Annotated in this window: 42 protein-coding genes and 1 other RNA gene; 24 read left to right on the plus strand and 19 right to left on the minus strand. The window is 62.7% G+C overall.

Annotation, left to right across the window (positions count from 1 at the left end; all coding sequences use genetic code 11):
- A partial coding sequence (locus ACT6VE_RS30865) for a c-type cytochrome (protein WP_444802068.1) occupies positions 1-522 on the minus strand: 522 nt, incomplete at its 3' end.
- Between the two features lie 151 nt (positions 523-673).
- On the opposite strand from ACT6VE_RS30865, the gene ACT6VE_RS30870 reads away from it, so the two are divergent.
- Entirely contained in the window at positions 674-1,429 is a 756-nt protein-coding gene (locus ACT6VE_RS30870) for a 3-deoxy-manno-octulosonate cytidylyltransferase (protein ID WP_444802069.1), read from the plus strand.
- Positions 1,430-1,445: 16 nt separating this feature from the next.
- Complete coding sequence (locus tag ACT6VE_RS30875) at positions 1,446-2,297, plus strand: prephenate dehydratase (protein WP_069060038.1); 852 nt, start codon at positions 1,446-1,448, stop codon at positions 2,295-2,297.
- Here the strand turns inward: ACT6VE_RS30875 and nudC are convergent.
- Positions 2,294-3,268: an NAD(+) diphosphatase gene (gene nudC / locus ACT6VE_RS30880; protein ID WP_444802070.1), complete on the minus strand. Its 975-nt coding sequence runs from the start codon at positions 3,266-3,268 to the stop codon at positions 2,294-2,296. The genes ACT6VE_RS30875 and nudC overlap by 4 nt on opposite strands.
- Positions 3,265-3,675 carry an HIT domain-containing protein gene (locus ACT6VE_RS30885; protein WP_444802071.1) on the minus strand — a complete coding sequence of 137 codons (411 nt, stop codon included), beginning with the start codon at positions 3,673-3,675 and terminating at the stop codon, positions 3,265-3,267. Before ACT6VE_RS30885 ends, nudC begins: the two co-directional genes overlap by 4 nt.
- 171 nt (positions 3,676-3,846) lie before the next feature.
- On the opposite strand from ACT6VE_RS30885, the gene ffs reads away from it, so the two are divergent.
- The 4 genes from ffs (at position 3,847) to ACT6VE_RS30905 (ending at position 6,879) form a co-directional block, all read left to right on the plus strand.
- Positions 3,847-3,943, plus strand: an RNA gene (gene ffs / locus ACT6VE_RS30890) — signal recognition particle sRNA small type.
- A gap of 59 nt (positions 3,944-4,002) precedes the next feature.
- Positions 4,003-5,883, plus strand: a complete 1,881-nt coding sequence (locus ACT6VE_RS30895; protein ID WP_444802072.1) for a DNA polymerase III subunit gamma/tau — start codon at positions 4,003-4,005, stop codon at positions 5,881-5,883.
- Positions 5,884-5,908: 25 nt separating this feature from the next.
- Positions 5,909-6,232: a YbaB/EbfC family nucleoid-associated protein gene (locus tag ACT6VE_RS30900; protein ID WP_444802073.1), complete on the plus strand. Its 324-nt coding sequence runs from the start codon at positions 5,909-5,911 to the stop codon at positions 6,230-6,232.
- A gap of 35 nt (positions 6,233-6,267) precedes the next feature.
- The gene (locus tag ACT6VE_RS30905) at positions 6,268-6,879 is read left to right on the plus strand and encodes a LysE family translocator (protein ID WP_444802074.1); all 612 of its coding nucleotides are present in this window, start codon (positions 6,268-6,270) and stop codon (positions 6,877-6,879) included.
- On the opposite strand, the gene ACT6VE_RS30910 is transcribed toward ACT6VE_RS30905, so the two are convergent.
- A complete protein-coding gene (locus tag ACT6VE_RS30910; protein ID WP_444802107.1) occupies positions 6,880-7,491 on the minus strand; it encodes an MOSC domain-containing protein in 612 nt (203 codons plus the stop codon). It lies immediately after the preceding gene.
- 159 nt (positions 7,492-7,650) lie between these two features.
- On the opposite strand from ACT6VE_RS30910, the gene recR reads away from it, so the two are divergent.
- Both recR and ACT6VE_RS30920 read left to right on the plus strand, forming a co-directional pair.
- Positions 7,651-8,256: a recombination mediator RecR gene (gene recR / locus ACT6VE_RS30915; protein WP_444802075.1), complete on the plus strand. Its 606-nt coding sequence runs from the start codon at positions 7,651-7,653 to the stop codon at positions 8,254-8,256.
- Between the two features lie 9 nt (positions 8,257-8,265).
- A complete protein-coding gene (locus ACT6VE_RS30920) occupies positions 8,266-9,522 on the plus strand; it encodes a lytic murein transglycosylase (RefSeq protein WP_444802076.1) in 1,257 nt (418 codons plus the stop codon).
- A 2-nt stretch (positions 9,523-9,524) separates the two neighbouring features.
- Here the strand turns inward: ACT6VE_RS30920 and ACT6VE_RS30925 are convergent, their stop codons facing one another.
- Positions 9,525-11,168 carry an MFS transporter gene (locus ACT6VE_RS30925; RefSeq protein ID WP_444802077.1) on the minus strand — a complete coding sequence of 548 codons (1,644 nt, stop codon included), beginning with the start codon at positions 11,166-11,168 and terminating at the stop codon, positions 9,525-9,527.
- A 243-nt stretch (positions 11,169-11,411) separates the two neighbouring features.
- On the opposite strand from ACT6VE_RS30925, the gene rimP reads away from it, so the two are divergent.
- From rimP to ACT6VE_RS30980, 11 genes are all read left to right on the plus strand, one after another.
- On the plus strand, positions 11,412-12,029 hold the full coding sequence (gene rimP / locus ACT6VE_RS30930) for a ribosome maturation factor RimP (RefSeq protein WP_444802078.1): 618 nt from the start codon (positions 11,412-11,414) through the stop codon (positions 12,027-12,029).
- A gap of 132 nt (positions 12,030-12,161) precedes the next feature.
- Entirely contained in the window at positions 12,162-13,760 is a 1,599-nt protein-coding gene (nusA, locus tag ACT6VE_RS30935; protein ID WP_444802079.1) for a transcription termination factor NusA, read from the plus strand.
- Between the two features lie 67 nt (positions 13,761-13,827).
- Positions 13,828-14,481 (plus strand): RNA-binding protein, encoded by a 654-nt coding sequence (locus ACT6VE_RS30940; protein WP_444802080.1) that lies wholly within the window; start codon positions 13,828-13,830, stop codon positions 14,479-14,481.
- A gap of 104 nt (positions 14,482-14,585) precedes the next feature.
- A complete protein-coding gene (gene infB / locus ACT6VE_RS30945) occupies positions 14,586-17,264 on the plus strand; it encodes a translation initiation factor IF-2 (protein WP_444802081.1) in 2,679 nt (892 codons plus the stop codon).
- Between the two features lie 72 nt (positions 17,265-17,336).
- A complete protein-coding gene (rbfA, locus tag ACT6VE_RS30950) occupies positions 17,337-17,747 on the plus strand; it encodes a 30S ribosome-binding factor RbfA (RefSeq protein WP_444802082.1) in 411 nt (136 codons plus the stop codon).
- A 112-nt stretch (positions 17,748-17,859) separates the two neighbouring features.
- Positions 17,860-18,795 carry a tRNA pseudouridine(55) synthase TruB gene (truB, locus tag ACT6VE_RS30955; RefSeq protein WP_444802083.1) on the plus strand — a complete coding sequence of 312 codons (936 nt, stop codon included), beginning with the start codon at positions 17,860-17,862 and terminating at the stop codon, positions 18,793-18,795.
- Positions 18,796-19,021: 226 nt separating this feature from the next.
- Positions 19,022-20,674 (plus strand): sensor histidine kinase, encoded by a 1,653-nt coding sequence (locus tag ACT6VE_RS30960; protein ID WP_444802084.1) that lies wholly within the window; start codon positions 19,022-19,024, stop codon positions 20,672-20,674.
- A 40-nt stretch (positions 20,675-20,714) separates the two neighbouring features.
- Positions 20,715-21,053 carry an SH3 domain-containing protein gene (locus ACT6VE_RS30965; RefSeq protein WP_444802085.1) on the plus strand — a complete coding sequence of 113 codons (339 nt, stop codon included), beginning with the start codon at positions 20,715-20,717 and terminating at the stop codon, positions 21,051-21,053.
- 162 nt (positions 21,054-21,215) lie between these two features.
- Positions 21,216-21,485: a 30S ribosomal protein S15 gene (gene rpsO / locus ACT6VE_RS30970; RefSeq protein WP_069060022.1), complete on the plus strand. Its 270-nt coding sequence runs from the start codon at positions 21,216-21,218 to the stop codon at positions 21,483-21,485.
- Between the two features lie 349 nt (positions 21,486-21,834).
- On the plus strand, positions 21,835-23,976 hold the full coding sequence (gene pnp, locus ACT6VE_RS30975; RefSeq protein ID WP_444802086.1) for a polyribonucleotide nucleotidyltransferase: 2,142 nt from the start codon (positions 21,835-21,837) through the stop codon (positions 23,974-23,976).
- Between the two features lie 140 nt (positions 23,977-24,116).
- The gene (locus ACT6VE_RS30980; RefSeq protein WP_444802087.1) at positions 24,117-25,133 is read left to right on the plus strand and encodes a class I SAM-dependent methyltransferase; all 1,017 of its coding nucleotides are present in this window, start codon (positions 24,117-24,119) and stop codon (positions 25,131-25,133) included.
- A 161-nt stretch (positions 25,134-25,294) separates the two neighbouring features.
- Here ACT6VE_RS30980 and ACT6VE_RS30985 read toward each other — a convergent pair whose 3' ends face one another.
- On the minus strand, positions 25,295-25,753 hold the full coding sequence (locus tag ACT6VE_RS30985; RefSeq protein ID WP_444802088.1) for an Lrp/AsnC family transcriptional regulator: 459 nt from the start codon (positions 25,751-25,753) through the stop codon (positions 25,295-25,297).
- Positions 25,754-25,883: 130 nt separating this feature from the next.
- Here ACT6VE_RS30985 and ACT6VE_RS30990 point away from each other — a divergent pair, with 130 nt between their 5' ends.
- Both ACT6VE_RS30990 and ACT6VE_RS30995 read left to right on the plus strand, forming a co-directional pair.
- Positions 25,884-26,486, plus strand: coding sequence for a LysE family translocator (locus ACT6VE_RS30990; protein WP_444802089.1), 603 nt, complete (start codon positions 25,884-25,886; stop codon positions 26,484-26,486).
- Positions 26,487-26,553: 67 nt separating this feature from the next.
- Positions 26,554-26,781, plus strand: coding sequence for a hypothetical protein (locus ACT6VE_RS30995; protein ID WP_444802090.1), 228 nt, complete (start codon positions 26,554-26,556; stop codon positions 26,779-26,781).
- Positions 26,782-26,829: 48 nt separating this feature from the next.
- On the opposite strand, the gene fabI is transcribed toward ACT6VE_RS30995, so the two are convergent.
- The 3 genes from fabI to fabA form a co-directional block, all read right to left on the minus strand.
- Positions 26,830-27,636 (minus strand): enoyl-ACP reductase FabI, encoded by an 807-nt coding sequence (fabI, locus tag ACT6VE_RS31000; protein WP_444802091.1) that lies wholly within the window; start codon positions 27,634-27,636, stop codon positions 26,830-26,832.
- 5 nt (positions 27,637-27,641) lie between these two features.
- A complete protein-coding gene (gene fabB, locus ACT6VE_RS31005) occupies positions 27,642-28,865 on the minus strand; it encodes a beta-ketoacyl-ACP synthase I (RefSeq protein WP_444802092.1) in 1,224 nt (407 codons plus the stop codon).
- A gap of 79 nt (positions 28,866-28,944) precedes the next feature.
- Entirely contained in the window at positions 28,945-29,460 is a 516-nt protein-coding gene (gene fabA, locus ACT6VE_RS31010; RefSeq protein ID WP_444802093.1) for a 3-hydroxyacyl-[acyl-carrier-protein] dehydratase FabA, read from the minus strand.
- A 313-nt stretch (positions 29,461-29,773) separates the two neighbouring features.
- Here fabA and irrA point away from each other — a divergent pair, with 313 nt between their 5' ends.
- A complete protein-coding gene (gene irrA, locus ACT6VE_RS31015) occupies positions 29,774-30,193 on the plus strand; it encodes an iron response transcriptional regulator IrrA (RefSeq protein ID WP_444802094.1) in 420 nt (139 codons plus the stop codon).
- An 11-nt stretch (positions 30,194-30,204) separates the two neighbouring features.
- Here the strand turns inward: irrA and ACT6VE_RS31020 are convergent, their stop codons facing one another.
- Positions 30,205-30,837 (minus strand): trimeric intracellular cation channel family protein, encoded by a 633-nt coding sequence (locus ACT6VE_RS31020; RefSeq protein ID WP_444802095.1) that lies wholly within the window; start codon positions 30,835-30,837, stop codon positions 30,205-30,207.
- Between the two features lie 149 nt (positions 30,838-30,986).
- Between ACT6VE_RS31020 and ACT6VE_RS31025 the strand changes: the two genes are divergently transcribed.
- On the plus strand, positions 30,987-31,460 hold the full coding sequence (locus ACT6VE_RS31025; protein ID WP_444802096.1) for a hypothetical protein: 474 nt from the start codon (positions 30,987-30,989) through the stop codon (positions 31,458-31,460).
- 2 nt (positions 31,461-31,462) lie between these two features.
- On the opposite strand, the gene ACT6VE_RS31030 is transcribed toward ACT6VE_RS31025, so the two are convergent.
- Together ACT6VE_RS31030 and ACT6VE_RS31035 are read right to left on the minus strand one after the other, a co-directional pair.
- Positions 31,463-32,254, minus strand: a complete 792-nt coding sequence (locus tag ACT6VE_RS31030; protein WP_444802097.1) for a YdcF family protein — start codon at positions 32,252-32,254, stop codon at positions 31,463-31,465.
- A 37-nt stretch (positions 32,255-32,291) separates the two neighbouring features.
- Positions 32,292-33,461 carry a TMEM43 family protein gene (locus ACT6VE_RS31035; RefSeq protein ID WP_444802098.1) on the minus strand — a complete coding sequence of 390 codons (1,170 nt, stop codon included), beginning with the start codon at positions 33,459-33,461 and terminating at the stop codon, positions 32,292-32,294.
- A 171-nt stretch (positions 33,462-33,632) separates the two neighbouring features.
- Here ACT6VE_RS31035 and ACT6VE_RS31040 point away from each other — a divergent pair, with 171 nt between their 5' ends.
- The gene (locus tag ACT6VE_RS31040) at positions 33,633-33,902 is read left to right on the plus strand and encodes a DUF2934 domain-containing protein (protein WP_444802099.1); all 270 of its coding nucleotides are present in this window, start codon (positions 33,633-33,635) and stop codon (positions 33,900-33,902) included.
- A 262-nt stretch (positions 33,903-34,164) separates the two neighbouring features.
- Here ACT6VE_RS31040 and ACT6VE_RS31045 read toward each other — a convergent pair whose 3' ends face one another.
- From ACT6VE_RS31045 to ACT6VE_RS31075, 7 genes are all read right to left on the minus strand, one after another.
- Positions 34,165-35,463 (minus strand): hypothetical protein, encoded by a 1,299-nt coding sequence (locus ACT6VE_RS31045; RefSeq protein WP_444802100.1) that lies wholly within the window; start codon positions 35,461-35,463, stop codon positions 34,165-34,167.
- On the minus strand, positions 35,456-36,214 hold the full coding sequence (locus ACT6VE_RS31050; RefSeq protein ID WP_444802101.1) for an ABC transporter ATP-binding protein: 759 nt from the start codon (positions 36,212-36,214) through the stop codon (positions 35,456-35,458). Before ACT6VE_RS31050 ends, ACT6VE_RS31045 begins: the two co-directional genes overlap by 8 nt.
- Positions 36,207-37,277 (minus strand): FecCD family ABC transporter permease, encoded by a 1,071-nt coding sequence (locus ACT6VE_RS31055; RefSeq protein WP_444802102.1) that lies wholly within the window; start codon positions 37,275-37,277, stop codon positions 36,207-36,209. The genes ACT6VE_RS31050 and ACT6VE_RS31055 overlap by 8 nt, the downstream gene beginning before the upstream one ends.
- Positions 37,258-38,325 carry an ABC transporter substrate-binding protein gene (locus tag ACT6VE_RS31060; RefSeq protein WP_444802103.1) on the minus strand — a complete coding sequence of 356 codons (1,068 nt, stop codon included), beginning with the start codon at positions 38,323-38,325 and terminating at the stop codon, positions 37,258-37,260. The genes ACT6VE_RS31055 and ACT6VE_RS31060 overlap by 20 nt, the downstream gene beginning before the upstream one ends.
- A 315-nt stretch (positions 38,326-38,640) precedes the next feature.
- Positions 38,641-39,864 carry a DUF2325 domain-containing protein gene (locus ACT6VE_RS31065; RefSeq protein WP_444802104.1) on the minus strand — a complete coding sequence of 408 codons (1,224 nt, stop codon included), beginning with the start codon at positions 39,862-39,864 and terminating at the stop codon, positions 38,641-38,643.
- Between the two features lie 41 nt (positions 39,865-39,905).
- Positions 39,906-40,352, minus strand: coding sequence for an NUDIX hydrolase (locus tag ACT6VE_RS31070; RefSeq protein WP_444802105.1), 447 nt, complete (start codon positions 40,350-40,352; stop codon positions 39,906-39,908).
- 520 nt (positions 40,353-40,872) lie between these two features.
- Positions 40,873-41,136 carry a hypothetical protein gene (locus tag ACT6VE_RS31075; RefSeq protein WP_444802106.1) on the minus strand — a complete coding sequence of 88 codons (264 nt, stop codon included), beginning with the start codon at positions 41,134-41,136 and terminating at the stop codon, positions 40,873-40,875.
- Positions 41,137-41,267: the final 131 nt, after the last annotated feature.

A 41,267-nucleotide genomic window follows, 5' to 3' on the forward strand; every position in this document is an offset into this window, starting at 1 on the left:
GTCGGACAGCGTGCGCAGATAGGCGATCAGGTTGGCGCGCTCGTCGTTCTTCTTCAGGCCTGCGAAGCCCATGGCGGTGCCGGGAACGTGCTTCTTCGGTGCTTCGAGGAAGAAGTTCAGATGGTCATAATCCCAGACGACCTTGTGGCCTTCGGAGAAGGTGGTCATGCCGGCGGAATAGCTGAAGCCCTCATGCGAGGCGATCGGGCGGTTCACGATGTCCCAGAGACCGGGTCCGACCTTGTTCGGGCCACCCTTCTCTGGGGTGTGACAGCTCGCACATTTCTTGAAGACCGTTTCGCCGGCACCGGCATCGGCGGTGGCCAACAGGGTTGCGATCGGAACAGCTGCAGGAGCTTCGCCACCGGCTGCTTCGCCGCCAGTTTCCTCGGCAACGATCGCGAAACCTTCCTTCTCGGGCTCGCCCGAATGGAAAATGCCTTCAGAAGCGATCGACACGGACATCAGTACGAAGACGGTGCCCAATAGGGCACCTACGCCCATGTTCACATAAGAGTTCATCCAAACGCTCCCCTAGGGACCGGCGGACATACGCCGGCCAGTCTTGAAATCGCGCGGAACCTATGTCTTTTGCTGCTTCGTTGCAACAGTGATTGTAGCCCCCGCACTGAGACGTTTTGACACTTTTCCCGGGGGTTTTGAAGGGCCTGAGATGAATCCCGCCAATTTTGACAAGACCCTTGTGCTCATCCCAGCGCGCATGGCTTCGACCCGTCTTCCCGGCAAGCCGCTTGCCGATATTGCCGGCCTGCCGATGATCGTCCAGGTGGCACGGCGGGCTGCGGCTGCCGAGGTCGGGCGGATCGTCCTTGCCGTCGATCATAGGGATATTTTTGACGCGGTCGTGGCGGCCGGCTTTGAAGCCGTCATGACCCGCGTGGATCACCAATCCGGTTCCGACCGTATTCACGAGGCGCTGACGAAGAGCGACCCGGAGGGCCGCGCCGAGTTCATCATCAACGTGCAGGGCGACCTGCCGACCATCGATCCGGAGACGATCCGCGCCGCGCTTCGCCCGCTGGAGAATGCCGCGACCGACATCGCGACGCTGACGACCGAAATTCGCGACGAGGAAGAGAAGACCAATCCGAATGTCGTGAAGATCGTCGGTTCGCCGCTCAGCGAGAGCCGCCTGCGCGCGCTTTATTTTACGCGCGCGACGGCGCCCTACGGCAAAGGCCCGCTCTATCACCATATCGGCCTCTACGCGTATCGCCGCAAGGCGCTCGAGGCCTTCGTCGCGCTCAAACCCTCGACGCTGGAAAAGCGGGAATCGCTGGAACAGTTGCGGGCGCTCGAAGCCGGCATGCGCATCGATGCGGAGATCGTTGACACCGTTCCGCTCGGTGTCGATACTCCCGCCGACCTTGAAAAGGCCCGCGCGATGCTCGCGGCCCATCCCATCTGATACCGGACCCCAGCCCATGATCATGAAAACCAACAAGATCGCCTTCCAGGGCGAGTACGGCGCCAATTCCGACATGGCCTGCCGCGACATGTTCCCGACCATGGAGCCGCTGCCGTGCCAGACCTTCGAGGATGCCTTCCTCGCCGTCGAGAATGGTGATGCCGATCTCGGGATGATCCCGATCGAGAACACGATCGCCGGCCGCGTTGCCGACATCCATCATCTGCTGCCGGAGTCGCGCCTCCATATCGTCGGCGAATATTTCATGCCGATCCGCTTCCAGCTCATGGTGCTGCCGGGTGTCACGAAGGATGAGGTCCGCACCGTGCACAGCCATATTCATGCGCTCGGCCAGTGCCGCAAGATCGTCCGTCTCAACGGCTGGAAGCCGGTGATCGCCGGCGATACGGCAGGTGCGGCAAAACTCGTCTCGGAAACCGGCGACCGCTCCATGGCGGCTCTTGCCCCGCGGCTCGCGGCCGATCTCTACGGCCTGTCGATCATCGCCGAGAACGTCGAGGACACCGAAAGCAATGTCACGCGTTTCGTCGTGCTGTCGCGTGACGAGAAGCAGGCGGAGCAGGGTGGCGAGGACATCGTCGTCACCACCTTCGTCTTCAACGTGCGCAACATTCCGGCCGCGCTCTACAAGGCGCTCGGTGGTTTTGCGACCAATGGAATCAACATGACGAAGCTGGAAAGCTACCAGATCGACGGCAAGTTCACCGCGACGCAGTTCTACGCCGATATCGAAGGACATCCGGACGAGCCGCATGTCCGCCGAGCACTCGAAGAACTGCGCTTCTTCTCGGAGAAGGTCCGCATCCTCGGCACTTACCGTGCCCATCCGATGCGCAGCGCGTTTTAATCCTTCCAATCCAGCCAGTCGCGCATCAGCCGATGCGCGATGGCGCCCTTCGGCGGTGGCATCGTGGTGCCGGGTGCAGCACCCGACATGGCGCTGCGCTCGATCATCGCCGCCGTCTCCGCGCGGGTGAACCAGCGGCAATCTTCCAGCTCCTGGTCGTCCAGGCGGATATCGAAGGAGATCGCCTCGCCGTAACAGCCGATCATCAGCGAATGCGGCATCGGCCAGGGCTGCGAAGCGTGATAGCGCACGCGACCGACCTTGATGCCGGATTCTTCCAGGGTCTCGCGGCGCACCGTGTGCTCGATCGTCTCGCCCGGCTCCAGGAAGCCGGCGAGGCAGGAATACATGCCTTCCGGGAAATGCGGCGAGCGGCCGAGCAGGCAGAGATCGCGTTCGATATCGATGACCAGCATGATCGCGACCGGATCGGTGCGCGGGAAGATCGTGTGGCTGCACACCTCGCAGACGCGGCGATAGCCGCCGATCTCGGAGCGCGTCGGCGAGCCGCACTTGCCGCAGAAGCGGTTGTTGCCGTTCCAGGTCATCAGGCTGGAGGCCTGGGCGAACTGGCCGAGCAGGTCGTCGTCGAGCATCTGCTGGCGATAGAGCGTGCGCCCGTCGGTGGCCTTCAGCGGCTCCTGCAGCGTCTCGGGATCGGCGCGCACGGGAATGGCCAGCCGCGGCTCGCCGTTCTTCAGGTAGCCGAGCAGGATGGCCTCCTCGGGGATCGGATCGAGTCCCGCGAGTTCGTAAGGCGCAAACAGCGGATCGATGATCTTCTCGTCGTGTTTGACAACGAGCTTTCCGCCGGCGAGCGCGAAGGCGTGCACCGTCTCGGCCTTGAAGGCTTGTTCCAAGCAGTCCGGTGTGCGGTGCTCCGACTGGCGGTCGAGGCTGTTTTCCGCAAAGGCCACCATGGTGCTGGGTTCGGGATGCGGGCGATAGAGATCGAAAAGCGATGGCTTCATGGTGCGAGTGCGTCCAGCAGCTTGGCGGCAAAGGCCTTGGTTTCGTCTGCCGAGCGCGGCTCGGCGGTGCCGTAACCCCAGACGGGGCCTGGCCAGTTCGCGTCACCCTCGTTGCGGGCGATGATATGGACGTGAAGCTGGCGGACGATGTTGCCGAGCGCGCCGGTATTGATCTTCGTTGCCCCCGTCACCGTCTTCAGCGCCTCGGAGACCAGCACCGTCTCGAAGGTCAGCATGGCCTGGTCGAGCGGTGTCAGGTCGAAGACCTCGCTGACATCAGGGCGCTGCGGCACGAGCACCAGCCAGGGCCAGCGGCCATCTTTCATCAGGCGCAGCTCGCACAGGCCGATCTTCGTCAGGAGATCGCTGTCGCGCACAAGCCGTTCATCGGGTCGAAAATTGCTCACAGGGCCCTCCCGAAATGCTTGTTTCGAAGCAGTTCCAGCAAAACTGTGCCGTGATTTTGCGCCTGGAACTGCATAAGACAATAGGAGTCATGCCACGCACCCGATCCGGCTCCAACAGTTTTTTATAAGCTGCGCTTGCATTCGGATGGAATATTGCCGATATGGGGGACGGGAGGTTGGTGGTGGACGAGCCACTCGCCAACCGGGTCAGGTCCGGAAGGAAGCAGCCCCAACGAGCCCGGCACGGGTCATCGTGCCAGCCTCCCACCTTACCGTCCTGCTTCTGGCCGTCCTGTCGGGACAGACATTTGATTAACGGCAGGGTCTATGAGCGACGAAACCCCAAAACCGTCCAGCGAAAAACCCGCCGCCTACCGGGTGCTCGCGCGCAAATACCGTCCCAAGGATTTCTCCGACCTCATGGTCGGCCAGGAGCCGATGGTCCGCACGCTGACCAACGCGTTCGAGACCGGGCGTATCGCGCAGGCCTACATGCTGACCGGCGTGCGCGGTGTCGGCAAGACGACGACCGCCCGTATCCTCGCCCGCGCCCTCAACTACAAGACAGCCGAGATCGACAAGCCGACGATCGACTTGCGCATTCCCGGCGAACATTGCCAGGCCATCATGGAAGGCCGGCATGTCGACGTCATCGAGATGGACGCCGCCTCCCATACCGGCATCGACGATATCCGCGAGATCATCGAGCAGGTGCGCTACCGCCCGGTTTCGGCGCGCTATAAAGTTTACATCATCGACGAAGTGCACATGCTCTCGACGCAGGCCTTCAACGGCCTGTTGAAGACGCTCGAAGAGCCGCCGGAGCATGTGAAGTTCATCTTCGCGACGACGGAAATCCGCAAGGTTCCGATTACGGTCCTCTCGCGCTGCCAGCGCTTCGACCTACGCCGCATCGGCGCCTCCGATCTCGTCGGCCTGTTCACCACGATTCTCGGCAAGGAAGGCGTCGAGGCCGAGCCGGATGCGCTCGCCATGATCGCGCGCGCCGCCGAAGGCTCTGCCCGTGACGGCCTTTCGCTGCTCGACCAGGCGATCGCGCACGGCGCCGGCAGTGTCGAGGTGAACGCCGTGCGCTCGATGCTCGGCCTTGCCGACCGCGCCCGCATCGTCGATCTCTTCGAGCATATCGTGAAGGGTGATGCCGCGGCAGCGCTTGCCGAATTCGCCGCGCAGTACGAAGCCGGCGCCAGCCCGCCGGTCGTGCTGACGGACCTTGCCGATTTCACCCACCTCGTCACCCGCATGAAATATGTGCCCGATGCCACCGGCGACCAGTCGCTGAGCGAGATCGAGCGCGTGCGCGGCGTCGAATTCGCAAACTCTCTTGCGGTGACCGCGCTTTCGCGCATGTGGCAGATGTTGCTGAAGGGCATTCCGGAAACGGAAGCCTCCAGCCGTCCTGCCGGTGCCGCGGAAATGGTCATCATCCGCCTCGCGCACGCCGCAAACCTGCCGTCGCCGGAAGATGCAGCGCGCCGCCTTGCCGAGCTTTCGACGGGCGAGGGCGGTGGTAATGGTGGACGTGTTCCACAATCATCAGGCACGCTCGGCGGCAACAGCGGCGCGTCGGCTTCGGTCTCCGCTGTCTCCCGGCAGCCGGACGCCCCGGCGCAGCGCGCCCAGGCGGGTGGAGCGACCGTGACCATGCTGCGGCCCGTGCCGCAGGCAGACCCCGCGCCTGTCGGACGCATCGAGCCGGTAGAGGCTCCGCAGCCGGCGGTAACGCCCAAGGTGCCGGTCAATTCGCTTTCGGATCTCGCCGATCTCTGCACCAAGAACCGCGACATTCGCATTCGTGCGCTGCTCCGCGCTTTCGTGCGTCCCGTGAAGATCGAGCCCGGCCGGCTGGAAATCAGCCTGGTCGACGATGCGCCGAAGTCGCTTGTCTCCGAGCTCCAGAATCGGCTGCAGGAATGGACCGGCATACGCTGGTTGGTCATCCTGTCGCGCGAACCCGGTGGGCCGACTTTGTCGGAAGCCGAGACGCAGGCGCAGGAGGCGCGCGTCGCCGATGCGCGCCAGGATCCGGACGTCGCGGCCATCCTGCAACGCTTCCCGGGCGCCAAGATCACCGACGTGCGTATCAAGGCGCAGGAAACCGAAGACGAACCCGAGACCGTCGAGGCTGCGGCTGTCGCGGAATCCGCCGAGGGCGATATCCTCCCCGGCGACGATATCGAACACTAATAGCCAGATAAAAGAGGAGAGACCGATGCGTGACATCATGGGCATGATGGGCAAGGTCAAGGAAATGCAGGCCAAGATGGAGAAGATGCAGGAGGAGATCGCTGCGCTTGAGGTGAACGGCACCTCCGGCGGCGGTCTCGTCTCGGTCACGCTCGACGGCAAGGGCAGCCTCAAGGGCCTGAAGATTGATCCCTCGCTCTTCAAGGAAGACGACGTCGAAATCCTCGAGGACCTGATCGTCGCCGCCCACAAGGACGCGAAGGATAAGGCCGAGGCCGAGACGGCCGAACGGACCAAGGCGCTGACCGCCGGCCTGCCGATCCCCCCCGGCTTCAAACTGCCGTTCTGATTCTATAAGGTCAGGTTTCCTGAGGAGGATTCCTGATGAGCCTGATGACCCTGCTTGTCTTTGCCGGCGCGCTGATGATGGCGGCCGGTTCGCCCGGTCCGAGCATCGCGGCGCTGGTCGCCCGCGTGCTGTCGCGGGGAGCCAAGGACGTACTGCCCTTCCTCGCCGCCATGTGGATCGGCGAGGGCATCTGGCTCACCTGCGCCGTGCTCGGCCTTGCCGCGATTGCCGAAAGCTTCCACGCCGTCTTCGTCGCCATCAAATGGTTCGGCGTCGCCTATCTGCTCTATCTTGCCTGGAAGATGTGGTTCGCGCCGACTGATGCGGGCGACGCGGCGCTGCCGGAGGCGCGTTCCGGCCTGAAACTGTTCTTCGCCGGGCTGACGGTGACGCTCGGCAATCCGAAGATCATGATGTTCTATGTGGCACTCCTGCCGGCGATCATCGATCTCGGCGCGGTTACGCTCGTCGGATGGGCGGAACTGGTGGTCACCATGTTCGTGGTGCTGGTGGCGATCGATCTCGCCTGGGTCTTCCTCGCCTCGCGCGCCCGTCTCTTCCTGAAGAGCCCGCGCGCCGTGCGCATCGCCAACCGCGTCAGCGCAGGCACCATGGCCGGGGCTGCGGCGGCCATCGCCGCCCGCTGATCAGCCGGTCAGCGCGGCGCGCAGCTTGTCGTTGATGGGTGCTGCGAGATAGCGGATCCTGTCTTCTTCCGAAATGTTCTTGCCGTAGGTGCGCAGCAGTTCCGGCATGCTGACCGGCTCGCCGTCGAAGAGTGTGTAGGTCACCGCGTCACCCGCCTGGATCACACCGTCATGGAGGACACGGCAGTAGAAGCCTGGCCGGCCCGCCTGCATGAAGCGCCGGGCGAAGGCCGGATCGCCCATTCGGGCGGTCAGCGTGTTGCAGGGAATGCGCGTCGAGGTGACTTCGAGAAGCACGCTTTCGGTTTCGAAACGGTCGCCGACTGAGACCGCACGGCTGTCGATGCCCTCTATGACGAGGTTTTCGCCGAAGGTGCCGGGTTCGATCGTACGGCCGAGTTCCTTCGACCACCAGTCGAGGTCAATGGAGCCGAGGCCATAGACGGCCTGCTCCGCCCCGCCGTGATGTTTGCGGTTGCAGATTGCGTCGCCAAGCAGTCCCTCGCGATCGACGACGATCGCCGCATCGGTCGGCGTCTTGAAAATGCCGGTCTTGTAGCTTTTGCCTGGGACTGGACGGGCCACACCCGTGCACACGGCGAGGATTTTGATCAAGCGTTGGCCTCCCTGAGCATGTCGCGCGAAAAGTGCGGCACGCGGTTTTGCGGTAACGACATGCGATAAACCAAAGACCAGAGCGACAGAGCAGATCGGGAAGATCGCGATGCGCTTTGGATTCCGTTTCCCCTTGATATGGGCTAGATACCGGCAATGGCAAAACGAGTCACCGGCCCCGAAATCGAAAAACTCATCCAGCTTCTGGCAAAGGTGCCGGGGCTTGGTCCGCGCTCGGCGCGCCGTGCGGCACTCCATCTCGTCAAGAAGAAGGACCAGTTGTTGGGTCCGCTTGCCGAGGCGATGGGGGAAGCGTATCGCAAGGTGCGCATCTGCTCGTGCTGCGGCAATGTCGATACGAGCGATCCCTGCACGGTCTGCACCGACGTGCGCCGTGACCATACGATGATTATCGTGGTCGAGGATGTTTCGGATCTCTGGGCGCTGGAGCGTGCGGGCGCGATGAACGCCGCCTATCATGTGCTCGGCGGCACGCTTTCGCCGCTCGACGGGATCGGGCCGGACGACCTCAACATCCGCGGCCTCGTCGACCGCGTGGCGAAGGGCGGTGTGCGCGAGCTCATTATCGCCGTCAACGCCACGGTCGAGGGCCAGACGACGGCGCATTACATCACCGACCAGCTCTCCGGCCTCGACGTGAAGATCACACGGTTGGCCCATGGCGTGCCGGTCGGCGGCGAGCTCGATTATCTCGACGAAGGAACATTGACGGCCGCCTTGCGCGCCCGCACGGTAATCTGAGGGAGACGCATGTTGATCATCCGCAATGCCATCAAGGGTGCGCTCGGTGCCGCGCTGATCTCGCTTGGTCTCTTCGTGCCGGCCGAGGCCGCCTCCAAGGCTGAGGTCGAAAAGATGTTCCGGACGTGGATCGACAAGGATCTCTGGCCGGCAGCGCAAAAGACCGGCGTCGGCGAAAAGACCTTTCGCGCGGCGATGGAGGGCGTGACGCTCAACTGGGACTTGCCCGATCTCGTGCCGCCCGGCTCCAAGCCGACGAAGGACCAGGCGCAGAGCCAGGCGGAATTCTCCTCGCCGGGCGCCTACTTCTCCGAAAAGCGCCTGCAGGGGCTCGCCGGAAAGGGCAGCAGCCTCGCCAAGACCCATGCCGCGACGCTGCGCAAGATCGAGCAGCGTTTTGGCGTGCCGGGTGAGATTGTCGTCGCCGTGTGGGGCCGCGAATCGGGCTTCGGCAGTGCAAAAATCCCCTATTCGGCGGTGGAGGTACTTGCCACCAAGGCCTTCATGTCGACCCGCAAGGACATGTTCCGCAAGGAGCTGATCGCGGCCCTCCACATCGTTGATGGCGGTGACCGGACGGTCGAGCAGTTGAAGGGCTCCTGGGCCGGCGCGCTCGGCCAACCGCAGTTCATGCCCACCAGTTTTCTGCAATATGCCGTCGATTTCGATGGTGACGGCGTGCGCGACATCTGGGGCTCGGTGCCGGATAGTCTCGCCTCGATTGCCAACTATCTCGCCAAGAAGGGCTGGCAGGCCGGCCGTGGCTGGGGTTACGAAGTGACGATCCCGGCGGGTGTCTCCTGTGCGCAGGAAGGGCCGGACCTCGAAAAACCGATCTCCGCCTGGGCATCAACGGGTATCACGCGCATTTCCGGCAAGGGGTTTCCATCCGGTGAGGCGAAAGCCTCAGGCATGATGCTGGTTCCTGCCGGCACACACGGGCCGGAATTCATCGTCACGCCGAATTTTTACGTGCTCAAGGAGTATAACAACTCCGACCTTTACGCCCTGTTCATCGGCAATCTCGCCGATCGCATCGCCTATGGCAGCGGCCCGTTCCGCGGCGAATGGGGTAACGTCGGCAAGATGCTGCGCTCGGACGTGCTCGCCATGCAGAAGGCGCTCGTCGCCAAGGGCTACGATGTCGGCAAGGTCGATGGGCTGCCCGGCTACAAGACGCGCCGCTCGCTCGGCGACTGGCAGGCGAAGGCCGGCCTCGCATCAACCTGCTATCCGGATGCATCGCTGAAATCCAAGCTGAAGTAGGGTTAGTGGATTTCCACCTGTTGCTTGAAGCGCTCGTATTCGTGCGGGATGATCGTCTGCCGCTCGATCATGCGGTGGACGCGCGGGTCCTCCGCGCCGCTGTGCAACTGGCGTAGTTTCTCGCCGTTTGCGGCATCGGCATGGGTGCGGCGCTGGTTGTGGCGCACATATTCCACCCATGTCGGCACATGGTAGGTTTCGGTCCAGACCGTCGGATTTTCCAGGTCGCGCATCAGCGCCCATTGACCCGCACCGTCACGGATGCGGATGCGCCGCCGCTCGGTCATGGCCTCCAGGAATTCCGGAATGTCGCCTTCCGCAATCTCGTAGTCGATCAGGACGACGATCGGACCGCTGCGCGGTTTCAGGTCGAGCGGCAGGTCCGGTTCGCTGAAGCGGTTGAGCGGATCGACATTGAGGCTCTGCAATTCCGGCAGGCCGAAGCGCAGGCCGAGTGCAGCCCCCGCAATCATCACCACGGCGGAGGCGAGAAGGGCGGTCTGCGCGCCATGCGTATCGGCCGTGGTGCCCCAGATCCAGCTTCCTGCCGCGATGCCGCCGAAGGTGGTCGTCTGGTAGAGCGAGAGCGCGCGTGCCACTACCCAGCGCGGTGTCGAAAGCTGTACGGTCGTGTTGAACAGCGACAGTGCCATCACCCATGAGGCGCCTGCAATCGAGAGGACGGCGCCGGTTAGAAGGGCCGTCGTGCTGAGCGCCGAGACAGTCGCGCTGATGGCGAAGCCGGCGAAGGCGAGACGGGCGATGGTCTCGCTGGTAAAGCGCTCGCGCAGCCACGCATTCATCAGTGCGCCGCCGATGGCGCCGAGCCCGAAACAGCCGAGCAGGATGCCGTAGGTCAGCGGCCCGCCGGCAACGAGGTCGCGGGCAATCAGTGGCAGCAGTGCAAGGGTGGAGCTTGTCGCCAGGCCGAAGGCGAAGCCGCGCAAAAGCACCTTGCCGATGTTCGGCGACATCGAGACATAGCGCAGGCCCGCCGAGACGGCGCGGCCAAAGTCTTCGCGCGGCAGGGTGCGCGGCGAAACGGTGGGTTTCCAGCGAAACAGCACGAAGAGCAGGGCGAAATAGCTGAGCACGTTCGTCGCAAAGGCTGCTGCCGCACCGGCCGCAGCGACGATGGCGCCGCCGATGGCCGGGCCTACGCTGCGCGTCAGGTTGAAACCCATGCTGTTGAGCGAGACGGCGGCTGGCAGGTCTTCGCGCGGCACCATGTCGCCGACCGAGGCCTGCCAGGCGGGATTGTTGAGCGCCGTGCCGCAGCCAAGCAGGAAGGTGAAGGTCAAAAGCAGCCAGGGCGTGATGACGCCGTACCACGTACAGAGTGTCAGCGCGATCGCGACCGTCAGCATGAAACACTGGGCCGTCAACATCAGCTTGCGCCGGTCGAAATTGTCGGCGAGCGCGCCGGCGGCGACGGAAAACAACATGATGGGCAGCGAGATCGAGGCCTGCACCAGCGCCACCATGTTGGCCGAAGGCGAGATGGAGGCCATCATCCAGGCCGCGCCCACCGCCTGGATGAGCCCGCCGAAATTCGACACCAGGCTCGCTGCCCAGATCACCCGAAAGGTTTCGTTTCGGAAGGGGGCGAGGGGGGATTTCCGGTCAGGCACGGCAGGGACTCGCATTCTCGACAGGGCAATGTCAGCAATCTAGTCGATAGGACAAAAGGGGCAAGGCGGTGGCGGCGAAAGTGGCCGTAAAACATCGCCCACAGGCAGACGTGGCGGCTGACCTTGCAATTCCGGCGGAGTGCGTCTATATCAACCTCAAATTCTTGATCGTCAGATGAAGAGTGGGCCCGCGAGGACCCGCTCTTTTTTATTGCCCCGATCAAGCGCATGATAACGACCATCCCGGGAGGGCATTCCATGTCCGACACGACCCAGACAGAAAATACCGCCGTCGAGCCTCGGCTGATCGTCGAGACCGGTCTCGACCGGCGCGTTGCCGACATAATCGAGCCGGCCATCGAGCAGATTGGCTACCAGCTGGTGCGCGTGCGCCTTTCGGCGCAGAACGGTGCGACGCTGCAGATCATGTGCGAGCGCCCGGACGGCACGATGACCGTCGAGGATTGCGAGAAGGTCTCGATGGCCGTCTCGCCGGTGCTCGACGTTGAGGATCCGATCGACAAGGCGTATCATCTCGAAGTCTCGTCGCCCGGCATCGACCGGCCGATGGTCCGCAAGTCGGACTTTTCACGCTGGATCGGCCATTTGCTGAAATGCGAGACGTCGATCCTCGTCGACAGCCGCAAGCGTTTCCGCGGCAAGATCGTCGCGGCAGATGAAAACGGCTTCACGCTGGAACGGGACCAGCCCGCAGCCGGCGAAGAGCCGACGGTCGTCATCCCCTTCACGGCGCTGGCCGAGGGCAGGCTGATCCTGACCGACGAGCTGATCCGCGACGCGCTGGCCGCCGACAAGAAGGCGAAGGCCGCGCAGGCCGCCAACCAGAACGACGAAGACGGCGACGAAGAAGAATAAGTTTGCGTGCGTTCCGTCCCGGGGGCGATTGCCCTGATCGCGGACGGAGCGGAGAGGACGGAACCGGAGCGAGCAATCCGCTCCCCAGCGCCGGCGGCAATTGCCCCGGCCAGACCATGGAGACCTGAGACAATGGCAGTCAGTGCGAACCGGCTTGAGCTTCTGCAGATCGCGGATGCCGTGGCCCGTGAAAAGGTCATCGACCGCGAGATCGTGCTTGCCGCGATGGCCGACGCCATCCAGAAGGCAGCCCGTTCGCGTTACGGCACGGAATCGAACATCCGCGCCGACATCAATTCCAAGACCGGCGAAATCCGCCTCCAGCGCCTGCTGGAAGTCGTCGAGCACGCCGAAGACTATTCCACCCAGATCCCGCTGGAGCTTGCCCGCGACCGCAACCCGGACGCCAAGCTCGGCGACTTCATCGCCGACCCGCTGCCGCCGATGGATTTCGGCCGCATCGCGGCTCAGTCCGCCAAGCAGGTCATCGTGCAGAAAGTGCGCGAAGCCGAGCGTGACCGCCAGTTCGACGAATACAAGGATCGTATCGGCGAAATCGTCAACGGCACGGTCAAGCGTGTTGAATACGGCAACGTCATTGTCGATCTCGGCCGTGGCGAAGGCATTATCCGCCGCGACGAGATGATCCCGCGCGAAAACATGCGCTACGGCGACCGTGTTCGCGCCTTCGTCTACGATGTGCGCCGCGAACAGCGCGGTCCGCAGATCTTCCTGTCGCGCACCCATCCGCAGTTCATGGTGAAGCTCTTCACCATGGAAGTGCCGGAAATCTACGACGGTGTCATCCAGATCAAGTCGGTTGCCCGTGACCCGGGTTCGCGCGCCAAGATCGCTGTCATCTCCAACGACTCGTCGATCGATCCGGTCGGCGCCTGCGTCGGTATGCGTGGTTCGCGCGTTCAGGCCGTCGTCGGCGAGTTGCAGGGCGAGAAGATCGACATCATTCCGTGGAGCCAAGATCCGGCATCGTTCATCGTCAACGCCCTTCAGCCGGCCGAAGTCTCCAAGGTCGTTCTGGATGAAGATGCGGAACGCATCGAAGTGGTCGTTCCGAACGAGCAGCTTTCGCTCGCCATCGGCCGCCGCGGCCAGAACGTCCGCCTTGCCTCGCAGCTGACCGGCTGGGATATCGACATCCTGACGGAAGCCGAAGAGTCGGAGCGTCGCCAGAAGGAATTCAACGAGCGCACCGCGCTGTTCATGGATTCCCTCGACGTCGACGAGATGGTCGGCCAGGTTCTCGCTTCCGAAGGCTTCGCCGCCGTGGAAGAGCTGGCCTATGTCGATCTCGGCGAAATCGCCGGAATTGAAGGTTTCGACGAAGACACGGCCCAGGAACTCCAGACCCGTGCCCGCGAGCATCTCGACCGTCTCGAAGCGGCGATGGATGCCAAGCGCAAGGAGCTTGGCGTTTCCGACGAACTGCGCCAGATCGACGGACTGACGAGCCCGATGCTCGTGGCACTCGGCGAAGACGGCATCAAGACGATGGAAGACTTTGCAGGCTGCGCGGCTGACGATCTCGTCGGCTGGTCGGAGCGCAAGGACGGCGAGACGAAGAAGTTCGACGGCCTGTTCGCGAAGTTCGAGGTTTCCCGTGCCGAAGCCGAAGCCATGATCGTTCAGGCGCGCCTTGCGGCCGGCTGGATCACGGAAGCGGACCTTGCTACCGAAGAGCCGGTCGTCGAAGGCGGCGAGCAGGACGCCTGACCGGCGTCCCGCGGCTTCCAGAAAAAATACGGCTCGCGGTTTTGCGTCCGGAATGGCGGGAACCTATATGAGTAAGAAGGACGACGGCGTGAACGATCGCATGTGCATCGTGACGCGCGAAAAGGGCGAGGCGGATGATCTGATCCGCTTCGTTGCAGGCCCGGACGGCGTTATCGTGCCGGACCTCAAGCGTCAGCTTCCCGGACGTGGTTGCTGGGTGAAGGCGGAACGGGCGATCGTCGACAAGGCAGTCGCCAAGAAGCTTTTCGGGCGTGCGCTGAAGGCGGAAGCCAAGGCGGGGCCGGAACTCGGTGCCGAGGTGGACCGGCTGATCGCCGCCCAGCTCGGCGGCATGATGAACATGGCGCGCAAGGCGGGCCAGTTCATCACGGGTTCGTCCAAGGTCGACCAGGCGGTGCGCGGATTGGCTGCGCTCGCGGTCTTCCATGCGACGGACGCGGCAGCAGACGGGGTCAGAAAAATAGACCAGGCGCGCAAGGCGGCAAGCTTCATGCGCGACGATGAGATGGAAATACCCTCCTTCAGGCTACTCTCGGAGGGTGAATTGGAGGGGCTTTTGGGAAGTAATGCTTTTATCCATGCCGCAGCGCTTGCAGGGCAGGCGGGTGAGGGTGTAGTGAAGCGCGCAATCATGCTCGAAAAATACCGGGGCGGCGACCCGGTTGGAGCACATGGCGGCGCTGGCCAGCCAAACCAATGACGCGGTCACCGGCGTTACGTCGGCCGAAATCGCATTGGATGAACACAATTGAACGACAGGGCCTGGTGATACGCATCCGGCTCTGATCTTAGGAACGGAACGGAATGACCGACAACGAAGACGACAAGACGATCAGTGTGGCTGGCAAGAAGACCCTTAGCCTGAAGCCCTCGGGGGTTCAGCAGGGGACCGTGCGCCAGGACATGGGTCGTGGTCGCACCAAGGCCGTCGTGGTCGAGACCCGCACAAAGCGCCATTTCAGCCGCCCGGGAGACGAACGCCCGGCGCCGACACCTGTCGCGCCCGTGCAACGTGCACCCGAGCCGCAGCAGGCGCGCCCCGCGCAACAGCAGTCGCGTCCCGCGCAGCAGCAGTCGCGGCCTGCGCCGCAGCCGCAGCGTGTCGAGCAGAGCCGCCCGCGGGTCGGCGTTGTGCTGAACCAGCTTTCCCCGGATGAGGTCGAAGCCCGTCGTCGCGCGCTTGCTGAAGCGCAGATCCGCGACGCCGCCGAAGCCAAGCAGCGCATCGAGGACGAGGCCCGCCGCAAGGTGGAAGAAGAAGCCCGCCAGAAGGCCGAGGCAGAAGCGCGCCTTATCCGCGAGAAGGAAGAGGCCGAACGTCGTGCCACAGAGGCCGCCGCTCCCGCTCCCGTCGTGGAAGAGGTTGTCGCGCAGCCGGTTGCCGCAAGGCCGGCCGCTGTCGAGACCCGTCCGCAACCCGCGCGCACGCCGCCGGCTGCAACGCCGACACCCATTGCCGGTCGCGGTCGCCGCGAAACGGAAGCAGAAGAGGCCGCCCGTCCGCGTGGTGGCGCTCCTGTCAACCGTGGCAAGGTCGTGCGTCCGGAACCTGCAAAGGTTCCCGCCCGGCCGAAGACCGATGACGGTCGCCGCCAGGGCAAGCTGACGCTGACGACGGCCTCGACCGACGAGGACGCCTCGCAGCGCGGCCGTTCGCTGGCCGCCATGCGTCGCCGCCAGGAAAAGTTCAAGCGCAGCCAGATGCAGGAGACCCGTGAAAAGGTCATGCGCGAGGTTGTCCTGCCGGAAACCATCACCATTCAGGAACTGTCGCAGCGCATGTCCGAACGGGCTGTCGATGTCATCAAGTTCCTGATGAAGGAAGGCCAGATGATGAAGCCGGGCGACGTCATCGACGCCGATCTGGCCGAACTGATTGCCGTCGAATTCGGCCATACCGTCCGTCGCGTTTCCGAGTCCGATGTTGAAGAAGGCATCTTCAACGTCGCCGACGACGAAGGCGAGATGGTGTCGCGTCCGCCGGTCGTCACGATCATGGGTCACGTCGACCACGGCAAGACCTCGCTGCTCGACGCCATTCGCAAGACCAGCGTTGTTTCGGGCGAGGCCGGTGGCATCACCCAGCATATCGGCGCCTACCAGGTCGAGCACAACGGCCAGAAGATCACCTTCATCGACACCCCCGGTCACGCCGCCTTTACGGCCATGCGTGCCCGTGGTGCGCAGGCGACGGATATTGCGATCCTCGTGGTCGCAGCCGACGACAGCGTGATGCCGCAGACGATCGAATCGATCAACCACGCCAAGGCGGCCGGCGTGCCGATCATCGTGGCGATCAACAAGGTCGACAAGCACGAAGCTGATCCGCAGAAGGTGCGCAACCAGCTGCTGCAGCATGAAGTGTTCGTGGAAACCATGGGCGGTGAAGTGCTCGACGTCGAAGTTTCGGCCAAGACCGGCCTGAACCTCGACAAGCTGCTGGAAGCCGTTCTCCTTCAGGCCGAAATTCTCGACCTCAAGGCTGACGTCGCCCGCACAGCCGAAGGCACCGTCATCGAAGCCCAGCTCGATCGTGGTCGCGGTTCCGTTGCAACCGTTCTCGTTCAGAAGGGCACTCTGCGCCCGGGCCAGATCATTGTTGCCGGCGACCAGTGGGGCCGTGTCCGCGCGCTCGTCAACGACAAGGGCGATCACGTCAAGGAAGCCGGTCCGGCCATGCCGGTCGAAATCCTCGGTCTTTCGGGCACGCCATCTGCCGGTGATCGTTTCGCGGTCGTCGAAAACGAAAGCCGTGCACGCGAAATCTCGGAATACCGTCAGCGTCTCGCTCGCGACAAGGCCGTTGCCCGTCAGACGGGTCAGCGCGGCTCTCTCGAGCAGATGATGAACCAGCTGCAGAACACCGGCATGAAAGAATTCCCGCTGCTCATCAAGGGCGACGTGCAGGGTTCGATCGAAGCTATCATCGGTGCTCTCGACAAGCTGGGCACGGACGAAGTTCGCGCCCGCATCGTTCACTCGGGTGCCGGTGGTATCACGGAGTCCGATATCTCGCTCGCCGAAGCCTCGAACGCGGCCATCATCGGCTTCAACGTTCGTGCCAATGTGCAGGCACGCCAGGCGGCCGAACGGGCCGGCATCGAAATCCGCTACTACAACATCATCTACGATCTGGTGGATGACGTGAAGGCAGCGATGTCGGGCCTGCTCTCGCCGGAACGTCGCGAAACCTTCCTCGGCAATGCCGAAATCCTCGAGGTGTTCAACATCACGAAGGTTGGCAAGGTCGCAGGTTGCCGTGTCATCGAAGGCAAGGTCGAGCGTGGTGCCGGTGTGCGCCTCGTTCGCGACAACGTGGTCATCCACGAAGGCAAGCTCAAGACGCTCAAGCGCTTCAAGGACGAAGTCGCCGAAGTGCCGATGGGCCAGGAATGCGGTATGGCCTTCGAAAACTACGAAGACATTCGCGCCGGCGACACGATCGAGTGCTTCCGCGTGGAGCACATCACCCGTACGCTGTAAGCGTCCGGAGATCCCAATATCGTGCGAGCGCCGGACCTTTTCGGCGCTCGTATTTTTTTGAAGGTGACCACCATGGCAAGAGCAACATCCTCAGCGCCGTCGCAACGCATGCTGCGCATAGCCGAGCAGGTGCGCGCGGCGATCACCCAGGTCCTTCAGCGCGGCGAGGTTCGCGATTCGCTGATCGAGAAGACTGTGATTTCCATCTCGGAAGTCCGCATGTCGACCGATCTGAGACACGCAACGGCCTATGTAACGCCGCTCGGCGTCAAGGATCATGACGCGGTGATCGAGGCGCTTAACCGCAACGCAAAATTCATCCGCGGCCGTCTCGGCCCGCATCTTCGCCAGATGAAGTATATGCCGGACGTGCGCTTCCTCGACGATACGAGTTTCGACAATTACAAGAAGATTGACGAACTCCTGCGCTCGCCGGAAGTCGCGCGTGATCTTGCCGCTGATGACGGCGAAGACGACAAGTAATTCCAGCAAACGTACGTAGCGGTTTCGCGCGTCACGAATTGCGTACAACAAATAGATAGAGCAGGTGAGCGAGCGACTGCGAGCACACCCGCCCTGATAATTCAGGAACATGATGTCCAAGCCACGCAAACCCAAGGGCCGGCCGATTTCCGGCTGGCTGATCCTCGACAAGCCGTTCGATTTCGGCTCAACCGAAGCCGTTGCCAAGATCAAGTGGCTGCTCAAGGCCCAGAAGGCCGGTCATGCCGGTACGCTCGATCCGCTCGCCTCCGGCATGCTGCCGATCGCGCTCGGCGACGCGACCAAGACGGTGCCCTATGTCATGGACGGCCGGAAGATCTATGTTTTCACGGTCACGTGGGGCGAAGAGCGCACGACGGACGACCTTGAAGGCGAGGCCACCCAGAGCTCCGACACACGACCGACGGCGGATGCGATCAAGGCGATCCTCGGCGAATATACCGGCGTCATCCAGCAGATCCCGCCGCAGTTTTCTGCAATCAAGATCGATGGCGCGCGTGCCTACGATCTCGCCCGCGAAGGGGAAGTTGTCGAAATCCCGGCGCGCGAGGTGGTAATCCATCGCCTGGAGCTGATCGACTGCCCGGACGAAAACACGGCGGAATTCGAGGTCGAATGCGGCAAGGGCACCTATGTGCGCGCGCTTGCCCGCGATTTCGGTCGCCAGCTCGGCTGCTATGGACACATTTCAGGGCTGCGCCGCACGTTCGTCGCGCCTTTCGGTGAAGACGACATGGTGCCGCTGGCAGACCTGGTGGCGCTGGAACAGATCGAGGACGAGGCCGAGCGGCTGGCAGCCCTCGATGCGTTCCTGATCGACACCGGCGAAGCGCTTTCCAGCCTGCCGCAGATCGTCATCAATGACGACCAGGCGCACCGGCTGCGCATGGGCAATCCCATCATCCTGCGCGGCCGTGATGCACCGGTCGAGGCGGACGAGGCCTATGCAACGGCACATGGGAAACTGGTGGCGATCGGCGAGATCGGCGGCGGCGAATTCCGGCCGAAGCGGGTCTTCGGGGGCTAATTTTGACGGGGCGGAACCAATCGCTGCCGACTTGATTTCACCACAAGCTACAGGCTTTATGGGCCTGCGAGGTTCGCTTGAACGCGGGCCGGGCGGCGCTTTGCCGTTACGGCCGCCTTCGGGCGAAGGGTGAAAGGACTGGCCATTGAGGATTGCGCCGACTGACAGAACGGTGTCCGCCGAGGATTTGGGCGGAGGCACCGGGCCCGTCCAGAGCCGCCGGCGCATGCATCATCCGGTGGTCTTCTATCTCGTCTGTCTTATCCTCGTCATCGTCATCCCCGCCTTCCTCTTCTCGATCGTCGTGCTGAAACGCACCACCGAGGCGCAGGAGCGCATCTTCGAGTCGCTGCTGCGAACGTCTACGAGTGCCGTCAACCGCGCGGTCGAGCGCGAAATCGCCGGCATGTTCTCGACGCTGAATTTCCTGTCGACGTCGGACGGTCTTCAGAAGGGCGACTATGCTGCGCTGCATGGGCAGGCGAGCAAGGCGCTGGAAGGCACGGATATCTATTTCCTCGTCATCGATCAGACGATGCATCAGCTTCTCAACACGCGCGTGCCCTACGGCACGCCGCTCAACATGGCGTCCGAGCCGGTGTCTGCCGGTCTGGCGCTGGCGCGTGGCGAACGCATGGTCTCCGATATCTTCTTCGGCAAGACGGCGCAGCAATGGGTGTTCAACGTCTACCAGCCGATGGAGCTCGCAGACGGCAGGCGCGTTCTCCTGACGCTGACGAAGAACGCCGAGGCGCTGCGGCGAGCGGTCAATCCGGACATCCTTTCCCCCGGCTGGAATGCCGCCGTGCTCGACAGCAAGGGAACGGTCATCGTCTCGACGGACGATAAGCAGAAGGCGGGCGAAACTTTCTTCCTGCGTGTCGTGCCGTCGCTACGCCTCGGGGTCAGCCCGATGCGGCAGGGCGGCGTCGACTATCAGGTCGTGACCGAATTTTCTTCGCTCGCCGGCTGGCGCATGATCGCCTGGGCGAAGTCGTCGGACGTACAGGCGCCCGCTGTTTCCTCCTTGCTGTGGCTGACGATTGGCGGGGTGGTTTTTGCCCTTCTCGCTGCCGCCAGCGCCGTCGGCATCGCTCGCGTCCTGTCGCGGGACGTCCGCCTGCTCGCATCCGACGCCCGCCGGCTCGGCCATGGCGAACGGATCGCGACGCGTCCCTATGCCATCTCCGAACTCGAAACGGTGTCGCGGGCTCTGTCGGAGGCCGCGGATGCGCGCGTCAAATCGGAAAACGAAGTGCGCTTCCTGATGCGCGAGGTGGCGCACCGTTCGAAGAACCAGCTCACCGTCATCCAGGCAATGTTGAACCAGTCAGCGGCGGGCGCGGAAAATGCGGGCGACTTTGCCGAGGCATTCCGCAAGCGCGTCGCCGGCCTCGCCCGCTCGACGGACCTGATGATCGCCAATGCGACCCAGGGCGTGAACCTTGCGGAGCTTGCCAAGAACCAGTTGAAGCCCTTCACGCCCGACGATGCGACACGCGTGCGCATTTCCGGCCCCGCGGTGTTGCTCGACCCGCAGGCCTCGCAGACGCTCGGCATGGCGCTGCACGAACTATCCACAAATGCCACGAAATACGGTGCACTCGCCAACGAAGCCGGCATTGTTTCGCTAAGCTGGGTCACGTTCGGGGAGGACCTGAACCTCGTCTGGCGTGAAAGCCAAGTAACGATCGACAGGCAAGCCATCGCTGCAAGCCGCAAGGGTTTTGGCAGCGTGGTGCTGGAGCGCATGCTCGGCATGGCGCTTGATGCCAAGCTGGAGTTCATCGTGCACGACGACGGCATCGAATGGCGAGTGACGATCCCGCTTGACCGGCTGCGCGACGAGGACGTGCATCAAAAGGGTGTCACTGAATGACGGGCTCGATCCTTTCCAGGCATATTAACGGGTGCATTTCATGACGTCCTTTCTGCGTATGCTTGCCGTGTCGGCCTGCCTTTCCGTCGCCTTTGCCTTCCCTTCGGCTTTCGCTGCCGGAAACGGCCAGTGCCTCGTGGACGACCCGACCGGCACGGCGCTCAACGTGCGTTCCGCACCGAACGGGACGATCCTGATGACGCTGGCCAACGGCACGGCCGTCGAGGTTGTCGACGAGATGCGGATTGGCACGAAACACTGGCTTTTCGTCGCGCGGCAGGGAGAGCGGCTCGGCTGGATCTTCGGCGCCTACGTCGTCTGCAAGCAGGCCGGCGATACGCGCGAGGCCGCACCGAGCCAGCCGGCGGAGCAGCGCTAGGCCCGCAGGAGAGGCCTGCAATGAGGGCCCTTCCCTTTCATAAGGGAATGGTTTATAGGCACCGCCAGCAATGGGAGCTTACGCTTCCTTGCCTTCACGGCCATCGCTGGACGACATCCCGGCTTTTGGCGTCCTCGTTCTCCATTCCTGAAAGGACACACGATGTCGATTACTGCTGAGCGCAAGGCTGCGCTGATGAAAGAATACGCAACTGTCGAAGGCGACACCGGTTCCCCGGAAATCCAGGTTGCGATCCTGACCGAGCGCATCAACAACCTGACCGGCCACTTCAAGGACCACAAGAAGGACAACCACTCCCGTCGTGGCCTTCTGACCATGGTCTCCACCCGTCGCTCGCTTCTTGACTACCTCAAGAAGAAGAACGAATCCCGTTACAGCAAGCTGATTGCTGCCCTGGGCATTCGCCGCTAAACAATTCCGGCGGGCGTTCTTCGTGAGCGCCCGCCGCTTTCTTTCGCGGAAGAGAATTCCGCCAGATCGTTTTGCCTGTGCCGGTTGCGACCGCCTCGTGAAACGGGATTCTCCAGCAGGCCGGATGCGCCGGTCCTGCGGAACCAACCGATGACCTGTCATGGGGCAGGATTGCAGGATGCTTCAGGCGCGCGCCTGTCGTCGGCCGGGCTCAAAAAGCCTTCGCCCGCAGAGATCGCGAGCCACCCTCGGAAGCTTCCCGTTGTCTTGCCCATGATGCGTCATGAAAGCGGATAGACCACCTGCGCCCTACGGCGGCGGTGCGCGTATCCGCCAAGAAGGATCACACATGTTCGATACCCATACGGTTGAAATCGAATGGGCCGGCCGCCCGCTCAAGCTGGAAACCGGCAAGATCGCCCGTCAGGCTGACGGCGCCGTTCTCGCGACCTACGGCGAAACCGTTGTTCTCGCCACCGTCGTTTCCGCCAAGTCGCCGAAGCCGGGCCAGGATTTCTTCCCGCTCACCGTCAACTACCAGGAAAAGACCTACGCCGCCGGCAAGATCCCGGGTGGCTACTTCAAGCGCGAAGGCCGTCCGTCGGAAAAGGAAACGCTGGTTTCCCGCCTGATCGACCGTCCGATCCGCCCGCTCTTCCCGGAAGGCTACAAGAACGACACGCAGGTTGTCGTCACCGTCATCCAGCATGACCTCGAAAACGATCCCGACGTCCTGTCGATGGTCGCCGCTTCGGCAGCCCTCACGATTTCCGGCATTCCCTTCATGGGCCCGGTCGGCGGCGCACGCGTCGGCTACATCAATGGCGAATATGTCCTGAACCCGCATCTCGACGAGATGACCGAGTCCGTTCTCGACCTCGTCGTTGCCGGCACGCAGGACGCCGTCCTGATGGTCGAATCCGAAGCCAAGGAACTGAACGAAGACGTCATGCTCGGCGCCGTCATGTTCGGCCACAAGGGCTTCCAGCCGGTCATCGACGCGATCATCAAGCTCGCCGAAGTTGCCGCCAAGGAACCGCGCGATTTCAACCCGGAAGATCATTCCGCGCTTGAAGCCGAAATGCTCGGCATTGCCGAAGCCGAACTTCGTGTTGCCTACAAGAACACCCAGAAGGCTGAGCGCTACGCTGCCGTCGACGCCGTCAAGGCCAAGGTGAAGGCACACTTCTTCCCGGAAGGCGCTGAGCCGAAGTACACGAATGAAGTCATCGGCGCGGTGTTCAAGCACCTGCAGGCCAAGATCGTTCGCTGGAACATCCTCGACACCAAGAGCCGCATCGACGGTCGCGATCTGGACACCGTTCGTGCGATCGTGTCGGAAGTCGGTATCCTGCCGCGTACCCACGGCTCGGCCCTGTTCACCCGCGGTGAAACGCAGGCGATCGTCGTTGCCACGCTCGGCACCGGCGAAGACGAGCAGTATGTCGACAGCCTGACCGGCATGTACAAGGAACGCTTCCTGCTGCACTACAACTTCCCGCCCTACTCGGTCGGTGAAACGGGTCGCATGGGCTCCCCGGGCCGCCGCGAAATCGGCCACGGCAAGCTCGCCTGGCGCGCTATCCGCCCGATGCTGCCGACGGCGGAACAGTTCCCCTACACGCTGCGCGTCGTTTCCGAGATCACCGAGTCGAACGGTTCGTCCTCGATGGCCACGGTTTGCGGCACCTCGCTTGCCCTGATGGATGCCGGCGTTCCGCTGGCAAAGCCGGTTGCCGGTATCGCCATGGGCCTCATCCTCGAAGGCGAGCGCTTTGCGGTTCTCTCCGACATCCTCGGCGACGAAGACCACCTCGGCGACATGGACTTCAAGGTTGCCGGCACCGCTGACGGCATCACCTCGCTGCAGATGGACATCAAGATCGCCGGTATCACCGAAGAGATCATGAAGGTCGCGCTCAGCCAGGCGCAGGGCGGCCGCAAGCACATCCTCGGCGAGATGGCCAATGCCATCACCGAAGGCCGCTCGCAGCTCGGCGAATTCGCACCGCGCATCGAAGTCATGAACATCCCGGTCGACAAGATCCGTGAAGTCATCGGCACGGGCGGCAAGGTCATCCGCGAAATCGTCGAAAAGACCGGCGCCAAGATCAACATCGAAGACGACGGCACGATCAAGATCGCGTCCTCCTCCGGCAAGGAAATCGAAGCGGCCCGCAAGTGGATCCACTCGATCGTCGCTGAACCGGAAGTCGGCATGATCTACGAAGGCACGGTCGTCAAGACCGCCGACTTCGGCGCCTTCGTCAACTTCTTCGGCCCGCGCGACGGCCTCGTGCACATCTCGCAGCTCGCTCAGGAGCGCGTTGCCAAGACCTCTGACGTCGTCAAGGAAGGCGACAAGGTCTGGGTCAAGCTGATGGGCTTCGACGAGCGCGGTAAGGTTCGCCTCTCCATGAAGGTCGTCGACCAGGCGACCGGCAAGGAAGTCGCTGCCGACAAGAAGGGCGACGGCGAAGCCGCCGAGTAACCCTACCCTTACGCATCGAGGGGGCGCGGAGCGGCACGTTCCGCGCCCCTTTTCTTTGATCGACCCTTGTTTTTTCGCAATCCCGGACGCAAAACCGCTTCACACTTTTGCTGGAATTGCTTCCCCGCCGAAAGCCCACCATGACCCGCGACGCCCTGAAAACCCTGTTCCATCCCTTTGCCTCCGGCACGCTCGGCATGCCGGGCGAGGACGAACGTTACCTCTTCCTCGGCGCAGAGGCCGGCCAGCGCCCGCCGGAAGGTTTTGCGGCGACGCTCGATGCCGTGCAGCCGCTGCGTTCGCTGTACCGCGGGCTCGAGGCCGTGCGCGTGCCGGTCAAGCCGGTCGTTGAGGGCGAGGATTATGATGGCGCGCTCATCCTGATCAACAAGCACAAGGGCGAGAACGAGAACCGCATTGCCGAGGCGCTGCGCCGCGTGCGCACGGGCGGCATCATCGTCGTTGCCGGCGGCAAGGAAGACGGCGTCCAGTCCATGCGCAAGCGCCTGGACCAGTTGGGTCTCACCGGCGACTACATGCCGAAGTATCACGGCCTTGCTATCTGGTTCGCGCGTCCGGAAGACCCGGCTGAGGCGATTGCCAAGCTTGCGGCAAAGCCGGTGCGCATCGTTGGCCGCTTCACCGCCGCTCCCGGCATGTTCTCGCATGACCGCATCGACGACGGCTCCGAACTGCTCGCGACCCGCATTCCGGAAGATTTCCATGGTCATGCCGCCGATTTCGGCGCCGGCTGGGGCTACCTCTCTGTGATGCTCGGTTCCCGCGCGCCGCAGGTGAAGGGCATCGATCTGTTCGAGGCGCATTACGATGCGCTGGAAGCCGCCAAGGAGAACATGGCGGAGAACTGCCCGAACATTCCGGCCCGTTTCTACTGGTTCGACCTGACGACGGAGACGCCGCGCGATCATTACGACCTCATCGTCATGAACCCGCCCTTCCATGAAGGCCAGGCGACCGATCACGGCCTGGGTGGCGCGATGATCCAAGCGGCGGCGAAGGCGCTCAAGTCCGGCGGCCGCCTGCTGATGGTTGCCAATCGCGGCCTGCCCTACGAGCCGGTGCTCAAGGAAGCCTTCAAGGAAAGCGGCGAAGTCTGCCGCAATGCGCGCTTCAAGGTGCTGTGGGGCAAGCGCTAAAGCATGTCGCGCAAAAGTGCGTAGCGGTTTTGCGAAAACGACATTCGAAAAATCAAGGAGCTAAAGCGCAAGGAGCGAATCTGAAAGATCGCGACGCGCTTTAGGCTTTCCCCAGCCGCATTTCTACGACGCCGCGTGGATGCCCACGCGGCTGCAAATGCTCACAGCGGCAGCGCAAAGGTCTGCTTGATCGTCTCGCTCGGTACGTCCGTCTTGACGGTCTGGATGCCGTTCCTGCGAGTGAGGTTCGCCGCCTGAAAGCGGCGATAGTCGGCGAGATCCGAGACGACGACGCGCAGCAGTGCGTCGCTCTCGCCGAGCATGATGTAACACTCCACCACCTCCGGCAGCCGCTTCATTGCCGCGATGAACTGGTCGATCGTCTCGGCATCCTGCGCGGTCAGCGAGACGCGGGCGAACATGGAAAGCTGCAGGCCCACCTTCGCCTGATCGACGACCGCGACATAGCGGCTGATAACGCCAGCATCCTCCAGCAGCTTGACCCGGCGCAGGCAGGGCGAGGGTGACAGCCCGACGCGTCTTGCCAGCTCGATATTCTGCATCCGGCCGTCCTGCTGGAGTTCGCGAAGAATGCGGCGGTCTATGTCGTCGAGCTGCATTGGAATCCTCACGATCGTTCAAGCCAGTCATCGGTATCGAATGCCAAACTCTTTCCCAAGGCTGGCATCTTGGCAACCCCGTTGCGCCGGTGGTTGGCTAGGCTGTCCCGGTTTAGATGAGGAGAGCGACATGGATTGGGCTTGGGTTCTGGCAGCAACGGGCTTTGCCTTCGCCATGGCGGGCACGCCGGGGCCGAACAACACGATGGTCACCGCGTCCGGGGCGAATTACGGTTTTCGTCGCACACTTCCCGTCGCGACCGGCATGGGCATCGGCGTCTCCGTCATAATCTTCATTGTTGCGGCGGCGGGTGGATCGATCGTCTCCGATGCCAGGGTCCATCTCGTGCTGAAATGGCTGGGCGTCGCCTATCTTCTCTGGCTGGCCTGGCGCATCGCCAATGCGGCACCCGCTGGGTTCATTGCGCAGAGCGGCAGACAACGGCCATTCACCTTCATCGAGGGCGCGCTGCTGCAGCTCGTCAATCCGAAGCTCTGGGTGATGGTGGCAGGCGCGGTTGTGACCTATGGCAGTGGCAGTGCCGGAGATCTCTCCGTTCCCACCGCCTTCGCCGCCATCTTCGGCGGTGCGACCGTTGCCAGCACCGTGGCCTGGACCTGGGTCGGCGTAGGAGCGTCACGCTTCATCAAAAGCGAGCGCAGCCTGAAACGCTTCAATCAGGCTATGGCGCTGCTGCTGGTGCTTTCCCTCGTACCGGTCGTGCTCGAATAGGAGCCGATTGCCATTTCACCGAAAGAGGTCCACCATCGCCGAACTGTTCCCGTTCAGGAGACCCGTAATGGCTTTTGGACCAGCAAGACCGCCGATCACGGAAGATGTGGCGGAAGTCATCGCCAAGGATGTGAAGGAAGGGGAGGGGCATACGCCGACCTCCGAGGTGCCGCTCGCCTTTTTGCGGCGCAGCACTGCCGGCATAAAGCCGGAAATGAACAGCCGTGTCCGCACGCTGTTCCTCAGCATTCTCGCCGCCCTGATTCTGCTCGTCGTCGTGCTGATGGCGCTTTGAGCGCGGAAGGAAATGGCGCGAAGCGTTTCGGCTTCGCGCGCGCAATTCCTATTCGCTGTCGGCCTTAGCCAGGCGCTCCAGTGTCGGCATGGAAGTGATATTGTAGCCGGAATCCACATAGTGGATCTCGCCGGTAACGCCGCTCGACAGGTCGGAGAGCAGGTATAGCGCCGAATTGCCGACGTCCTCGATGGTCACGGTGCGGCGTAGCGGTGCGTTCTTCTGCTGCCAGGAGAGCATGGCGCGGGCGTCGGAAATGCCGGCGCCGGCCAGTGTGCGGATCGGGCCTGCCGAAATCGCGTTGACGCGGATACCTTGCGGACCGTAGTCGCCAGCGAGGTAGCGCACGGAAGCTTCCAGCGCCGCCTTGGCAACGCCCATGACGTTGTAGTTCGGCATGATGCGCACCGAGCCGCCATAGGTCAGCGTCAGCATCGCGCCGCCGTCGGTCATCAGGTCTGCCGCGCGCTTGGCGATCTCCGTAAACGAGAAGCAGGAGATGACCATCGTGCGCGAGAAATTGTCGCGCGAGGTGTCGGCGTAGAGGCCTTTCAGCTCGCTCTTGTCGGAAAAGCCGATGGCGTGCACGACGAAATCGAGCTTGCCCCACTTCTCCTTGATCGCTTCGATCGTGGCATCGACCGATGCGATATCCTCGACGTCGCAGGGAATGACGAAATCGGATCCAAGCTCGGCGGCAAGCGGCTTCACGCGCTTGCCGAGAGCTTCGCCCTGATAGGTGAAGGCAAGTTCCGCACCCTGAGCCGCGAGCTTCTGGGCGATGCCCCAGGCAATAGAATGGTTGTTCGCGACCCCCATGATGAGGCCGCGCTTGCCGTTCATGATCCCCGTCATGCCCGTCATCCGTTATGGCGCTGGAAGACCAGCGTGGCGTTGGTGCCGCCGAAGCCGAACGAGTTGGAGAGAACCGTGTCGATCTTGGCATTGTCGATGCGCTTGCGAACGATCGGCACACCGTCGAATTCCGGGTCCAGTTCGGTGATGTGGGCGCTTTCGCCGATGAAGCCGGCCTGCATCATCAGCAGGCCATAGATCGATTCCTGCACGCCGGCAGCACCCAGCGAATGGCCGGTGAGCGATTTGGTCGACTGGATGTGCGGGATCTTGTCGCCGAACACTTCGCGGATGGCGCCGATTTCCTTCGAATCGCCGACGGGCGTCGAGGTGCCGTGCGTATTGATGTAATCGACCTCGCCCTTCACGGTGGCGAGCGCCTGACGCATGCAGCGCGCAGCGCCTTCGCCCGACGGGGCGACCATGTCATAGCCGTCAGAGGTCGCGCCGTAGCCGACGATTTCGGCGTAGATCTTGGCGCCGCGGGCCTTGGCATGTTCCAGCTCTTCGAGAACCAGGACGCCAGCACCGCCGGCGATGACGAAACCGTCACGGCTGACGTCATAGGCGCGCGAAGCGGTCGACGGCGTCTCGTTGTACTTGGAAGACATGGCGCCCATGGCGTCGAAGAGGTTCGACATCGTCCAGTCGAGATCCTCGTGGCCGCCGGCGAACATGATGTCCTGCTTGCCCCACTGGATCATTTCCGCGGCATTGCCGATGCAGTGCGCCGAGGTCGAGCAGGCCGACGAGATCGAATAGTTGACGCCGTGAATCTTGAACCAGGTGGCGAGCGTCGCGGATGCCGTGGAGGACATCGCCTTCGGCACGGCAAACGGGCCGATGCGCTTCGGCGAATTGTTCTTCAGCGTGATCTCGGCCGCTTCGATCAGCGTGCGGGTGGAGGGGCCGCCCGAGCCCATGATGATGCCGGTGCGCGGATTGGCGGAATAGCTCGCCTCCTCCAGGCCGGAATCGGCGATCGCCTGCTTCATGGCGACGTGGTTCCACGAACCGCCCTGCGAGAGGAAGCGGGCCGCGCGACGATCGACGAGTTCGCTCGTGTCGATGTTCGGCGCGCCCCAGACCTGGCACTTGAAGCCGTGGTCCGCGAAATCCTGGCTGAAGCTGATGCCGGAGCGCGCATCGCGCAGCGACTGCGTCACTTCGTCAGCATTGTTCCCGATGGAGGATACGATCCCCAGACCCGTGACAACAACCCGTCTCATGATTCCTGACCTTTTCTAGAACGTCTCATTGTGAAGGCGGCATGGCGCCACCTTCAGGCTTCCGGCGGCCATCGCCGCCTTAGGCTGCCTTGTCCTTCGACAAGCCAACCCGCAGGTCGGTCGCCTGATAGATAGTCTCGCCGTCGGCCTTCAGCCAGCCGTCCGCCGTGCCGAGCACGAGGCGCCCGCGCATGACACGTTTGAAGTCGATGCCATATTCGAGGAGTTTTGTTTCCGGGCGGATCATGCCCTTGAATTTCACTTCGCCGGTGGACAGCGCCATGCCGCGGCCGGGCTCACCCAGCCAGCCGAGGAAGAAGCCGGTCAGCTGCCACATGCCGTCGAGGCCGAGGCAGCCCGGCATGATCGGGTTGCCCTGGAAATGACAGGGAAAATACCAGTCGTCGGGGCGCACGTCGTATTCGGCGCGGATATAGCCCTTGTCGAAGGCGCCGCCGGTTTCGGAAATGTCGGTGATGCGGTGGACCATCAGCATGGGCGGCAGAGGAAGCTGGGCATTGCCGGGGCCGAACAGCTCACCGCGGCCGCAGCGCAGAATTTCCTCATAGTTGTAGCTGGATTGCCTGGTCGTCATCGAATGTCTCATCCCCGGTCTGAATACGCTTTGTAAGCGTTAGATTTAGAGAAGGTGCGGCACGAATTGAAGCACCCGGTCCTCCCCTTTTTGTCGTCTCACCCGTTTCGAGCGAGACGTTATTTCAGCAGTCCGCATACATGATGCTTGCCGTTACAGCCAGTGCAAAGTGGTGCGCTGAAAGCAAAGAGCCCGGTTTTCCGCATGTTGCACGCCATTCAAGTGCCGCAATCCTATTGAATCCCGGCGCTGCTAAAGTTATATCGAAACGTCAACATTGTTGTTCAAGGCCAGACAAGCGGATCCGTCACCCATGACGCATACACACGAGATGCCCATCGAAGAGCGCTTGCGCCACTGCGGCCTGCGCCCGACGCGCCAGCGCGTGGCACTCGCCGACCTGCTGTTCGCCAAGGGCGACCGTCATCTGACGGTCGAGGAACTGCACGAGGAGGCCGTCACCGCCGGCGTCCCGGTCTCGCTTGCAACCGTCTACAACACGCTGCACCAGTTCACCGAAGCGGGCATGATCCGCGTGCTGGCGGTGGAAAGCTCGAAGACCTATTTCGACACCAATGTTTCCGACCACCACCACTTCTTCGTCGAGGGCGAGAACCGCGTGCTCGACATTCCGGTAAGCAGCATCGCAATCGGCAATCTGCCGGAGCCGCCGGAAGGCATGGAAATCGCGCATGTCGATGTGATCATCCGCCTGCGCCCGCGCAAGGGCTGAGAGCCCTTCCTTTACATCACATCATCCGGATGCCGCCCCGGCCGCGGCCGGTAGACCGGAAAGCGCCAGCCGAATCGCAGGGCCCCACCGCGCACGATGAAGGCGGCGGCGATGCCGATAGCCGACGCGATCCAGAGCGGCACGCCCGCCGCGCTCGCCGCCGTGAAGGCCGCCGCACCAATCAGCGCAGCCGTGACGTAGACTTCGGGACGCAGCAGCACCGATGGTTCTCCGGCCAGCAAGTCCCGTATGATCCCGCCACAGCTCGCCGTCAGCACCCCGGTGGTGATCGCGACGGTCGGCGATCCGGTCGCGGCAAGGCCTTTCGCAGCCCCCATGACACAATAGGCGGAGACGCCCATCGCATCGAGCCAGAGCAGCAGGCGGTAACGTGACTCGATGCGGTGAGCGAGCACGAAGACCAGAAGCGCGACGACCACGCAGACGATGAGATAGGTCGGTTTCACCACCCAGAACACGGGAGCTGCGAGGATGACATCGCGGAACGTGCCGCCGCCGATGCCGGTCGCCGCGGCCAGGAACAGGAAGCCAATGATATCGAGTTGTTTGCGCGAGGCGGAAAGCGCACCAGTGGCGGCAAAGACGGCGACGCCCGTATAATCGAGCAATTCCAGGATCGGCACGCTTCCCCTCCTTGTGAGCTTTTCGCAGCCCAAGCCTCGCGACAGCTTTGCCGCGCTAGAGTGCGCGCCCACAGGTCCGGGTAGAATCAGGCAGCGCGCCGGCTCGTCCGCATAATGACCGAATCGTCTGCCATGGAAAGGTTTGAGAGATGGCCATCCGCATCAGAATCCTTGCGCTCCTCTCCGCCGCGCTCGTTTCCACCATCCTGCCAGCCCGCGCGGCAGAAATCTTTCCCGATGCGCAGGCGGTCGTGAAGGCCGAAGTCGCCAAGCGCTGCAAGACGGCGATCTACGGCGAGGATTTCGCCGAAAACGTCGATTTCAACAATGACAGGCTTGTCGACGCGATCTTCAATCTCGGCGCGGTCAATTGCGATGGCGTGCCCGGCGGCCTCTGTGGCAATGTCGGCTGCCCGCACGAATTCTACATCCAGGTCGCCGAGGGCGGCTATTTCCTTGCGGCCAACGCCGACCTCTACGGCTACGAGATGAAACAGCGCTACGGCAACAAGGTGCTGGAATTGAAAGCCAATGCCGCAAGCTGTGGACGTGACGATTCGGAATACTGCGTCATGACGATCCGCGTGCGCGGCGCCCAGTTCGACACGATTTCCAAAAAATAGGCCTATTCCGGGAAGAGCGCGTGCGTGCGACCCGCAAAATAATAGAGCAGCAGCCCCGTCCACTCCCTGAGCGCCGTCGTCGTCAACTGGCTGTTGGTCGACGGCTGGGTGAAGTCGAGCGCGAGACTGGCCCGGCCCGTCGTGCGAAAATCCGTCGGCCAGGGCAGAACATCGAGCCCGAATTTGCGGAAAAGGCCGACCGAGCGCGGCATATGGAAGGCTGAGGTCACCAGCAGGCAACGGTCAAGGCCGTTCTCCGTGAGAAGCGCCTTGGTGTTTTCGACATTCTCGAAGGTGGTGCGTGAGTCCGTCTCGCGGATCAACCGGTCGGCGGGCACGCCGAAGGCCTCGAAGAAGCGCGTCGCGACAACCGCGTCACCCTCATAGCTGCCGCTGAACGAGCCGTCGCCACCGGAAATCAGGATGCGCGCTGCCGGGAACTCCCGGGCGAGACGTAGGGTCTCGATGAAGCGGTCGCCGGCCTGGTTCATCTCGAAGCCGCCACGGGCCGCGATCACCTCCGCCTCCACGCCGCCGCCAAGCATGATGACGCAGCCCGGCCCGCCGGCCGGCAGCTCCGCCCGCGGAATGCGATCCTCCAGCACCTGCAGCAGCACCGAGCCGGTCGTGGTGAAGAGCGTCAGGAAGAGGATGAGCGCGGCAGTGACGCTCGCCCCTGTCCGAAGGCGGTTCCACTTCAAAAGCCCGACCAGCAAGCCAAAGACGAGAAGCAGCAGTGCGAGCGAGAGTGGCTGGGCCGCGAGCCAGAAGATCTTCGAGGCGTAGTAGGACACGCGTTACCCGCTGTTCGTTATCATGCCGCCGTCAACGTCAGGCCCGTCCAAGCGCCGGTGCTGCCGCCTTGCCGCGCCGCAGATAGAGGATGCCTGCCGCAAGCGCAATGCCGATGGCGAGAACCGCTATGGCAATGAACGGACGATAGGCGATCCAGGCAATGGCGATGACCGCCGGGCCGATCAGCAAGGTGAGGATGAGGGCAATCGCCGACGTGCCGAAGTTGACGATCGAGCCGAGGAAGGGGATGACGTCGGCAATCACGCCCAGGATCGACAGGATGAAGGCGAAGCCGACGAAGATGCCGATGAGGCCGCCGGCGCGCACGAGCCAGGTGATCAGCGCGTTCTCGCTCTGCGCCGCATCGAACATTGCGGCCGCATCGACGAGGCCTGCATCGCTGAGGAACAGATCGCGCCCGTTCGTCGTCTTGTAAGGCGTAATCCCGCTGCCGCGCTGGGCGCCGACGAAACTTGCCTCGGCAATGTCGGAGCGCTCGAAGCGGATGCGGATGTCGCCGATCTGCGGGTCCTCGGGATTGAAGGAGAAGATGGCCTGGCCGGCGATCGTCGAAACGGGCTTGCCGAGCGTCACGGCCTCGCCCATCCGGTTCGCTTCGATGGCGGTCAGCGGCACAGGCCGCTCCTCGCCGAGACGGGCGACCGCGCGACCATCGATGCTGAAGGCACCGATGGTCGCGGAAGCGACCGGGAAGCTCGCATCGTCGATCGGCTTTTGCGGATTGTCATGGCCCGACTGGCGGAAATTGCTGGAGTTGATTTCGCTTTGCTTCCATTCCTTTTGGTAGGAATAGGTGGTGACGGTTTCCTCGCTGCCGCCGAGCTGCTTGCGCGTCTCCGACTTCGAGGTCTCCACCCACTGGTACATCTCGACGATGCGCTCGAGACCGGCCGCGCCTTCAGCCGAAATACCGAGCACGTCGTCTTCCGGCACGCCGACCGGCTTCACCGGCCCCGAAATATGCACCAGCTTGCCGTCGTTGCCTGGGTCGACGCTGCCATTCTCGACCGAGACGACCAGCCCCGCGCCCTCGACGAGCGCGCGATAGGTCTTTACCGAGCGGCCCTCGTTCCAGAAGAGAAGCCAGATGCAGGCAATGAGAAGAATGAAGCCGATCACGATCTTGATCAGCGCGCCCTTCAGCCTGGAGAACCAGGAGGTGGTCGTCGTTTCCGTAAAGCTCATGATGTCCCCCGACAAAGCGTGCGTTCTAGCCTGAGACGCCCGGCAGGCCATGCTTATTCGCGGTTCCCGAACTGTGCAAGCGGGGATATGATGGCCGACAGGCGAAGGACGGGGTGGCGGAACATCTCACCCCGCCAGTCGTTTGTTGCAGGAATGGAAGGGAGCACGTCTATGACCGACGATCGCAACGAGAAAATCCGCAAACGCGCCCACGCACTCTGGCTGCAGGAAGGCCAGCCGGACGGCAAGCCCGACGACCACTGGTATCAGGCCGAACGCGAAATCGACCAGGGTGAAGGCGAGATCGAAGGCGACGATGTCCCAAACCTCGCAGCACTCCGCGAAGCCGCCCGCCAGCACAACGATGTATTCCTGGTGAAGACTGATCTTGAAGATGCCGACCAGCGTGAGGCGACGCCGGGCATGCGCGAACAGCCGTAGCGCTTTTGCACTCTGCGGGTTGTCTTTCCTGAAAAAAGATTGGTGGCAGTTGGAACTGCAGATCGAGCGCTTCCGATGATGGAATTCCTGTTTTCAGGATTTTTACATCAAAGTTGACGGTTCTGATGATTCTGGAGTGGCGATCGCTTCGATCCGACCTAAAACGCGTCGTGATCTTTCAGATTCTTTCCTCGCGCTTTTGGTCCTTGATCTTTCGCATGTCGTTGGCGCAAAGCCGAAGCACACTTTAGCGCGACATGCTTTAGAACAGCAGTTCGCCGAGCGTAAGCCTTCGAAGCGCGACGGCGACATTGGCGACGAGTGCCTCCTTGTTCGGGCCGTGGTCCGGATAGCGGGTCATGTTGTCGCCGTTGTGCATGAAGACGTAGCCGCCTCGGCCGGTCACCGTCGGATACTGCCAGATCCAGTCCGCCGGTTTCGGGTCTGTCGCAGAGCCGACATCGGTCAGCCAGATCGCTCCGGGAGGTGGATCGCTCCATCCGCGGGCATACTGGCCGAAAACTCCCTGCCAGCCGTCGAAATCCTCTCCAAGGTCGCTGAAGATCCCGAACCGGTCCTCGCGAACACGAACCTTGATGTTGGTGAAGGGGCGCGGCGAAACGGCGTGGAACGGCGCCATGAAGGGCAGCCACGGCTGGCATGGTTCCGCGCAGATGATGAGGTTTCCACCCCATTCCAGAAACGCGAGAAGATCCGCAGCCCGGCGCTTCAGGAAGAATTCGTCATGACTACTGGGTATGTAGAGCGTGTCCGTCGTTCCCAAAAGCTCGGGACCAAGTTCATAGAGTGGTGCGAATCGGGGTTCGAATCCCCGCTGCCTGAGGCTTTCCTCGATCCATTCGGGGTGCCACTCCGAGGCTACATGCGAGCATTGCAGGTAGGTGAAGCGGTTTCTCGCCGGCCGCTCGATGCCGAGTTCGCGGTTCAGCCAGGGATAGAAGGATTGCAAAAAGCGCGTGGTCGCCGGCATGAAACGCTGGCCGTTATGCGAGTGCGGGTCGAGCGTCGCCAGCATCAGCCGTCCACCGCCCGGCAGCGACGGAAAGTCGAGGAACAGGCTGCCGACGCCATCCTCGATCTCGACGATGGAGCGCGCGCCGGCCGGAACGTTGTAGGAGCCGCCCCAATGCCAGCTCATATGTGACAGCGGCATGCTTTCGGTGATCGGGTGGTGCGGCTCGGAAAGCCTGACCTCCAGCTTTTCGCCTTTTGTCCACCACAGCCAGTCGCGGCAGTTTCCGGGCGTCCACGCCAACCCCGGAATGTCGAGCCAGTCGGCATGGCCTTGCAGGCAGACGACGAGAAAACCACCGCCCTGCAGATAGGCGTTCAGCTGCTGCGCATGGGCAAGCGGCGCCTCCGCATCCATGGCATCCGGCATGATCACGGCCGCGTAGACGGACAGATCGACCTTCGGCAGGTCGTGGATATAGATGAGGTCATCGATGTAGTGCCGGAAATCCTGGAAACTTCTGAGCTGCCAGCTGTTACCCCAGTGGATATAGGCGATGCCTTTCCCGGTCATGGTTGCGTCAGCCATCGTGATTTACTCTATCGTGACGGAACACCGGGGCGTAGGTATGCTTGGCCAACCCGGCGAAATCCGCACGCGCGACCGGCAGGTCGTAGAGGACCGTCAGGTTTTCGGCGCTTAGTGCGTCGGCTGTCGGTCCGCAGACATAGCTGCTTTCGCTCGACATCAGTAGAACATCGCTGGCGATCTCCACCGCGTGCTGCGGCATATGTGTGGAAAAGACGATCGTCATGTCGTGAGCTTCGCGCAGGTGCTCCAGCAAGCTCAGAACCTTGTTCTGGTTCTTATAGTCGAGCGCCGCGCAGGGCTCATCGAGCACCAGCAACTCGCATTCCGATGCGAGCGCCTGCGCGATCATCACGAGCTGTCGCTGGCCGCCGCTCAGCGAATTGAAGGCCTGTGGCTCCAGATCCTCGATGGCGAGCATGCGGAAGTAGTGCCGCACAATCTCGTAGTCCCGCCGTCCAGGCGCGCCGAACAGGCCGAGGTGACGGCCTCGTCCCATCAGGACGATGTCGAGCGCGGAATAGGAAAACGGCACTTCAAACAGCTGTGGCACGAAGCCTACCTGCCCGCCGATCCGAAGCCGCCCGGACTTCGGCTTTATGACGCCGATCAGGGTGTTGATAAGGGTGGTCTTGCCGACCCCGTTGGCACCGAGCACGGCCAAGGTCCGTCCACGCGCGAGGCTCAGGCTGTAGCCCTGCAGGATGGTCCTGCCGCCGCGCTCGATGATGAGATCGTTTGCCTCAATCACTGGACCATCCTCCCTTCGCATGCAGGCGGCGCAGGACTACTGCAAAGACGGGAACGCCGATCAGCGCGGTGATGATGCCAAGCGGGATTTCAGCGGTTGTCACGGTGCGCGCCAGATTGTCGACCATCAGCAGGTAGATCGCGCCGAGAACACCGGATACCGGCAGCAGCCGCTGGTGATCGGCGCCGACGAGCGCGCGGGCGACATGCGGAATGACGAGGCCGACCCAGCCGATGATGCCCGAGGTCGCGACCACGCCCGCCGAGATGAGCGCAGAGGCGATCAGGATGATCCATTGCACCAGTACGACCCGGGTGCCGAGCGCGCGTGCCTTCTCCTCACCGAGCGACAGGATGTTGATCTGGAAGCGCAGAAGATAAATGGCTACGGCCGAGGGCACCACCGCCACGGCGACCAGTAGCACATCCAGATAGTTGCTGGAGGCTATGCTACCCATCAGCCAGTAGGTGATGGCGGGCAGCTTCTGGAAAGGATCGGCCAGCAGCTTGGCAATGGAGATCGCAGCCGAAAAGAAGGCCGATATGACCACACCCGCCAGAACCAGCGTCAGCATGCTCGTGCGACCCCGAACGGTCGACAGCAGTTTGACGAGAAACACGCTGCCGATGCCGAAGACGAACGCCATGGCCAACAGGATATAGCCCTGCAATCCGAGCAGGATCGCAAGGGTCCCGCCGAAGCCGGCGCCGGACGTCACGCCGATGATGCCTGGATCCACCAGCGGATTGCGAAACAGCCCCTGAAGGGCGGCGCCTGAAACGGAGAGGCCGAAGCCGACGATGATGGCCACCATGATGCGCGGCAGACGGACCTGTTCGACGACGACTTCGAGCACCGGGTCCCAATAGGGAATGACCAGCGGATGGATATTGTCGATCAGGATATAGGCGACGTCTTGTACCGACAGGTCATAACGCCCGATCGTCACCGAATAGAGGACGACGACGACCAGCAGACAGATGAGGGCCGGCAGGACGGAAACCGAAGCCAGTTTCCGGCCGGCCCAGCCCGTTTGCTGCGCCTTAGCCGAAGAGGTCGACATACTTGTCCGCCGGCGCGTTGCTTTCGGATTCGAGGATGGCCTTGACCTGATCGTCCGTCAGCTTGGCACCGTAGAGCAGCTCATAGACGCCAGCGATCTGCTTCCTGAACTCCGGTGCGTAGTCGGCGCCGTGGGCAATGGCCGCCAACCATTCAGAGGTCAGGAAGATTTCCGGCGCATCGGGCGTGCGGGCGAAGACCGGCTGCTTGTAGACGCGCTTGTCCTTGACCGCCTTCAGGCTCGACAGAACTGGATTGTCGAAGAAATCCTTGGGGTTGAGGTCGTCGGCATAGGCCGGGATGACGATGATGTCGGGGTTCCAGACGAGCAGCTGTTCAAAATCGACGGTGCGCCACCATTCGCCGGTATTGTCGGCCGCCGGATTGCTGACGCCGCTGAGCGCGAGGTTCTGCGAGCCGTTGGCGATAACCTGGATCTGGTCAGCCACCTTGTCGATGTGAAGCACCTTGGGAAGGGCGGACGTATCGAGCTTCGCGACCTTGCCGTCGAGTGTCTTCAACGTGTCGGTCTGTGCCTTCAGGATCGCCTGGGCGCGGTCGTTGCGACCCGTCATGTAGCCGGTCAGGGTGAGGTAGTCGAGCCGGTCCTGCTCCGTGCAGCACTGCCAGCCGACGACCGTGAGGCCGACGCGCTCCAGCGGCTCGATGAGCTTTTCGTCATGGGCCCACTGGATCACTGCGTCCGGCTTCTGCGCTAGGATCGCCTCGACATTCGGCACGAAGCCGTCCTGGGCGGCGCTGGCCTCGATCTTCGCCATTTCCGGCAGCATTTCCGCATAGATGCCCTTGGCGAAGTAACGCACCAGCGAATCCTTGTTCATGCCTGCGATATTGTCCGCCTTGGCATCGATCGAGCGGTAGATGATCGGCGCGGACCGGACGATCGTGACGACGCGCTCCGGCGGCTTTGCGAAGGTGATCGTCTTACCCCGGTGATCGACAAACGAACTCTCGGCATGGAGGGCGCCAGGCAGGAGAAGAAAAAGCGAAAACACCAATTTTGGCAATGGCTTGAGGCGGCAGGACATGGAGCGTTCCCTTGGCTGGCGCGCTGGTGTCTTGTGAGGAAGCATCGGCGCGATGATTTCATGAGTTAACTAGTCAAGTTAACTGGTCATGTCCAGAGTGTTTGAGGTGCCGCGGGACGGTTTTGGGGCAATTGTGCGCCGAGGCAAGCGCCAGCGCCAATGCGTTTCAGGCCGAGACTGCAAGGGGTCAGCCCATGCCCGGGACTTTCCAGAAAGAGGCGGATATCCTCGGGTATCGCCGATCCGCATCGAACGTCGTCAACGAGCTGCCTGGCATATCGGCGATGTCGAGGCAGCATGCCATCCTTTGACGTTCTATGGTCTGCCGTAGGCGCCGCCAGCACCGGTGATGGCGGCGAGGAAGCTCGCAAGCCCGGCTGAGCGCAGTGGCAGGTACTGTTTGCCCTGCTCGCGGCACAGGCGTTTCACCAGGCCGACGGCGGTGTGGCTGATGTGGTCGACCGGAAAAAGGATCGTCGCTGCCTGTCCGACGAGCGCAGGCAAAAGCGTCGTGCTGTCTTCCATGCCGCCATCATGAAGGAGGAGGCCGACCTTGCGGTCTTCCGCGCAAGCCCGCAGATGGTCGAAGAGATTGCGGCGCCCGCCGACATAAAGCACCGGCCCGTCAAGGTGCGCAGGTGTGTGGTTGAGGCCTGCCTTGAGATGCGCAGCAATCGCCGCTTCGAGGGCCTCATTCTCCCGCAGGACCGCGTGATTGAGATCCCGCAACTGTTCCAGTTCGCGTTGCAGGGCGCCGCATTTCTCCTCTGAAGCGGCGAGGTGATGTGAAATGGCATCGTCGCGGCTCGCCCCCGCCTTTGCGCTGCCGGATTGGCCGGCTTCGATACATGCTCGCGGCGTGGATAATGCTACGACCGCCTCCGCCTGGATGGCCCGTTCCTCGACCTGCCGGAGGCGCCTTTGCAAGCCGATGCGCTCCTCGGCGGCCGCCTTTAGGCGCGTCTCCTGCCGGGCGGTTCTGTCCCGGGCCTGTTCGAGTTCCTTTTCCAACCGGGTCAGCCGGGCGATATCGAGACGGCTGGCGCTGCCAACGAGGTGGGACAGCATGTGGACTTCGCCGAAGATATCGCGGAGCAGGGCCGCCGGGCTTGCCGGACTGCTCATCAGTGCCCAGTAGGGGCCGGCAATGTCGCCGCGGTCGAAGGATTCCCGCCAGATGGCGCGAAGCTCCTCCTCGTCCGCCTGGCGGGGAATGCGCTTGACGCTACTCTCGTGGCGCTTGTCGAGCGCCTTGTTGAGGAGCTTGGCCGCCTGATCCCGCTGGCCGGCGAGGCGGACGCCGCGGCCGTGCAGGGTATGGTCCGTCGCCAGGCGCGCATCGTCCTGGCCGGCCTTGAGGAGGGCCTGGCGAAGCTCGCCTGTCGTCAGGCAAGTCCCGACGATCGAGCAGTGGAACGTGGACGGAATATCCCAGGTACGTAGCCGGTGTGCACCGATCCTGGGTGCACTGCCATCCGGCCGCGTTGCAAAAGGCGGGAGGGGGGCGCCGTGGGATCTGAGACGGGGCAATGTGGGCATGGGAGTTCCGATCTGTAGATATGTTGCTGGCGAACCCGCGCTTACGCGGCCGTTGTCGCCACGCTTTGCTGAAGGTCCATGCCGAAACGCATTTGCCAGTAGAGAGTGAGGATGTGATCGCGTGTCAGGGGCGCGAGCGGCAGTGCCGGGGCTTCCTGGAGCGGTACCCAGATCGCCTCTTCTATTTCGACCGCCGGCGTGATGATCTCATCGTGTAGCTGGATCCGGAAGACGTGGGCCACGACCAGGTGGTCCGGCACGTTCGCCGCGTCCGCCTCGAAGCAGCCGAAGGGCGTCATGCGTGAAGGCGAGATCTTCAGGCCAAGTTCCTCGTGGAGTTTCCGGGCAAGTGTCGCCTTCGGCGTTTCGGCACCCTCGATCTTCCCGCCGCTTTGCAAGTAGACCGGCATGCCCCGCTTTCGAACGAGGAGTGTGTCGCCATTGTCCCGGAGGATCAGCGCGACGGTGACCCGGATTTCTCCACGCATATCGTTCTCCAGCAGGGCGTCCGCAAACGAAAACCGTCTTGAACCGCCAAACCGCGAAGGTGCTTTCCTTCCGCGGTTAAATCCATTTCGTTATATTTATATAAACATAACGAAATGGGAAGGCATGTGTTGATCAAGCATTGTCAATTTCGGCTGGGAATCGGTTCCGGCTCATATTTTCTGCTGTTTGAGCGGACGCCGTTTGCTGATTGAGTGGAGAATCAGCGGATGTGCCAGTCATTGCAGCGCGCGAGCCTCGCGCCGGAAGGCTCTGCAGTCGATGCGATCAAGGTTGGCGGAGCGGACGTCCAGATCCGGCTGTGATCACGTCAGCCCATTGGCGGTCGATCCGGCTGATGGGCCGAAGCGAGGGCGAAGCGGTGTTGCACGATGCTCATCTCTGCCGGTAATGATTCCAGCCCCGCCGGAGGTTTTTGGGCGGGCAGATTAAATCAGCGGGGAGCATTTTTTGGGCAGATGCGCTTGGATCATAGCGCCGTCATTTGCTGCGCGTGCCGAGCTACATTGACGCCATGTCATCCAAGAGGTTCTGCGCCAGCTCGCTGATCGCCACTTCCGCTTCTTCCTGCGTCCACCCGGCCGCTTCGGCGCGTCTTGTCAGGCCCAGCAAAACTGGCGGCAGTTTGCCGCCAGCGGTCTCCGCGACGTCCTCTGGCGTCAACTCCGTTGCAAGCTCAAGGAAGACTGGTTCGAGAGCTTCCTGGCAAGCAATGTCCCTGTCAGGGTAAGGCCCCGCACTGCGCGGTTTGTTCAATTTCAACATGGGACTCTCATCTTATGCCGCGTTCTACCGGAGCGGCTAAGCAGCATTCGCCGGCAAGGCATGCGTCCTGTCAACGTTCATGGCAATCATCGCGTTATTCTTTCAGGCTCGCACCAGGCAGCGAGCAGAAC

It is taken from the genome of Shinella sp. (assembly GCF_052438155.1).
Taxonomy (GTDB): Bacteria; Pseudomonadota; Alphaproteobacteria; order Rhizobiales; family Rhizobiaceae; genus Shinella.

Bases quoted from the DNA above. Each gene is read 5' to 3' on its own strand.
- ACT6VE_RS30940 (WP_444802080.1), top strand. From the start codon at position 13,828: ATGAGTAAGAAGGACGACGGCGTGAACGATCGCATGTGCATCGTGACG.
- rimP (WP_444802078.1), top strand. From the start codon at position 11,412: ATGTCCGACACGACCCAGACAGAAAATACCGCCGTCGAGCCTCGGCTG.
- fabB (WP_444802092.1), bottom strand. From the start codon at position 28,865: ATGAGACGGGTTGTTGTCACGGGTCTGGGGATCGTATCCTCCATCGGG.
- rbfA (WP_444802082.1), top strand. From the start codon at position 17,337: ATGGCAAGAGCAACATCCTCAGCGCCGTCGCAACGCATGCTGCGCATA.
- ACT6VE_RS31045 (WP_444802100.1), bottom strand. From the start codon at position 35,463: ATGGCTGACGCAACCATGACCGGGAAAGGCATCGCCTATATCCACTGG.
- ACT6VE_RS30895 (WP_444802072.1), top strand. From the start codon at position 4,003: ATGAGCGACGAAACCCCAAAACCGTCCAGCGAAAAACCCGCCGCCTAC.
- ACT6VE_RS30905 (WP_444802074.1), top strand. From the start codon at position 6,268: ATGAGCCTGATGACCCTGCTTGTCTTTGCCGGCGCGCTGATGATGGCG.
- nusA (WP_444802079.1), top strand. From the start codon at position 12,162: ATGGCAGTCAGTGCGAACCGGCTTGAGCTTCTGCAGATCGCGGATGCC.
- ACT6VE_RS30995 (WP_444802090.1), top strand. From the start codon at position 26,554: ATGGCTTTTGGACCAGCAAGACCGCCGATCACGGAAGATGTGGCGGAA.
- ACT6VE_RS30990 (WP_444802089.1), top strand. From the start codon at position 25,884: ATGGATTGGGCTTGGGTTCTGGCAGCAACGGGCTTTGCCTTCGCCATG.
- fabA (WP_444802093.1), bottom strand. From the start codon at position 29,460: ATGACGACCAGGCAATCCAGCTACAACTATGAGGAAATTCTGCGCTGC.
- ACT6VE_RS31055 (WP_444802102.1), bottom strand. From the start codon at position 37,277: ATGTCGACCTCTTCGGCTAAGGCGCAGCAAACGGGCTGGGCCGGCCGG.
- fabI (WP_444802091.1), bottom strand. From the start codon at position 27,636: ATGACGGGGATCATGAACGGCAAGCGCGGCCTCATCATGGGGGTCGCG.
- ACT6VE_RS30900 (WP_444802073.1), top strand. From the start codon at position 5,909: ATGCGTGACATCATGGGCATGATGGGCAAGGTCAAGGAAATGCAGGCC.
- truB (WP_444802083.1), top strand. From the start codon at position 17,860: ATGTCCAAGCCACGCAAACCCAAGGGCCGGCCGATTTCCGGCTGGCTG.
- rpsO (WP_069060022.1), top strand. From the start codon at position 21,216: ATGTCGATTACTGCTGAGCGCAAGGCTGCGCTGATGAAAGAATACGCA.
- ACT6VE_RS31065 (WP_444802104.1), bottom strand. From the start codon at position 39,864: ATGCCCACATTGCCCCGTCTCAGATCCCACGGCGCCCCCCTCCCGCCT.
- ACT6VE_RS31035 (WP_444802098.1), bottom strand. From the start codon at position 33,461: ATGAGCTTTACGGAAACGACGACCACCTCCTGGTTCTCCAGGCTGAAG.
- ACT6VE_RS30920 (WP_444802076.1), top strand. From the start codon at position 8,266: ATGTTGATCATCCGCAATGCCATCAAGGGTGCGCTCGGTGCCGCGCTG.
- ACT6VE_RS31075 (WP_444802106.1), bottom strand. From the start codon at position 41,136: ATGTTGAAATTGAACAAACCGCGCAGTGCGGGGCCTTACCCTGACAGG.
- ACT6VE_RS30875 (WP_069060038.1), top strand. From the start codon at position 1,446: ATGATCATGAAAACCAACAAGATCGCCTTCCAGGGCGAGTACGGCGCC.
- ACT6VE_RS31060 (WP_444802103.1), bottom strand. From the start codon at position 38,325: ATGTCCTGCCGCCTCAAGCCATTGCCAAAATTGGTGTTTTCGCTTTTT.
- nudC (WP_444802070.1), bottom strand. From the start codon at position 3,268: ATGAAGCCATCGCTTTTCGATCTCTATCGCCCGCATCCCGAACCCAGC.
- recR (WP_444802075.1), top strand. From the start codon at position 7,651: ATGGCAAAACGAGTCACCGGCCCCGAAATCGAAAAACTCATCCAGCTT.
- ACT6VE_RS30980 (WP_444802087.1), top strand. From the start codon at position 24,117: ATGACCCGCGACGCCCTGAAAACCCTGTTCCATCCCTTTGCCTCCGGC.
- pnp (WP_444802086.1), top strand. From the start codon at position 21,835: ATGTTCGATACCCATACGGTTGAAATCGAATGGGCCGGCCGCCCGCTC.
- ACT6VE_RS31070 (WP_444802105.1), bottom strand. From the start codon at position 40,352: ATGCGTGGAGAAATCCGGGTCACCGTCGCGCTGATCCTCCGGGACAAT.
- ACT6VE_RS31040 (WP_444802099.1), top strand. From the start codon at position 33,633: ATGACCGACGATCGCAACGAGAAAATCCGCAAACGCGCCCACGCACTC.
- irrA (WP_444802094.1), top strand. From the start codon at position 29,774: ATGACGCATACACACGAGATGCCCATCGAAGAGCGCTTGCGCCACTGC.
- infB (WP_444802081.1), top strand. From the start codon at position 14,586: ATGACCGACAACGAAGACGACAAGACGATCAGTGTGGCTGGCAAGAAG.
- ACT6VE_RS30985 (WP_444802088.1), bottom strand. From the start codon at position 25,753: ATGCAGCTCGACGACATAGACCGCCGCATTCTTCGCGAACTCCAGCAG.
- ACT6VE_RS31025 (WP_444802096.1), top strand. From the start codon at position 30,987: ATGGCCATCCGCATCAGAATCCTTGCGCTCCTCTCCGCCGCGCTCGTT.
- ACT6VE_RS30870 (WP_444802069.1), top strand. From the start codon at position 674: ATGAATCCCGCCAATTTTGACAAGACCCTTGTGCTCATCCCAGCGCGC.
- ACT6VE_RS30960 (WP_444802084.1), top strand. From the start codon at position 19,022: ATGCATCATCCGGTGGTCTTCTATCTCGTCTGTCTTATCCTCGTCATC.
- ACT6VE_RS30965 (WP_444802085.1), top strand. From the start codon at position 20,715: ATGACGTCCTTTCTGCGTATGCTTGCCGTGTCGGCCTGCCTTTCCGTC.
- ACT6VE_RS30925 (WP_444802077.1), bottom strand. From the start codon at position 11,168: ATGCGAGTCCCTGCCGTGCCTGACCGGAAATCCCCCCTCGCCCCCTTC.